Origin of the sequence: Sphingobium sp. Ant17 (assembly GCF_000588875.1) — a bacterium.
Classification (GTDB): Bacteria; Pseudomonadota; Alphaproteobacteria; order Sphingomonadales; family Sphingomonadaceae; genus Sphingobium.
On record NZ_JEMV01000021.1, the window covers coordinates 1 to 56,140 of the forward strand.

A 56,140-nucleotide genomic window follows, 5' to 3' on the forward strand; every position below is an offset into this window, starting at 1 on the left:
GGCGCGCGCATCCTCCAGCGCGGCGCGCGCGGCGCGGCCGTCGGCATGGGGGCTGGACGGGTTGGCCCAACTGCCCATGGCGGCGACCATCGCCGCCTGCGCCTGCGCCAGCATCGGTGTCGTCGCGGCATGATCGAGATAGAGACGGTCGGCGGCCAAGGGGGGCTACTCATTGATTGCGGAAATGGCGGCGGCTTCTATATAGGCGGTCTGCCGCGCTGCGCCAGCACATCCCTTGGCGTGCCCGACGCGACTCCATTTGCCGCCCTGCCCATCCGGGCCGAGTGGCCCAGAACGATAACAGGTGCCATGCCCGACGTAATCTTTACCGGACCCGAAGGCCGTCTCGAAGGCCGTTTCAGCCCCCCGCCCCGCCCGCGTGCGCCGGTCGCCATGATCCTGCACCCGCATCCGCAGGGCGGCGGCACGATGAACGACCGCATCACCCAGGCGCTCTACAAGACCTTCGTGAAGCGTGGCTTTGCCGTGCTGCGCTTCAATTTCCGGGGCGTCGGCCGCAGCCAGGGAACGTTCGACAATGGCATCGGCGAATTGTCCGATGCCGCAGCGGCGCTCGATTGGGTCCAGAGCTTCCACCCCGAAGCGCAGACCACCTGGATCGCGGGCTTCTCCTTCGGTGCCTGGATCGGCATGCAATTGCTGATGCGCCGCCCGGAAATCCGTGGCTTCATCTCCGTCGCGCCACCCGCCAACATGTACGACTTCTCCTTCCTCGCGCCCTGCCCCTCATCGGGCATCATCGTACAGGGGACGTCGGATGAAGTCGTGACCGCCAGCGCCGTCCAGAAACTGGTCGACAAGCTGCGCACGCAAAAGGGCATCACCATCCACCATGATGAAATCCGAGGTGCCAATCACTTCTTCGAACATGAACTCGAACAACTGATGAAGTCGGTCGACAATTATCTCGACATGCGCCTGTCCCCGGATTCGCCGATCCGCTGAGGGGCAACGCCCGCGAAACAGAAAAAGGGGCTGCCGCAAGGTGGCCCCTTTTTCTTTGGGCAAAGGCAAAGCCAGACTTTCAACGGGCCTGATTATTCGGCGTGGCATCCTTCGCTTCCGCCCGTTAGCGCATCGACCATGTCCGACGCGCCCGAACCCAAGCCCCGCATGGTCTGGAGCCGCTATTATAGCAGCTTCATACCCGCCCCGCCTGGTCCCGGCTTGCTCGACCGGATCAAGGCGGCCAGCGGCGCGATCGGCGGGATCGCGATCACCGGGCTGTTATGCGGCCTGATGCTCGGCAATGGCCTGGCCCATCCGCTGCTGGTGGCCCCCATGGGCGCGTCGGCGGTGCTGCTGTTCGCGGTGCCCGCCAGTCCGTTGGCGCAACCCTGGCCGGTGCTGGGCGGCAACATCATCTCCGCGCTCGTCGGCATTGCCATAGGCCACATCATCCCCAACCCGACAATGGCCGCGGCTGTGGCCGTCGGCGGGGCAATCGCGATCATGTCGCTGCTGCGCTGCCTCCACCCGCCCGGTGGCGCGGTGGCGCTGTCGGCGGTGCTCGCGGGAAGCGATACCGGCTATCTGTTCGCCCTGACGCCGGTGGGCGCGAACACGCTGCTGCTCTTGATCGTGGCGATGCTGTTCCACCGCATGGTCGGCCAAAGCTATCCCCATGTCGCGCCCAAGGCGCCTTCGTCCCACGCCACGACCGATCCCGCGCCCCTGCTGCGCGCCGCACCCAGCGCGCAGGATATTGCCGACGCGCTCCATGGCTTTGGCGCACGGTTGGACGTGGACGAGGCGGACCTGCGCCCCTTGCTAGCCGATGCCCAGTTGCGCGCAGCCGAACGCACGCATGGCGCGATGCGGTGCGATGAAATCATGGCGCGTGATGTGCTGCATATAGCCGCCAGTCAGACGGTGGCAGAAGCCCGCACGCTGATGCAGGCGCGCAATCTCCTGTCGCTACCGGTGCTGGATGATGCTGGCCGGGTGCAGGGGATGATCAATGCGCGCGACCTGCTGCAGGACGGCGGGCTTGTCGCCGACGTCGCCCACCGGCCGCTCTTCGTCCATGCCGATACGCCGGTCGCGCGCCTGATCGGGCCGTTCAGCAGCGGCGCGCGCCATGCTGCGGTGGTGATCGACACCGATCACCGCCTGCTGGGACTGGTGACGCAGACCGATCTGCTGGCGACGCTGGCGCTGCGGCTCAGCGCTGCTCCAGCCCCGGCAGGTCCGGCCCCGGTATCGCCGTGATCGCAACATTGCCGAACATCACCAGCCCCGCGATGATCATCAGCGCGCCGCGCTTGCGATCGCGCAACTTGACCATCACATAGAGGCCGCCGCCGGTCAGCAACAGCCCTGCCAGCATCAGGATGGAGAGGATCGTGCCTGTCATGCCTCTGCCCATAAGGGCGGCGGTCCAAGGTGGCAATCTACCGCTTCTGCCCCTAAGAGGCGCGGGAACGAATCACCCCATCGGTGAAGGAACGAACAGCAGATGAAAATCGCCATCGCATCCGACCATGCCGCCATCGAATTGAAGGCGGAACTGGCGCAATGGCTGCGCGACGAAGGGCACATGGTTGATGACCTCGGCCCGGCAACCGCCGACCGGGTCGATTATCCCGATTATGGTTACAAACTCGCGACAGCGGTCGCCTCCGGCGCGGCGGATCGCGGCATCGCTTTGTGCGGGTCGGGCATCGGCATTTCGATCGCGGTCAATCGCAACCCGGCCTGCCGCTGCGCGCTGGTCGGTGAACCGCTGTCCGCGGCCCTGTCGCGCGAGCATAATGACGCCAATGTGCTGGCCATGGGCGCGCGCCTGACCGGCGTGGACATGGCCAAGGCCTGCGTCATCGCGTTTCTTACCACCGAATTTGGCGGAGGCCGCCACGCCGGCCGCGTCGACAAATTATCCCAACCCACAATCTGACCCGCGCTCTGAAAGGATATTTCGATGAGCATCGACACCCTTAGCCCGGCCATCCGTCAGGACGGCTTCTTCAGCGAATCGCTTAGCAGCGCGGACCCCGAAATCTTCGGCGCGATCGAAAATGAACTCAAGCGCCAGCAGGATAAGATCGAACTGATCGCGTCCGAAAATATCGCATCGAAAGCGGTGCTGGAAGCCGCCGGTTCGATCTTCACCAACAAATATGCCGAAGGCTATCCCGGCAAGCGCTATTATGGCGGCTGCGAATATGCCGACGTCGTCGAGACGCTGGCGATCGAGCGGGCGAAGCAATTGTTCGGCGCGAAATTCGCCAACGTCCAGCCCAATAGCGGCAGCCAGATGAACCAGGCGGTGTTCCTGGCGCTGCTCCAGCCGGGCGACACCTTCATGGGCCTCGACCTGTCGTCGGGCGGCCATCTGACCCACGGGTCGCCGGTCAACATGTCGGGCAAATGGTTCAACCCCGTCGCCTATGGCGTGCGTGCCGACGATCATATGATCGACATGGACGAAGTCGCCCGCATCGCACGCGAGAGCAAGCCCAAGCTGATCATCTGCGGCGGCACCGCCTATTCGCGCCACTGGGATTTCGAACGCTTCCGCGAAATCGCCGACGAAGTGGGCGCCTATCTGCTCGCCGACATGTCGCATTTCTCCGGCCTGGTCGCGGGCGGCGCGCATCCCTCGCCCGTCCCTCATGCCCATGTCACCACCACCACGACCCACAAGTCGCTGCGTGGTCCCCGTTCGGGCATCATCCTGACCAATGACGAGGTGCTGGCCAAGAAGTTCAACAGCGCCATCTTCCCCGGCCTGCAGGGCGGTCCGCTGATGCACATCATCGCGGCCAAGGCCGTGGCGTTCAAGGAAGCGCTGACGCCTGAGTTCAAGGCTTATGCGCATCAGATCGTCGCCAATGCCAAGACGCTGGCCGCAACGCTGGCCGACGCTGGCCTCTCGATCGTGTCGGGCGGGACCGACAATCATCTCATGCTGGTCGACCTGCGCGCCAAGAACACGACGGGCAAGGCCGCCGAGAAGGCGCTCGATCGCGCCTATATCACCTGTAACAAGAACAATGTTCCGTTCGACACCGCCAGCCCGTTCGTGACATCGGGCGTGCGCCTCGGCACCCCCGCAGGCACCACGCGCGGTTTCGGCGAAGCGGAATTCCGCGAAATCGGCGAGTTGATTGCCGAGGTCGTCGAAGGCCTCAAGCGCAATGGCGATGACGGCGACGGCCAGGTCGAAGCGCATGTGCGCGAAAAGGTGCTGGCGCTGACCGGGCGGTTCCCGATCTACTAAGCACCGGTCGCCCTGAGCCTGTCGAAGGGCTGTTCTTTTCCTAAGAAAAAAGTGCAGGGCTTCGACAGGCTCAGCCCGAACGGAGTTGAAGAGTCCATGCGCTGCCCCTTCTGTGCCCATGAAGACAGCCAGGTGAAGGACAGCCGGCCGACGGAGGATGGTGCAGCCATCCGTCGTCGCCGCCAGTGCGAAGCCTGCGCCGCGCGCTTCACCACCTTCGAGCGCATCCAGCTGCGCGACATCTGGGTGGTCAAGAGCGAGGGCCGCAAGGAAGCGTTCGAGCGCGACAAGCTGGCCCGCTCGATCGGCATCGCCTGCCGCAAGCGCCCGATCGACCCCAGCCGCATTGAAAAACTCATCTCCGGCATCCAGCGCCAGCTCGAAACCAGCGGCGACACCGAAGTCCCCGCCCGCGCCATCGGCGAAATGGTGATGGAAGGCCTCAAACGCCTCGACAGCGTCGCCTATATCCGCTTCGCCAGCGTCTATAAGGACTTCACCGACGCCAAGGATTTCGAGGATTTCGCCGGCACGGTGAAGGAAGTGGGCGGGTGAGTGGGATAAAGTACACGCCGTTCGCCCAGACGACACACCGCCTCCGTTCGGTTCGAGCTTGTCGAGAACAACGCGCACCATGAGTTTTTGGATCTACATCCTCCGCTGCGCCGATGGCAGCTATTATACCGGCCACACCGACGATCTGGAACGGCGTATCGGCCAACATCAGTCCGGGGAAATTCCGGGCTACACGCATGACCGACGCCCGGTAGAGCTGGTGTTCAGCGAAACCTTCACGGATCGGATCGATGCGCTGGAGCGCGAGCGCCAGGTGAAGGATTGGTCGCGCAAAAAGAAGGAAGCCTTGATTCGAGGGGACTGGGAGGCAGTCTCAGACGCTGCGCGTTCTCAACCACGGGTCTCGACTTCGCTCGACCCTGGCTCGAACCGAACGGCGTTGGAAGAGGCTCAGCCCCACCTCAGGACGAACGGTGATAACATGACAACTGACACCCCTCCCCCCGTCATCGTCCTCGTCCGCCCCCAACTGGGCGAGAATATCGGTAAGGCCGCGCGCGCGATGCTTAATTTCGGGCTGACCGAGATGCGCCTGGTCACGCCCCGCGACGGTTGGCCCAATCCCGACGCCGGCCCATCGGCGGCGGGCGCGGATTTCATCCTCGATCAGGCGCAGGTCTATGAAACGCTCGCCGAGGCCGTGGCCGACTGCGCCCATGTCTATGCCACCACCGTCCGCAAGCGTGGCGTCACCAAGCCCGTCGTGACGCCCGAAGAAGCCGCCCGCGAAATCCACGCCGCTCAGGGCCGTTGCGCCTATATTTTCGGCCCCGAACGTTCCGGGTTGGAGACTGAGGATGTCGCACTTGCCCGCAAAATCCTGACCGTCCCCATCAACCCGGAATTCGGCTCCCTCAACCTCGCCCAAGCAGTCATCCTGTGCGCCTATGAATGGTCGAAGCAAGCGAATCTCGCCCAGCCCACCATCACCGACCTTGGCGTCCCCGCACCGCAGGAGGAACTGGAGGGCATGATCGACCAGTTCACCACGCTGCTGGAAAAGGTCGGCTATTTCTTCCCGCCAGACCGCGCGCCCGCGACCAAGCTGACGCTGCGCAACTTGCTGACCAAGCCGGGCTGGAATCATCTGGAAGTGCGGACGCTGCGCGGAGTGATCTCGCATCTGAACCGGCCGCGCGAACGCTGACCGGCGGGGGGCTCAGATGCCCCCGGCCGTTACCGTCCAGCCGCCAGCCTCAAGTGCCGCCGAAAGCGCCGTAACGCACGCATCGAGCCGTTCGGCATCGGTCGATCGAACCACGAAATTCGCGCCGGTGCGGCCCTCGCGGAAGAAGGGGTAGCTGCCGATCTGGCACCCCTCATGTGCCCGCTCGGTCGCGCCCAGCAGGTCGGCAATCTCGCTTTCCGCGACCCAGCAGCCAACCGTCGCCGATTGCACGGGCAGGCCGCCTTCCAACGTCCCCGTCAGCTTGTCGAGCATCCCGGCGGTGATATGTGGCACCCCTGCCATGATGAAGATATTGCCATGCCGGATGCCGGGTGCCCCCGACATGCGATTTTCGATCAGGCTGGCCCCCGCAGGCACGCGCGCCATGCGCAGCCGCGCGTCGGTCAGCCCGCCACGCGTCTCATAATAGCCCGCCAGCATCGCCCGCGCCTGCGGGTGGATTTCCACCGCCACGCCCAGCGCCGCCGCGATCGCATCGACCGTGATGTCGTCGTGAGTCGGGCCGATGCCGCCGGTGGTGAACAGATAATCGTTGCGCGCCCGCAATATGTTGACCGCCTCGACGATCGCATCCTGATCGTCGGCGACGACCCGCACTTCGCACAGGCGAATGCCCTGGACGTTGAGCCACATCGCGATCTGCGCCACATTCTTGTCCTGGGTGCGGCCGGACAGAATCTCGTCGCCGATCACGATCAGCGCTGCGGTCCAGATGCGGGTGGGATCGGCCATGGCGGGGGGCATAGCCTGCCCCGCGCCCGCTGCCTAGCCTGTCCGCGCGCCCCTCTCGCATTCTGCTGCATCTGCCTCTATACCCGTCCGATGACCGAATATATGACGATGACGGCGGATGCGCCGATCTCCCGCTCGACCGCGATCAAACTCTATGATGCGGCCGGTTTTGCTGGCATGCGCAAGGCCGGGCGACTGGCGGCCGAGATACTCGATGCGCTGGTGCCCCATGTCGTGCCGGGCGTCACCACTGGCGAACTGGACGATATCGTCCGGCGCATGACGCTGGACGGCGGCGGCGTGCCTGCGACCCTGGGCTATCGCGGCTATACCCATAGCTGCTGCACATCGATCAACAATGTCATCTGCCATGGCATCCCCGGCGACTATCGGCTCAAGGATGGCGACATCGTCAATATCGACGTCACCCCGCTGGTCGATGGCTGGCATGGCGACACCAGCCGCATGTTCATCGCGGGCGAAGCGCCGATCAAGGCGCGCCGTTTGGTCGAGGTGACCTATGAATGCCTGATGCTGGGCATCGAACAGGCAAAGCCCGGCAATCATCTGGGCGACATCGGCGCGGTGATCCAGCGCCATGCCGAAAAGCACCGCTATGGCGTGGTCCGCGACTTTTGCGGCCATGGCCTCGGCCGCGTCTTCCACGACAGCCCGGAGGTCGTCCATGTCGGTCGCCCCGGCACCGGCCCCGAATTGAAGCCCGGCATGTTCTTTACCATCGAACCGATGATCAACATCGGCAAGGCCGGCGTGAAGATGCTGGACGATGGCTGGACGGCGGTGACGCGCGATCGCACCCTGTCGGCGCAGTTCGAACATAGTATCGGCATCACCGAGACGGGTTGCGAGATCTTCACCAAAAGCCCGGCTGGCCTGGATGCGCCGCCCTATCTCTGAGCGGCCTATATACTGCTTAAAAAGCGGGCATCGGGACAGGAAATTGCCCTGAATCCGGGCAATATGGACAAAGATTGCTGCATCGCCGAAAGCATATTCTAGCGATTCGCCAATTGGCACGGTAATTGAAGAAAAAGAGGGACGACGCAGGCCAAGGGGGGCATGATGTTCGTCTCTCGCACGGGAGAGCGGGATGCGGGTCGCCCTCGCATCCTGTCGGGCGTCATGGGTTGGGATTACGAGTGATGAAAAAGATCGAAGCGATCATCAAGCCGTTCAAGCTGGACGAGGTGAAGGAAGCACTCCACGAAGTGGGCGTGTCGGGCATCACCGTGACCGAAGCCAAGGGTTTCGGCCGCCAAAAGGGCCATACCGAACTCTATCGCGGCGCTGAATATGTCGTCGATTTCCTGCCCAAGGTGAAGCTGGAGGTCGTCGTGGACGACGCGCTCGCCGACCGGGTGGTCGAAGCGATCTGCGCCGCCGCGCAGACCGGCCGCATCGGCGACGGCAAGATCTTCATCTCCAACGTCGAGGGCGCAGTCCGCATCCGCACCGGCGAGCGGGACAGCGACGCGATCTGACTTTTCTCCGCCAGCCCGGCGCACGGGCTGGCATCACGAAGTTTCTGCCCGGTTCTTCGCGGACCGGAATATGATGGGCATCCACCTTACCCCTTCGGGGGGGTATCTTGAGAGAAGGGCAACTGCACATGGCCAATACGCCAAAAGACATCCTGAAGATGATCGCAGAAAAGGAGATCGAATGGGTCGATGTCCGCTTCACCGATCCCAAGGGCACCTGGCACCACCTGACCATGTGCGCCAACGTCATTGGCGAAGATGAACTGACCGATGGCCTGATGTTCGACGGCTCCTCGATTGAGGGCTGGAAGGAAATCAACGAATCGGACATGATCCTCAAGCCCGATCTGGACGCAGTCTTCTTCGATCCGTTCAGCGCGACGCCGATGATGATCCTGGTGTGCGACATCGTCGAACCGCTCGACGGTTCGCTCTATTCGCGCGATCCCCGCTCGACCGCCAAGCGCGCCGAAATGTTCCTGCAGTCCACCGGTCTTGGCGACACGGTCTATATCGGCCCGGAACCCGAATTCTTCATGTTCGACAGCGTCGAATTCGACAACACCTACAATAGCAGCTTCTACAAGCTGGAAGATGTCGAACTGCCCACCAACAGCGGCACCAGCTATGAAGCCGGCAATATGGGCCACCGTCCCCGCGCCAAGGGCGGCTATTTCCCGGTCGGTCCGGTCGACGTGACCACCGACATCCGCGCCGAAATGGTGACCACGCTGATGGAAATGGGCCTGCCCATGGACAAGCATCATCATGAAGTCGCCGCCAGCCAGCACGAACTGGGCCTGACCTTCGGCAAACTCGTCGAAACCTGCGATCGCATCCAGATCTACAAATATGTCGTGAAGATGGTCGCCCAGGCCTATGGCAAGACCGCCACCTTCATGCCCAAGCCGATCAAGGCGGACAATGGGTCGGGTATGCACACGCATATCTCGATCTGGAACAAGGGTCAGAACACCTTTGCCGGTGACGGCTATGCCGGCCTGTCGGACACCTGCCTGTATTTCATCGGCGGCGTGATCAAACATGCCAAGGCTTTGAACGCCTTCACCAACCCGACCACCAACAGCTACAAGCGTCTGGTGCCAGGCTTCGAAGCGCCCGTGCTGCTCGCCTATTCGGCGCGCAACCGCTCGGCTTCGTGCCGCATCCCCTATGGTGCCGGCACCAAGGCGAAGCGCGTCGAGTTCCGCTTCCCCGATCCGCTCGCCAACTCCTACCTCGCCACCGCAGCCCTGCTGATGGCGGGCATCGACGGGATCGAGAACAAGATCCACCCCGGCGAGGCGATGGACAAGAACCTCTATGATCTGCCGCCGGTCGAACTGGCCAAGGTGCCGACCGTCTGCGGTTCGCTCCGCGAAGCGCTCGAAAGCCTGGAAAAGGATCAGGACTTCCTGCTCAAGGGCGGCGTGTTCACCAAGGACCAGATCGACGCCTATATGGAACTGAAATGGCCCGAAGTGTATCGCTGGGAAATGTCGCCCTCGCCGGTCGAATTCGACATGTATTATAGCGGCTGATTTTTTCAGTCCGACAACACGCGAAAGGCCCGGTCGCTACCAAGCGGCCGGGCCTTTCGTCATAGCTCAGCCTATGCCGCTGCGTCATTGCGCTGTCCTATCACGGCCAATTATGCCAAGCTCCTGGATAGCGCACTCGCGGCGCGCTGAAGACCAGCGACCAGCCGCACACGACCAACCGATAGGATCAGCGGCTCGCAATAAAATATCAGAATGTGCGGGAAAAGTGCGAAGTTAAGCGCAAAAAAATGCCTGCTCCGCTCTTCGTCAGTCCGGTATCGATGCGCCGAACAACAAGATCGGATCGCCCGGTGGCGACAGGGCGATTTCGCCGCCCGCGCCGGTGACCAGTGCGCGCACCATCCAGGCCGCCGCCGTCCGCGATGCCAGTCCCTCGACCGGCAAGGTGCCGGCCAGTGCCGCGCGCAAATCCGGGTCGAGCACGACCTTTGGCCCCTCGCCGCGCACCACGATCTCGGTCACGCCCGGCCGCACTTCCGCGCCGATGTCGAGTTGCCCGCCGCGTACCAGCGCATCGCCCGCGATCAGCGCCAGGTTGAGTAGGACTTTGACCGCCAGCTTGCCCAGCATCTGCTCGTCGACCATCCAGCCGACCTTCACGCGGCCGGTGGTGACGAACATACCCTCGATCGCGACCCGCGCTTCATGGGGCGGCACCACGTCGCCGAACCCGCCCGCCGAGCCGAACGCCAGACGGAAGAATTTGAGCTTGTTGGCCGATGTCCGCGCGCTGTCGCCCAGCAGTTCCAGGCAACGCTGGCGCATTTCCGGGTCCGTCTCATCCGCCATCAACTCAAGCCCGTTGTTGAGCGCGCCGACCGGACTGAGCAGATCATGGCACAGGCGCGAACAGAGCAGGCTGGCAAATTCGATGCTATCGGTCGGGTTGGTCATGCGGGGTCTGGATCGCCGAATAATGGTCAGGAAAAGAGGCTCTAACGAGCTAATGCGCTGCCCCGCCGCGCGATGCAACCCCGGCTCGCCGCCTTTCCCTCACCTTATGTCGAGCAGCGCCTCCGCAAAGGCCACGGCCCCGTCCGGCCCCGGCTGCGCGATCCACAGCCGCGCTTCGTTCCCGGCCACGATCAGCCATAGCGTGCCGTCAGGCGTTGCGCAGGCTGCATCGGTCGCAGAGGGCACCGCGACGCCGGAGGGGTGCGAGTGATAATGGCCGACCACCGTCGGCCCACCGGATCGCGCCGCCCGGTGCGCCGCGATCAGCGCCATCGGGTCCAGTTCGAAATGACGCACCGGGTCGGCCGCGACATTGGCCGCCGGGCCGATTGCCTCTATCCGTCCGCCCTGTCCCAGCAACAGCCCGCAAATCTCCCGATCGTCCGCCGCTGCCAGCGCCACGATCCGGTCCCGTAACAGGCTTGAAATAGTCACTCTCATGCCTACATCCTAGCCAATGGCCGCGGGGGTTTCCATCATCGAAGCAATTATCGACGCGGCCCAGCATGGCCAGCGGCTCGACCGCGCGCTCGCCGACCTGCTGCCCGACCTATCGCGCGAACGGCTCAAGGCGTTGATCGGCGAGGGCCATGTCCGAGCGACGGACCAGAGTCTGAAACTCAGCGCCTCGGCCAAGGTCGCAGCTGGGCAGCGTTTCGCGATCACCCTCCCCGCCCCCGTGGCTCTGGATGCAGTGGCGCAGGATATTCCGCTCACCATCGTCCATGAAGATGCCGACCTCATCGTCGTGGACAAGCCCGCCGGGTTGGTAGTCCATCCCGCTGCAGGCAATCTCAATGGCACATTGGTCAATGCCCTGCTTCATCATTGCGCGGGCCAGTTGTCGGGAATCGGCGGTGTCGCCCGCCCCGGCATCGTTCATCGCATCGACAAGGATACATCGGGCTTGCTGGTCGTTGCTAAGACAGACCGGGCTCATGAGGGGCTTGCTGTCCAGTTCAAGGATCATAGCATCGACCGGCTCTACGCCGCCATCGTCTACGGCCATCCGGTTCCGCCCACCGCCACGGTGGACACATGGATCGGCCGATCCGACGCTGATCGAAAGAAGATGGCGGTTCATCGGGAAGGGCGCGGCAAGCATGCCGTTACCCATTATCGGATGGAGGAGCGGCTGAGAGGCGCGGCGATGGTGGAATGTCGCCTGGAAACTGGCCGGACGCATCAGGTTCGCGTGCATATGGCGCATGTCGGCCACCCCTTGATCGGTGATCCGGCTTACAGTAGGGATAGAAAAGGTTTCAAATCAATACTGGAAACGCTGGGTTTCAAAAGGCAGGCATTGCACGCCAAAACCCTCGGGTTCATACATCCTGCAACGGGCTCGCCCCTCCTGTTCCAAAGTGCATTGCCCATGGACATGCAGGAACTGTTAAGCGAGCTTAGAGTATAGGTTTCGACAAGTTTGCGACGGTGGTTCGGACGCCTCTTCTGGGTCCCGCCGCGCATGAAAGGGAAAGGTGAAGCGACATGGCCAACAAGAGCAATGTCCCCGCGGTTCCGGCGCTGGGCGGTGAAGCCAGCCTCAACCGCTATCTGTCGGAGATTCGCAAATTTCCGCTGCTCACCCCTGAGCAGGAATATATGCTGGCGAAACGCTATGAGGAACATCAGGATCCTGAAGCGGCCGCGCAGTTAGTCACCTCGCATCTGCGACTCGTCGCGAAGATTGCGATGGGGTATCGCGGCTATGGTCTGCCGGTCAGCGAACTGATTTCCGAAGGCAATATCGGCCTGATGCAGGGCGTGAAGAAATTCGAGGCGGAGCGCGGCTTCCGTCTGGCGACCTACGCCATGTGGTGGATTCGCGCATCGATCCAGGAATTCATCCTGCGCAGTTGGTCGCTCGTGAAGATGGGCACTACAGCGTCGCAGAAGAAGCTGTTCTTTAACCTGCGCCGGATGAAGAATAATATCGAAGCGTTTGAGGATGGCGATCTCAAGCCTGAGGACGTCACCAAGATCGCGACTGACCTTGGCGTATCCGAACAGGATGTCGTGTCGATGAACCGTCGCATGGCGATGGGTGGCGACACGTCGCTCAACGTGCCGATGCGCGAGGATGGCGAAGGGCAGTGGCAGGACTGGTTGCAGGATCATGATCCGCTGCAGGACGAACGTGTCGCGACGAGCAGGAGCGGACCCAGCGCCATGAAATGCTCGAAGAGGCGATGACCGACCTCAACGATCGCGAGAAGCATATCCTGGCCGAGCGTCGGCTGGCCGAAGAGCCCAAGACGCTGGAAGAATTGAGCCAGGTGTATGGCGTCAGCCGCGAGCGGGTGCGCCAGATCGAGGTACGGGCGTTCGAGAAGCTGCAAAAGGCGATGATGCGGATTGCGGGTGATCGCCTCGGCCAGATGGCGCGCTTCGCCGCCGCCTGACGGATCGGACTACCGACATTAAGAGGCTCCGGCGTAAAGCCGGGGCCTTTTTTATGCGTGCGGCTTGAGCGGCGCGGCGGGAGTGCGTTACGCTCCTGCCATGACCGCAAAACCCCTCCGCTCCGCCCGCCGCCGTTCGCGCTGGATCATCCTTCCCTTCAAGATCATTCTCGCCTTTGTCGTGCTGTCGCTGCTGATGGTGGTGGTCTATCGGTTCGTGCCGCCGCCGGTGACCATCACGATGCTGCTTGATCCCAACGGCATCACCAAGGACTGGACCGGCCTGGACGAGTTGGACCCGGACATGGCCCGCGCGGCGATCGCCGGGGAAGATGGCAAATTCTGCACCCATCATGGTTTCGATGTCGATGCCATCACCAAGGCCGCGTTGAACAATGCCAGCGGCGGGCGCATCCGGGGCGGATCGACGATCAGTCAGCAGACCGCCAAGAATGTGTTCTTGTGGCAGGGCGGCGGTTTCGTGCGCAAGGGACTGGAGGCCTGGTTCACGGTGCTGATCGAAGCGATCTGGGGCAAGCCGCGGATCATGGAGGTCTATCTCAACGTCGCCGAAACCGGGATCGGCACCTATGGCGCACAGGCAGGCGCGATCCGCTATTTCAACCATGGCGCAGGCCAGTTGACGCGCGCGGAAGCCGCCCGCATCGCCGCCGTCCTCCCCCTCCCCAAAAAGCGGGCCGCCGTCGCTCCGACCGGCTTCACCCGCCGCTATGGCAACACGATCGCGGCGCGGATCGGGGCGGTGCAGCGGGACGGGCTGGATCGTTGTTTGCGGTGAAGCGTCCTCTTAACTTCGCACATTTCCCGCAGATTTCGACATAAAGTTGCGTGCAGCTGATCCTATCGGCAAGTGCGGCCCAACGGGCCATATCCTTTTTATAGGCGGACGTAACCAAGTAGGACAGCGCGATTACAGGCATAGAAAAAGGGGCGCGGATTGCTCCGCGCCCCTTTCCCAATTTCTGATCGTCTGGGCTTAGAAAGCCACAACCATCGACGCACTGATCGCGCGCGGCGAACCATAGTTGACGAAGGAACTGGCTGCAGTGGTCAGACCACCGCTGAACGAACCGATGTAGAATTTGTCGAACAGGTTCGACACGTTCAGCTGGAAGAACGACTTTTCCAGCCCCAGGTTCGCCAAATTATAGCGCAGGTCGAGGTCGACAATGGTGTAACCCGCCACCTTGAACGTGTTGATGTCGTTCAGATAACGCGAACCGGTGCGCTTGATCTGGGCACCGAGATCCACCGGACCCAGCGTACCCTGCACACGACCGCCCCACAGATAGGCCGGGGCGCTACGTTCACGGTTGCCCTTGGTCGCGGCGAAGGTCGTCGGACCGGTCTGAACGTCGGCACCAATTTCAGATTCGATATACGACCCGAACGCATAGAGCAGCAACCCGTCCATCGGACGAACTGAAACATTGGCGTCAACGCCATATTTCTTCACGCCACCCAGGTTGGTGTCGATGCTGCAGTCGCACTCGAAGCTATAGGCCGATGCGATACGGTTCTTATATTTCGCGTACCAACCCGTAACGGCTGCCTGAACGATATTGTTCTGGTAGCGCAGGGCGAGATCGAAGCTGTCCGACGTTTCCGCCACCGGCTTCGACGCGTTGTTGCTGCTCGGCAGATAAACGGAGTTATACAGGGTGTCCGTGCCGGGCACCGAAATATTCGCCGCATAGCTGCCCGCCAAGCTGATTTCCGGCGTGATCTTGAAGATCGCACCGACGTTTGGCAGCAGCTTGTCGTAATTATAGACGCGGTTTTGCGGCGCAGCGAAGGTTGGATTGGCAGCGGCGTAAGCCGCAACATTGCCGCCCGCGATGCAGTTCACATTACCGTTTGGTGCGCTGGTGAAGCAGTTCTGCGTCAGGTCGCGCTTGAAGAAAGGTGCGCGAACGCCAAGGTTGACCGTCAACAGATCATCGAAGAACGTGCCGCGATATTCACCAGCAACCTGATGCAGGATCGCATAAGACTTGCGGTCACGCTTTTGCAGAATGTTGCCAGCTGCATCGGCCAACGGGTCGTTCACAGGGAACACATCAGTCGGCTCGCCGTCGAGCTGGATGAGCGAGCCCTCGCCCGTCTGACGGTGACGCGCGCGATCGAAGCTGTACGACAGACGAACGCGGTTATTATCGTCAAACTCGTAGGAGAGGTTGGCAATGGCGACCCAACGCTTGGTCTGTGTCTGGCTGGGGTTGCCGATCAGAACGCGGTCGGATTCACGAACAGTCGTGCGCGTGCCGTCCGGGTTGGTTACCGTGTAATCCTGGATCACGCCGTCATTGTTCCGGTCGACGCCAAGCGTACCATCACCGTTCAGATCGCGGTTGAAATAAGCGCTACCGTTGAAATAGCCCGACAGCAGATTACCACCCTGAGCGAAGGCGGATTCATAAGCCGAGGTCGTACCACCGCCATTCGCCTTCACATATTGATAGGCGGCATCAGCAGAGAAGATCAAACGATCAGTCAACGTCAGACGCGTGCTAAGACGAGCGTTGCCCGTGTTCGAGGGATTGTAACGACGCTCGAACTGGGTGCCGCAACTGTTCGTCTGATCAGCGATGCCCGGATTGGCGACCGTGTTGATCGTGCAAGGAATACCGCCTGAAACATTATAGAAGCGGGCGCTCTTGTCGCCGCTAAACGCAGCAGCCGACGCTGGCGAGCCACCAAAGTTATTGCGGTTGACGTTGTAATGGCCCGCGAGCGCGATGAAATCGCCGTTGGTACCAATGTCTTGCCAGACCTTGCCGTTATACTGGTTTTTTTCGATCTTGCCGTAGTCCGAGAAGCTTGCCTTGTTGTAAGCGCGCGATGCCGAGAACCAGGCTTTGGTGCCATGGCCGGTAATGTCACCCGTCTGGATCATACCAAACACACGATGGAACGGACGATCGCCCGATCCCTCAGCCACGATGTTACCATAGCTAACGCTGGCCATCGCGCCGAAATCGTCGGTCGGGGTAAGCGAGTTGATGTTGACGGTGCCGCCGACCGCTGCGGCAGTCGGGCTGTCAACGTCGGTAGCGCCGAGGTTGACGTTGATGCTTTCCACCAGTTCGGGGTCGAGCTGTTGGTTGGTATAGATCGCATAGTTGCCCGAATCGTTCAGCGGGATACCGTCGAGGATCTGCGCGATGCGATCAGAGCTGAAGCCACGGATGGTGAAGCTACCGCCTGCCGAACCCCAGGGATCGTTATTGGTGAAGCTGACGCCTGGCACGAGGTTGATGATTTCATTGACCGACTGGCCGGGACGCTGACGCTCAATGATTTCCTGGGTCAGAACGACCTTTGCCTTAGGGGAATCCGGGATGCGGACACCACCGATACCCTGATCGACCTTTGCGCCGGTGACGACGATGGAATCTTCAAAGTCCTGCGAACCGGTCGACTGCGCGAAGGCCGCGCCCGGAATGGCAACGGCGATCATCGCGGCGCTGCCCATTAGAAACTGTTTCATTTGACCCTTTTCCCTTTTTCAAAGGTGGCGCGTGGCGCCTGTGCTGTGCTGTTCTTTCAAGCCGGGACCGCATTTGGCGGTTACTGGCGACGGCCCTGTGATGCTCTGATTGCAAATTTGTTACACCGCAGCATCACGATTGTCACATTCCTCCACCATCCCGCGCCATGGCGCTTTGGGATGTCCGGCCTCTGGGGACAAATCATTGCATTTTAGTGACTTATGGCCAGCTTGGACCGTTAGTTTGGCAGTGGTGTAATTTTGCAACGCAGTGGGAATTTTTGTGCGCTGCACGCACGGACACGAAAAAGGGGCCGACGATTGTGCGTCGGCCCCTTTTGTAAGTCAGAGTGACTCGAACGGCGTCAGGCGGCGTCTTCGGCGCGCTTCTGCTTTTCGCTGAACACCCGCACCGGCTCTTTCTTGCCTGCAACCACTTCCTTGTCGACCACCACTTCGCCGACGCCCTGCATCGAGGGAAGATCGAACATGGTGTCGAGCAGGATGGATTCGAGGATCGAGCGCAGCCCACGCGCACCGGTTTTCCGTTCGATTGCGCGCTTGGCGATCGCGGTCAGCGCGTCGTCGGTAAAGCTGAGGTCAACATTCTCCATGTCGAACAGCTTGCCATATTGCTTGACCAGCGCGTTCTTGGGCTCGACCAGAATCTTGACCAGCGCCGAGACGTCCAGATCTTCGAGCGTCGCGATGACGGGCAAGCGCCCGACAAATTCGGGGATCAGACCGAATTTCAGCAGATCTTCCGGCTCGCTCGACCGCAGCAACTCGCCGGTCTTGCGCTCTTCGGGCGCGGCGACATAGGCGCCGAAGCCGATCGACTTGGCTTCCAGACGGTCGCCAATGATCTTTTCCAGACCCGCGAACGCACCGCCGCAGATGAAGAGGATGTTGGTCGTGTCGACCTGCAGAAACTCCTGCTGCGGATGCTTGCGCCCGCCCTGTGGCGGCACCGACGCGGTCGTGCCCTCCATCAGCTTGAGCAGCGCCTGCTGCACACCCTCGCCCGACACGTCGCGGGTGATCGACGGGTTTTCGGCCTTGCGGCTGATCTTGTCGATTTCGTCGATATAGACGATGCCGCGCTGCGCCTTTTCGACATTATAGTCGGACGCCTGGAGCAGCTTGAGGATGATATTCTCGACATCTTCGCCGACATAGCCCGCTTCGGTCAGCGTCGTCGCATCGGCCATGGTGAAGGGCACGTCGAACGTCTTGGCCAGCGTCTGCGCGAGCAACGTCTTGCCGCAACCGGTGGGACCGACGAGCAGGATGTTGGACTTGGCCAGTTCGACCTCACCCGGCTTGGAGCCGTGATTGAGGCGCTTATAATGGTTGTGGACCGCGACCGACAGGACACGCTTCGCCCGGTTCTGGCCGATCACATAATCGTCCAGCACATCGCAGATTTCCTGCGGGGTCGGCACGCCGCCATCCTTCCGCCCGACCAGACCGCCCTTGGTCTCCTCGCGGATGATGTCGTTGCACAGTTCCACGCATTCGTCGCAGATGAACACGGTCGGCCCCGCGATGAGCTTCCGCACCTCATGCTGCGACTTGCCGCAGAAGGAGCAGTAAAGCGTGCTTTTTGAATCGGAGCCGGTGAGCTTAGTCATTCGCCATTCTTTCTTCCCTGCCGGTTTGACAATCGACCTGACCGCATCAGCGAGGGATATTCTGGTCCAAAGGCCATATTAGACCGCGGCGCGCCCATTCCACAAGGGGAGAAGTGGCGCGCCCCGGCAAGTCAGCCATCAACTATCCGACGCATCGGCCAAAGAGGGCCGCTGGTCGAACACTTCATCGACAAGGCCAAAGGCCTTGGCTTCGTCCGCTTCGAGGAAGGTGTCGCGATCCATCGCCTTTTCGACCTCCGCGAGCGGACGGCCGGTATATTTGGCGTAGAGATCGTTCAAACGACGACGGATACGCAGGATTTCCTTGGCCTGGATCTCGATATCGCTGGCCATGCCCTGCGCGCCGCCGGACGGCTGATGCACCATGATACGCGCGTTGGAGAGCGCGATGCGCTTGCCCGGTTCACCCGCCGCCAACAGGAAGCTGCCCATCGAGGCGGCCTGGCCAATGCAGACGGTGCCAACCTGCGGCCGGATATATTTCATCGTGTCGTGGATCGCCATGCCGGACGTCACCACGCCGCCGGGCGAGTTGATGTACATCCATATGTCCTTCTTCGGATTTTCCGATTCGAGGAACAGCAGCTGGGCGACGATCAGCGAGGCCATATGATCTTCGACCTGGCCGGTCACGAAAATGATCCGTTCGCGCAACAGGCGCGAGAAGATGTCGAAGCTGCGCTCGCCACGGTTCGACTGTTCGATCACGATGGGGACCAGCGCGGCCATGGGGTTGGTCATGATATCGGTCATTATGCTCTTTCAGTCAGCTGCTTTTGCCCGCCCCTACATCGTCACAAACGGTGGCAGGTTCAAGGGGGAACCGGCACGGTGCGATTGGGCTAGTTCCGGGCGGCGTAATCGGATGGCGCGCGGTGGGCGAGATAGGCCAGCCGTCGCACCTCGCGCCGGCCCCGCACGACGGTATCGAGGATCAGGCCGCACATCGCCGAGAGGGTGGCGAGGATCATGAGGCCGGTCACCAGGATCGCGGTCGGGAAGCGCGGCACAAGGCCCGTTTCCATATAGGTGACGATCAAGGGCGCCGCGAGGCCGAGCGCCAGCGCCGCCAGCAAGGCCGCGATGATGCCGAAGAACAGCACCGGCCGTTCGATGCGATAGAGGGTGATGATGGTGCGCAGGATGCGGAAGCCATCGCGATAGGTGCTGAGCTTGCTGACCGATCCTTCGGGGCGCGCGCCATAGGCCGTCACGACTTCCGACACCGGCATGGCGAGTTCGAGCGCATGAACGCTGATCTCGGTTTCGATCTCGAACCCGGCCGACAGCACCGGAAAACTTTTGACGAAGCGCCGCGAGAAGACGCGATAGCCTGACAGGATGTCGGTGAAGCTGCGGCCGAACAATTGCTTGAGCAGACCGGTCAGCGCCCAGTTGCCGAGGCGATGGCCGGGGCGATAGGCCTCTTCTGCTTCGCTCTTGCGGCAGCCCACCACCATGTCGAGATTGTCGGCCAGCATGGCGGCCACCATCGCCGGGGCGGCGGCGGCTTCGTAGGTCGCGTCGCCATCGGCCATGATGTAGATATCGGCATCGACGTCGGCGAACATGCGGCGCACCACATGGCCCTTGCCCTGCTGCGAGACGCGGCGGACGATGGCGCCCGCGTCGGCGGCGAGGTCACGGCTGTCATCGCTGCTATTATTGTCGAAGACGTAGATGACCGCCTGCGGCAGGGCGCGGCGGAAATCGGCCACCGTCTGCACGATCGCACCCGCCTCATTATAACAGGGGAGGATGACCGCGATGCGCGGGGATGCAGCAGCGATATCGCTGGCGAGAGCCAAATCCATGAGCGGAAACTCCTTCATCGTCAGCCTATCCTCTCGTCGTCCGCGCGCTAAGGCATGGGCCTGGCAGGGTTAATATTTCATCTGCCATCCCCGTCCAGACATGAAAAGCGCCCGTGCTTCACAGGGAAGCCGGGCGCTCTTTCAATCTGGCAAAGGCCTTATTCGGCCTTGGCAGCAGCCTTCTTGGCCGGGGCCTTCTTCTTGGGCGCGGCGTCGGCGGCGGGAGCCTCCTCGGTTGCGACCGCGTCCTCGGCGACGTCCTTCTTGGCCGCAGCCTTCTTCGGCGCGGCCTTCTTGGGCGCGGCCTCTTCAGCGGCAGGCGCTTCGTCGGCTACCGGGGCGTCTTCTGCCTCAGCCTTCTTCTTGGGCGCAGCCTTCTTGGCCTTTGGCTTTTCGTCATGGTCATGACCGCAATCGGGACCATGGACATGCGGCTTGAGGTCGCCGTCTTCGGCTTCGATCGCCGCTTCCAGCTCTTCCTTGGTCACGGTGCGTTCGGTGACTTCGGCCTTGTCGAACAGATAATCGACAACCTTGTCCTCATAGAGCGGGGCACGCAGCTGGGCAGCGGCCATCGCGTCCTGACGGACATATTGCACGAAACGCTCGCGGTCCTGCGGACCATATTGCTGCGCGGCCTGCATGATCAGGCGGTTCATTTCCTGATCCGACACGGTCACGCCGTTGGCCTGGCCGATTTCGGAAAGCAGGAGGCCGAGGCGAACGCGACGCACGGCGATGGCGCGATAGTCGTCCTTTTCGGCTTCCATTTCGGCGAGAGCGGCAGCGGGGTCTTCTTCATGGCCCGCTTCATGCTGAAGCTGCGCCCAGATCTGCTCGAATTCGGCTTCGACCATGCTGGGAGGCACATCGAAGTCGTGCGAGGCAGCGAGCTGGTCGAGCAGCTTGCGCTTCATGTGGGTGCGGGTCAGGCCATTATGCTCCTGCTCGATCTGCCCCTTGAGCAGGTCGTTCAGTTGCTCCAGACCTTCAAGGCCGAGCGATTTGGCGAACTCATCGTCGAGCTTGGGCTTGTCGCCATCCAGGATCGACTTGACGGTGACGTCGAAGGTCGCCGCCTTGCCCGCCAGATGTTCCGCGCCATAATCTTCGGGGAAAGTGACCTCGATGGTCTTTTCTTCGCCCTTCTTCACGCCGGTCAGCTGTTCCTCGAAACCCGGAATGAACTGGCCCGCGCCGATCTTGAGGCGGATGTCTGCAGCCGAACCGCCTTCGAAGCTTCGCCATCGACCTTGCCGACGAAATCGATGACCAGCGTGTCGCCGTCCTGCGCGACATGATCGTCGGCATGCTCTTCAAGCGCACCCTGCTGGGTGGCGATACGACCCGCCGATTCCGCGACCTGCTCGTCGCTGACCGCGATGGTCAGGCGCTCCAGCTTCAGGCCATCGACGCTAGGCGTAGCGATTTCGGGCAGCACTTCGAGCGCGACCTTGATTTCCGCGTCCTTGCCGAATTCGAAACCTTCGTCCAGTTCGACCGACGGCTGCATCGCGGGACGCAGCTTGTGGTCGGCAATCAGTTTCTGGATGCTTTCCTGGATGCTGTTGTTGAGCGCGTCGCGCTGCAAAGCCTCGCCATGCATCTTCTTGACCAGGTTGGCAGGCACCTTGCCAGGACGGAAGCCAGGCATCCGCACCTGCGGCGCCATGGTCTTGACTTCCTTTTCCACTCGCGCGTCGATATCCTTCGACGTGATGGTTACGGTATAGGCGCGCTTAAGGCCCTCGTTCAACGTCTCGACAGTCTGCATCTCTTCTCTCAAACGCTTTCTTCAGCTGAATTTCGGTGGCGCCTGCGATGGGCCGGGGCCTGGCGCACTGGTGCGGGCGAAGGGACTCGAACCCCCACATCTTGCGATACCAGAACCTAAATCTGGCGCGTCTACCAGTTTCGCCACGCCCGCATCGGTCGCCGGTCGGCGCGGCATAGAGAAAAGCGGGAGAAGAGGCAAGGGATAGTGGCACAAAGCCGGGAACCGCCTCGTTAGGCCATGCGTAGCCTATGCACCAACCCTTTAACGGAGTGTCGCAATCATGGCTACCCAGCCCGATCCTAACCCCGACGGCCTGCCCCCGCCCGACATCATCGAACCACAGTCCCCCGATGAAACGCCTGCACCCGCGACTCCGGTGGAATTGCCCATCACCGAACCCGATGAAATCGTGCCTGTCGGCCCGGATTACGACCAACCCAGTCGCGCACCGGTAGAATTTCCCCCAGACTGAGTAACGAACAGTGTGGTCAAAACCACATATCCATAACTTTCTTACCAAAACGTGGAACATTTTGGGTCGATCGCGAAAAATATCGTCGCCGCGCCGCTGGACAGCCCCCTGCAAGCATGATTGAACTATGACAAATAAAAGAAATCGGGAGAGGCGCGGCAGACAAAAATAAGGGGGTCGACGTGCATAAGGTTCGTGCCAAATTAGACTGGTTCAAAACCGTGATATTGCCGCAAGAGGCCGCGCTGCGTGGTCGCCTTCGCCGGATTCTTCCGTCTGCGCATGAGCTGGAAGATATGTGCGCGGAAGTCATGGCGCGGGCCTACGCCACCGAAAACTGGGAAAATGTCACGACCGGCCGCGCCTATCTCTTCACGATCGCCCGCAACCTCGTCATCGATACAGCGCGCCGCAACAAGGTGGTCAGTTTCGAGACGATCGCCGATCTGGAATTGCTCGGTGGGGAAAATAATATCGAGGCCCAGTTGCATGCGCGCGAGGCGCTTCGTCAGGTTGAGACGATTGTCGAGTCGCTACCGCCCCAATGTCGCCGCGTCTTCATTCTTCGCCGTATCCATGAAAAATCGATGCTGGAAATAGCGGAGGACATGTCCCTATCCGTCTCTACTGTTGAAAAACATCTAGCCAAAGCAATCGCAATAGTTATGCGGGCCTGGGCAGAACGTGAGGAAACGGATTTCGAGCGTGCAGGCTTCGGGGCCAACTTCAAGCAGCGGTCCCAGGGACGCGATAGAAGCGGAAGCCGCGCGCCTGCTAGCTAAGCTCAATAGTGACCCGACACCGCAGGAAGAAGCCGAAATTTGTGACTGGGTCGAGCGCGACCCGTGCCATGCCGTAGCCTTCGCACGCGCCGAAGCCGCCTGGGACGCCGCCGAGCGCCTCAAAAGCGCCGCCGCCGACGTTACCCTCCCGACGCTGCCGCAGATCGTCAGCGAGGAGCAGCAGCGCCGCCTGTCGCGCAACATCATGATTGCCGCCGCCGTCGCGGTTTTGTTTTTCATCTTTGCCGCCATCGTCACCGTGCGCACGTTCAGCGGCATTGATCGCTATGAAACGCGCCTGGGTGAAATTCGCGACGTGACGCTGGACGACGGATCGATCCTGCACCTCAACAGCGACAGCGAAGCCGAAGTCCGCTTCACCGGCCATGGCCGCAAGGTGCGCATCGTCAAGGGCGAAGCGTCCTTCGAAGTGGCGCCCGACAGCGACCGCCCCTTCGACGTGGAGGTGCGGTCAGCGTTCATCCGGGCGGTCGGCACGGCGTTCAACGTGCGGATGCGCCCGGCGCTGGTCGAACTGACGGTCACCCACGGCACCGTCACGGTGCATTCGGGCGAGGATGCGGAGCAACGGGTCAGCGCGGGCAATGGCGCGGTGATCCAGCCGCGCACGATCGCACTCACCCGGCTGGGCGACAAACTCGTCAGCCAGCGCATCGCCTGGCGCGACCAGATGATGGAGCTGGACGGCGAAACCATCGAACAGGCGACCAGCGAGTTCAACCGCTATCGCAAGGCACCGATCCTGATTGGCGACACCCGCGTTTCGGCGCTGCGCATCGGCGGCCGCTTTCGGGTGACGGACAGTCGCGCGTTTCTGTTCGCCCTGGAACGCAAGCTGCCGGTCCGTACCGTACAGGGCGAGGATGGATCGGTGATGCTGCTATATCGCGACGAGGAACCGGATCCGTCCGAGGCCGGTGCGGCCTCCTGACGACGGGCTTGCTACCCCAACAGGTCCAACACCAGTTGCGGCACCAATTGGCTGGCCGGGCCAAGCCGACTTTCCTCGAAATAGACGCTACCCGCCGACGGATCGAGATTGAGTTCCAATGTGCGAGCGCCGACATGGCGGGCGGTCTGCACGAACCCGGCGGCGGGATAGACCGCGCCCGACGTGCCGATCGACACGAACAGGTCGGCGCGGCGCAGCGCGTCATCGATGGCATCCATCTGATAGGGCATTTCGCCGAAGAAGACGATGTCGGGGCGCAGACGGGGCTGGCCGCATCCGGTGCATACCGTCCCCGGCGGCAAGGCATCGGTCCACGGCACCGCCTTGCCGCAGGCGGCACAGAGCGCGGATTGCAGTTCGCCATGCATGTGGATCAGGCGTTTCGCACCGGCCCGCTCGTGCAGGTCATCGACATTCTGCGTTACGATCAGCAATTCGCCGGGCCAGGCGGCATCCAGCGCGGCCAGCGCTTCATGCGCCGGATTGGGCGAAACGGTTGCCAGCTTCGCCCGGCGTTCGTCATAGAAGCGATGCACCAAGGCGGGATTGCGCGCCAGTGCCTCAGGGGTGCAAACGTCTTCGACGCGGTGCCCTTCCCAGAGGCCATCTGGCCCGCGAAAGGTGGCAAGACCGCTTTCGGCGGAGATGCCCGCGCCGGTGAGGATGACGATGTTCTGGATGTCGGGATTCATGGCATGACTATAACCGAAATTGCTTTGACGAGAATGGGTGGGAGGCGGAATTTCGGTAGCTGCGCATACGCCTGCAAAAGCGGGCACATATCCTAGCCGTCATGCCAGCGCAGGCTGGCATCCCTGGCGGAGGTGTGGAGCCTTTAGGCTTGGCACGTGTCGCAACGCCATCACGCCATCTCCTGAGACCCCAGCTTTCGCTGGGGTGACGGTAAGGGTAAGAGTGGAAGGTCGGCTTTCTCCTCCCCTCCCGCTTGCGGGAGGGGGCAGCGAGACTTAATGACCCCGGCCTTGAGCCGGGGGAATTTAGTCGCAGCGGGGTGGGTGAGCGCACCGTTGCGCAAGCCCACCCCTAACCCCCTCCCGCCAGCGGGCGGGGGAATGATGTCCGCAAGTGGTCGCTTGCATAAATCATCACAATGAGACTGCCCATGATCTTCGACGTGATGCCCTTCCAAGGGGCCATCTGGCCCCCGAAACATCGCGAGGCCACTTTCGGCGGAAATGCCTGCGACGGTCAGGATGGCAATGGACGATATGTCGTCGATCATGACGCGGCTTTAGCCTGCCGGGGTGTTGCGAGAAACCGTCTATCATAAGCCAACGGCGGACGGATCACGCCGCCAGGTGTCGCGCGCGGTCCCGCCATGCTTCCGCCAGGACCGGCATTTCGGCCAGTTGCGCCACCGCGTCGCGGTTCGCTTTGTGTCCGCCGCCGATCAGCAGGTGAAACACCCTTGCGATGGGCCAGTCCGGCAAGGGGCGGTCGAGCAAGGCCATCCGCTCGCCTGCTTGCGCCTCGCCCTCGCGGATCATGCGGAAATAGAGGCCGCATCGGCCAGTTTTGACGATGGTGGCCGTGACATCGCGCGCGCCGAAGCGATGGTCGAGCTTCCAGCAGGGCTGGCGGCCATGGCTGACTTCGACGATCGCGCTGCCCAGGGCGAAGCGGTCGCCCAGGCAGATCGTCTCTTCGGTCATGCCCCGCGCGGCGATATTCTCGCCAAAAGCACCGGGCGCGTCGAGCAGCGGATGGTCGGGCTTGCGGTCGCGCCACCAGGCATAATGGTCCTGCGGATAGAGATGGATCGCTTTGTCCCAGCCGCCATGATGGATGGGATCGGCGACCTGATCGCCCTCCAGGCCGCCCCAGCCGATCCGCACCGGGCCGGTCACGGGGCTCTTGGCGATGGCGCTATAATCGGGGCCGCGAAAGGGGGCCGGTTTGCCGACCAGCAGCGCGTCGATCGTCATGAAGGGCGTATCCATGCCACCATGTTGCCATGGTCGCGCCGCGCTGGCGAGGGCCGATCGGCGGCAGGTGGCGTCAGGCCGGGCTGATTTCCGAGCGCAGCTTGAGGACTTCGCCGCCATTATCGGAATGGATCAGGAAGGCGGGATCGTTGGGCGAGCCATTGCGACGGATCAGCGATCCTTCGATCGTGCGTTCGACATGACGGTCGAACCGCTCGGTGATGTGACCCCGGCCGACGCCCTGCCCCCAGTTCCACTTGACCCGCTTTCCCTTGCGAAATGTCTCGGTCATCGGGGCATCCTCTCTTTGTCGGGCGCATGCTGCGTCAGCCGGTTTACATGACAAGCGAAGGTCAAAATTCCCAAAGGCTTAACCGGTTCCCTTGGGTTTTACATTCTGTTGGGCTAAGGGGCGGCGATGGACGCATCTGGCCTTCGCGTTGCCCTGTTCAGCGGCAACTATAATTATGTGCGCGATGGTGCGAACCAGGCGCTCAACCGCTTTGTCGGCTATTTGCTGCGGCAGGGGGCGGCGGTGCGCGTCTATGCACCAACCACCAACACGCCAGCGTTCGCGCCTGCGGGTGACCTGATCAGCACGCCCTCCTTCCCGGTGCCGGGGCGTAAGGAATATCGTGTTCCCTATCGCATGTCGGCACAGGTTCGCCGCGATCTCAAGGCGTTCCAGCCCAATCTTATCCACCTGTCCAGCCCCGACCCGTTGAATCATCGGGCGCTCAGCTGGGCGCGGGACCATGGCCTGCCGGCGGTGGCGTCTGTTCATACCCGGTTCGAGACCTATCCGCGCTATTATGGCCTCGCCTTTCTGGAGCCGCTGATCGAATCGATGCTGCGGCGTTTCTATCGTCGCTGCGATGCCATCGTCGCGCCGTCCGATTCGATGGCGCAGCTGCTGCGCGAACAGCGGATGAGCTATGATGTCGGCATCTGGACGCGGGGCATCGATCGCGACATCTTCAACCCCGGCCGCCGCAGCCTGGAATGGCGGCAGTCGCTGGGCATGGCCGATGACGCTCCGGTGATCGGCTTTATCGGTCGGCTTGTGATGGAAAAGGGGCTGGACGTCTTTTCGACACGATCGACCAGTTGGCGGCGCGGCAGGTGCGGCATCAGGTTCTGATCGTGGGCGAAGGCCCGGCGCGCGAGTGGTTTCAGAACCGGTTGCCGGGTGCTGTATTTACCGGCTTTCAGGGCGGGCCGGATCTGGGGCGGGCGGTCGCCAGCATGGATATGTTGTTCAATCCGTCGGTCACCGAAACCTTCGGCAATGTGACGCTGGAGGCGATGGCCTGCGGCCTACCCACGGTCGCCGCGCGGGCGACCGGCAGCGAAAGCCTGGTGACCGAGGGCGTCACCGGGCGGCTGATCCGCCCCGGCGCGATCGGCGACTTTGCCGATGCGTTGCAATCTTATTGCGATGACAGCGCCGCGCGAACGCGCGCGGGTGAGGCGGCCCGGATACGCGCCGAGCGCAATGGCTGGGACCAGGTGAACCAGGCGCTGGTCGATACCTATCTGCGCGTGATCCGCCAGCGGGCGCAGGGCATGGTGCCGCGATCCAGCCCCGTTCCCTGAGCGCCCTACCCTCCCTATATAGACCGCATGGCTGATCTGTTCGCTTCCGACGATACTGCGCGCGATAGTGCGCCCCTGGCCGACCAGTTGCGGCCCCGCACCCTGGCAGACGTGGTCGGGCAGGAACATCTGACCGGAGCGGAGGGCGCGATCGGACGGATGGTGACGGCGGGGCGGCTGTCCTCGATCATCCTGTGGGGACCGCCCGGCACGGGTAAGACCACGATCGCGCGGCTGCTGGCCGATGCCGTGGCGATGCGGTTCGAGCCGATTTCGGCGGTATTTTCAGGTGTTGCAGACCTGAAGAAGGTCTTTGCGGCGGCCAGGGATCATGCGCGGCAAAACGCAAAGACGCTGCTGTTCGTGGACGAGATCCACCGGTTCAACCGCGCGCAGCAGGATAGTTTCCTGCCCTTCGTCGAGGATGGCACCGTGACGCTGGTCGGTGCGACGACGGAAAATCCGAGCTTCGAACTGAACGCGGCTTTGCTTTCGCGCGCGCAGGTGCTGATCCTGCGACGGCTGGACGCGGCGGCGCTCGAACAATTGCTTGATCGGGCGGAGGCGTTGACGCAGCGGTCCCTGCCCCTGACTGCCGCCGCGCGTGACGCGCTGCTCGCCAGCGCCGATGGCGACGGGCGCTTCCTGCTCAACCAGGTCGAGACGCTCTATTCCATCGACCTGTCCGAACCGCTCGATCCGGCAGGGCTGTCCGCCCTGCTCCACCGCCGCGTCGCGGTGTATGACAAGGATCGGGAGGGGCATTACAACCTGATTTCGGCGCTGCATAAATCGCTGCGCGGGTCGGACCCGCAGGCCGCGCTCTATTATATGGCGCGGATGCTGACAGCGGGCGAACAGCCGCTTTATGTGCTGCGCCGCCTGGTGCGCTTCGCGACCGAGGATATCGGCCTCGCCGACCCGCAGGCGGTGGTCCAATGCCTCGCTGCCAAGGATGCCTATGAATTTCTGGGCAGCCCCGAAGGCGAATTGGCGATCGTGCAGGCCTGTCTCTATTGCGCCACCGCGCCCAAATCCAATGCCACCTATGCGGCGATGAAGGCGTCGTTCAAATCGGCGCGCGATACCGGATCCCTGATGCCACCGATGAACATCGTCAACGCCCCTACGAAGCTGATGAAACAGGTCGGCTATGGCAAGGGCTATCAATATGATCATGACGCGGACGAAGGCTTTTCCGGTGCCAATTATTGGCCGGAGGAGATGGCTCCGCAGACCTTCTACGCGCCGACCGATCGCGGTTTCGAAGCACGAATTGCCGAGCGGATCGCGCACTGGAACCGGTTGCGGGCGCAGCGGCAGGAGGCATGACGCCGCGCTTCGATCGCTTCGTTGCCATCGACTGGTCGGGGGCAAAGGGTTCGCGGCACAAGGGCATTGCGGTGGCGGCTTGTGATGCGGGCGATGCCGCGCCGTGCCTGGTCGCACCGGTCGAGCGCTTGTGGTCACGCACGGCGGTCGCCGACTGGCTCATCGCGACTTGCGCGCGCGCCCCGACCTTGTTCGGCTTCGATTTCAGCTTCGCCCCGCCTTTTGTCGCACGCGGGGGCTATCTGCCCGGTGACATGGTGCCGCAGGATGCGCCCTCCTTCTGGGCCTATGTCGAGTCGGTCTGTGACGACGTCGACCTGGGCGCGGCCAGCCTGTTGGAGGTCGCCCATCGCCGCCATTTCTATTTCGGCAAGGCGGACGGGACGAAGGCGGATTATATGCACAACCGCGCCTGCGAAGCCCATTATAATGCGGGCGGCGGCGGCAAACCATCCACCGTCTATGATGCGATCGGCGCGGCGCAGGTTGCCAAGGCCAGCTTTGCGGGCATGCGGCTGTTGCACCACGTCCGTCCGCATGTGCCGGTCTGGCCGTTCGATCCCCTGCCCCCCGCCGGTTCGCTGATCGTTGAAATCTACACCAGCATTGCCGCGCGCGCCGCCGGTCGGCCCAAGGGGCGGAGCAAGATGCGCGACCTGGATGCCATCAACGCGGCGTTGGCGGTGCTGGGGTCGGCACCTTATGCCGAATCGCTCCCCGATGATCATGGCGCGGATGCAATCGTTACCGCCGCATGGATGCGACGCGCCGCCGCGCAACCGTCCCTTTGGGCACCCGTTGCGTTAACGACGCAGATTGCCGTAACAGAGGGCTGGACGTTCGGCGTGATCTGATAGTAAGGGCGTGCGGCCCGATAGGGCGCGCCGGATTAGCACAGGGGTAGTGCAGCGGTTTTGTAAACCGAAGGTCGCGGGTTCAAATCCTGCATCCGGCACCATTTTCCGCCCGATCAGACCCAGAACAAAAATGGGGACCGGCATTGCTGCCGATCCCCACGTCCGTCGGGTCAAGCGATCCGCGTCCCTGGCAGGATGCGATCATCGGCCCGGCGTTTGCGATCCGACCGCCTTCCCGAAGAAAGACTGCCGCATCGGGTGCTTCGGGGTGAGCCAAGGGCTGCTTTCCCGTCGCTGGTCGATCCTGTTCCGATGCCCGACGTTCACTTTCGCGCGTACCCGGCAGCGGCCCTGACGACCGACCCGACCTATTGGCTGCACCCTTGCGGGTTTGACCTATCGCCGGATCATCAGTCACACAGGCAAAATACTGATAAATCAGTATTTTCTGAAATGGATCGCGCCATTTCCCTATGTTCCGATAAGGTGATGGTCTCACCCCGTCCGAGTCGTTCCAAGCGAAATCGGACAAAATCATGACAGCGCCGCGCGCAAATCTGTGGATAACTGTGGATAAGTTTTCCGCGCCCCTATTGCGGCGGCGCCCAGCCCGGCGGGGCCAGCGTGAAACCGGCGAAATCGAAGGCCGGAGTCACAGTACAGCTGACCAGCGTCCAGCCACCTTGAGGTATCGCCGCCTGCCAGTGATAAGCGGGCACCCGACCCTGAGGCATCTGCCCCGCCATGATGTCCGGGCCAAGGTGGATCGCCTGCGCTGGTTCGCCCTCCGCCGCAACGGACAGCAATATTGGCGCGCCCGCGTGCCAGAACCAAAGCTCGTCCGCATCCACCTTATGCCAGTGGGAGGATTGATGGGCTTCCAGCAGAAACAGGATCGCCGTTCCCGCTGCGCGTTCGCCGGGGCCAGCGGCGGCGCGCCAGGTTTCGCGATACCAGCCGCCTTCGGGGTGGGGCGACAGGTCGAGTGCGGCGATCAGCGCCCATCCATCCCGTTCGTCGTCCATGCGCATCGCCTCACCTCAATTTTTAGTGACTTCAATACAATCGCTTACGTCGTTGTCGGACGTTCATGCAACCTCGATCAATATAGGCGGGTTCAAGCGTCAGATCACGCAAATGGAGGAGAATTTCATGCGTAAAGCAATGCTGGCCCTGGCCGCCGTCTCGCTGGCCATCCCAATGTCGATGGCGATCCCGATCGAAGGCGCTGAAGCGCGCAAAAATCATCGCTACAAGGAATGGCGTGGCCGCGACGGACGCACCTATTGCCGTAAATCCAACGGCACGACCGGCATGATCGTCGGTGGCGTCGGCGGCGCGCTCGCCGGCCGTGCGATCGACACGCGCGGTGACCGAGCCACGGGTACGATCCTGGGTGCCGCAGGCGGCGCGCTGCTGGGCAAGGCCATCGACAGCAAGCGCACCTGCCGCTGATGCAAAAAAGGCGGCGTCCCGTCGGACGCCGCCCTTTTTTATTCGACGGATCGAAAGATCAGTTCGACGCTGCGCCGCGCGCTTCGTCAACCTTGAACGCAACATTCTGGCCGCCCGAAACGCCCGAAACCTTGCCGTTCTTGACCGAAAGGTTGAAAGCGACAGCGTCAGGGAAGCGACGACCGGAAATAACTTTGCCGGTCTTCGTGTCCTTCACTTCATACACATAGGTATAACCTTCGTGCGTGAAGCGCTGCTTACCGGCTTCTTCAGCCTGGGCAGGGGTAGCGATGGCAACAAAAGCGCTCAGGGCGCTGGCGGCAACAAACTTGGACAGCATTCGCATGGGTTTTCTCCTTGTGAATGCCGATCAAACACCTCTGTATATTCTTGTTCTGTTGACGACGCTTCTATGTTGCAGCGCGGCATGACAGCAATCGCAAAAAGCAGCCATGCGGTTGCGCCGAACGCAACCCTCGTGACTGATCCTGCTCAACCCTTTGACATTGCAATGATATGGTCGAACTGCGCTTTCGTGAGCGGCGCCACCGATAGACGCGACTGGCGCAGCATGACCATGTCAGCCAATGCCGGATCGGCTTTCATAGCCTTGAGCGTCACAGGACGATCCAGTTTTTGATGCGGCGCGACATGCACCGCGATCCATTTCCCCGTGTCGTCGGTGCTGTCTGGCGCGGCCTCCTCCACGATCGTCATGATGCCGACCGCTTCCACCCCGATATTGCTATGATAAAAGAAGGCGAGGTCGCCTTCTCGCATGGCCTTCATATGCCCTTGCGCGGCATGGTTGCGCACGCCGTCCCATTCCGCCTTCCCCTTGGCGACCAGATCGTCATAGGAAAAGACATCGGGTTCCGATTTCATCAGCCAATAGTTCATCCTGTCACCTTGCATCAGCGTCGCTGGCCGATCAAGGATGGCAATATGCACGGCCGTTCCGACAGGGTGGGGAGCGCGCCTATGGTATTTTTGGAGATAATCACGTGTCGCAGACGATCGTCGACCATGTTCCGGTCCTGTCCATGGCCGAACTGGACAAAGCCGATTTTGCCCAGGCGTTCGGTCAGTCCTTCCAGCAGTTCGGTTTCGCGATGGTGCGCGACCATGGGATGGACCAGCCGCTGATCGACGCCGGGTGGGCGATGGCGCGGCAGTTTTTCGCCCTGCCAGAAGCGGTCAAGCGTAGCTATGACGCGAAGAATAATGGCGGGCAGCGCGGCTATACCGCGTTCGGCACGGAAATCGCCAAGGGCGCGAGCGAGAATGACCTCAAGGAATTCTGGCATGTCGGCCGTGACCTGCCCGCGGGCGATCCGCTGGCGCAAACCATGCCGCCCAATGTCTGGCCGCAGGACATGCCGGAATTTCAGGCGGTGTTCGCCCCGCTCTATCGGGAGTTCGACCGGGTAGGCGCCGAATTGCTGTCGGCGATCGCGCTTCATCTGGGCCTGCCCGAACGTTGGTTCGACGGCCCGATCGACAAGGGCAATTCGATCCTGCGCCTGCTCCACTACCCCCCCGTATCGCCGCAGGCTCCGGGCATCCGCGCGGGCGCGCATGAGGATATCAACCTCATCACCCTGCTATTGGGCGCGGAGGAAGGCGGGCTGGAGCTGAAGGATCGCAATGGTAACTGGCTGCCCGTGGTGCCGCCGCCCGGCGCGCTGGCGATCAATGTCGGCGACATGCTGCAGCGGCTGACCAACCATCTGCTGCCTTCGACCAGCCATCGCGTGGTCAATCCGCCGCCCGAGCGGCGCGGCCATTCGCGCTATTCGATGCCCTTTTTCCTGCATCTGCGCCCCGATTTCCTGATCGACGCGCTGCCGCAATGCGTGAGCGCCGACAATCCGCGCCGCGATCCACCGATCACCGCGCATGACTATCTGACCGAGCGGTTGATCGAGATCGGGCTGATCAAGAAGGCCTAAAGCCGGGCAGCGGTTATTTCCGCCCGCGTCCGAGCGTGATGCCGATTTCCTCGCCACGCTCGGACAGGGCGAGCTTGACGATCTTCACCTCGACATGGCTGACCATGGCATCCTGCATCAATATGGTGTCGATGATATGGTCGGCCACCGCCTCGATCAGCGTGAAATGCACGCCTTCGGGCAGCGCGGTGGACGCGGCATGTTTGAGGTCCATGTAATTTTTGGACTGACCAAGCGGCGTGTCCGGCGCATAATGATCGGCGATCTTCAACCGCGCGCGGATGGAAATGCGCAACGGCTGGGGGAGATGCGTCTCCTCCGAATAGATGCCGGTCAGCACGTCGACATGGAGATTATTGACCTCCAACGTCAGAAAATCGTCAAATCCAGTCTGCATGGCCCGCCATATGCGGCCCGTTCCTGCTGTCGCGACGGGCCTCTTTAGTCTTTCATTTTGCGACGCGAGCGCTAAAGCCCGCCGCTTCCGGCGCGGTCCATGCGCCATTGATGGCGGATCGGCAAGACGTGTCTCAGATTGTTCCCTTGAATAGTCAGCCTGCCACGGCGATCGAGGCGCTGCTGGACGCCGCCTTTGGGCCGGATCGTCATGGCCGCACCGCCTACCGGATCAGGGATGGCATGCCTTGGCTACCCGCTTTGTCCTTTGCCACGCTGGACGCTGACGGGGCGCTGATCGGATCGCTGCAAAGCTGGCCCGTCGCCCTGACGCAAGCGGATGGTGCGCAAATCCCGCTCATCATGGTTGGCCCGGTCGCGGTCAGCCCGGCGCATCAGAAGGGCGGCCATGGCCGCGCGATGATGGACGCGGTGGTCGATGCCGCCCGCGCGCGGCGCAGCGAGCCGTTGATGATGATCGGCGACCCGGAATATTATGGCCGCTTCTGGGGCTTTGACGCGCAGGGCACCGGCGGCTGGAACGCGCCCGGCCCATTCGAGCCGCACCGCCTGCTGGCTCTGGCGGTCGATGGCCGTCCGGTTGGTGGTATCGGGATGCTCGGGCCCAGAATTGCGGTCGTGGCCTGATTACCCCTTTGCCTTCGGGCAAGGCCGTGCCTATCTCCGCCCTATGCCCATGGAGCCCCTTCCCGACCTCGCTACCCTGTCCCTGGCCGATATTGCCCGGCTGGCCGATGACAAGCGCCTGCCGCCGGTGGAGCAATGGAACCCCACCCATTGTGGCGACAGCGAGATGCGGATCGCGCGCGATGGCACCTGGTTTCACCAAGGATCGCCGATCGGGCGGGAGGCGATGGTGCGGCTGTTTTCCACGATCCTGCGCCGGGAGCCGGACGGCAGCTATGTGCTGGTCACGCCGGTCGAGAAGCTCGACATATTGGTAGAAGATGCGCCGTTCGTCGCCGTCGAATTGAAGAGCGAGGGCGAAGGTGCCGATCGCGCGCTCGCTTTCCGCCTGAACACGGGCGACCTCATCGCAGCCGGGCCGGATCACGGACTGGTCGTGCGCGAGACGGCGGATGGTCCCCACCCCTATCTCCATGTTCGTGGCGGGCTGGAAGCGCTCATCAACCGCAGCGTCTATTATGAGATGATGAACATGGTCCTGGAGGAGGCGGGCGAACGGGTCGGCCTATGGAGCATGGCAGATTCTTTCCGCTGGACGGGACCGCATGACGCTGGCGGAGCGGCTGCGCGCCGCGCTCAGGGAGGGGCATCAGCGCGAGACGGATGTGCTGCTGTCGGACACGCGCGATCCCCGCATCGACGGGATGCTCGCGCTGGCCCCGGCGGCGGTGCTCGTGGCGGTCACCGATCGGCGCGAGCCGGGCCTGATCCTGACGCAGCGGTCCGCAGCTTTGCGCAAACATGCGGGGCAGATCGCCTTTCCGGGCGGCCGTGTCGATGCCGGGGATGCGGACGAGATTGCGGGTGCCTTGCGCGAGGCGGAGGAGGAAATCGGCCTGCCGCGCCATGTGCCGCAGGTCATCGGCACGTCGGATCGCTATCATACCTTCACGGGCTTCGATATCGTCCCGGTTCTGGCGGTGGTGCCGCCCGACCTTCCTTTACGGGCGCAGGAGAGCGAAGTGGCCGACTGGTTCGAACTGCCGCTTGCCTATGCCCTCGATCCTGCCAACCGCACCCGCCATGTCGTGGAATTTGATGGGGTTATGCGGCATTATTATGAGATCGTCTGGCAGGAACGCCGCATCTGGGGGGTGACTGCAGCCATCCTTGCCAATCTCTCGCGCAGGCTCGGCTATGACAATCCTGCTGCCTGACGCCGAGTGGCGACATCGACCGGGCCTTGATGGCCTGCTCGACGCGCTGGGCGCGGCGCAGGGTCAGGCGCGCTTCGTCGGCGGGGCGGTGCGTGACGGGTTGCTCGGGCTTGCGGTCAACGACCTGGACATAGCGACGACGCTCGATCCGCATGACGTGGTCGATCGGCTCAAGGCGGCCGACATCAAGGCGGTGCCGACCGGCATCGATCATGGGACGATCACCGGCGTCATTGCGGGCTGGCCAGTGGAGATTACGACGCTGCGGCGGGACGTCAGCACCGACGGTCGCCGGGCGACCATCGCCTATACCGACGACTGGCGCGAAGATGCGGCGCGGCGCGATTTCACCATCAACGCTCTCTATGCCGATCCGTTGACCCGGGAGGTCACCGACTTCTTCGGCGGTGTTGCCGATCTGGAGGCCCGGCGCCTGCGCTTCATCGGGGACGCAGACGCGCGCATTGCTGAGGACCATTTGCGTATCCTGCGCTATTTCCGTTTCCTCGCTCGCTATGGCGGCGATGTGGTGGATGATAGCGCCTATGCCGCCTGCCGTGCCGCCGCCAACAGCCTGATGGCGCTGTCGCGCGAACGGATTGCCGACGAGTTGACGAAGTTGCTGGCGGTTGCCGCGCCCGTCCATGCGCTGCGGCTTATGGTCGATGGCGGCATATTGCGCGCCGTTCTTCCCGAAGTGGACGCTGCAGGCATCGATCGGGTCGAGGCGTTGATGGCGCGCGAGGCCGCTTCGGCAACGCCGCCTTCCGCGCTCCGACGACTCGCCGCCCTCCTCCCGCCCGATCCCATGACCGTCGATCAGGTCGGTGCCCGGCTGAAACTATCGAACAAGACCCGCAAGCGCCTGGTGCTGGCGGTCGAACCGGGACCAACGGATGAAGCGCCTCGCGCCTTGGCCTATCGTGTCGGTATGGAAAGCGCGATCGACCGGCTGTTGCTGGATGTCGACCGTCCTTTGTCGGCACTTGACCCGCTCAAGAACTGGACCCCGCCGTCACTGCCGATCAGTGGCGGCGCGCTCATCGCGCGTGGCCTGCCCCCCGGCCCAGACGTCGCCAAGGCCTTGCACGAGGTACAGAAAATCTGGGTGGAGGAAGATTTCCCCGATGCAGCACGGGTCAGCGTGATCGCTGATCAGATCGTTTCGAAGTTCCAGCGCGCGCGCCAATAATCGAACGCATCCGCCTCGGTCATCGGCTTGGCGAAATAATAGCCCTGCCCCTGCCAGCAGCCCATTTGCTGCAACGCCAGCGCCAGTTCCTGGGTTTCAATCCCTTCGGCGGTCACCTTGAGGTTGAGCGATTCGGCCAGCGACAGGATCGTGCGAACGATGACAGCCTTGTCACGGTCTTCCGCCATAGAAGACACAAAGCTGCGGTCGATCTTGAGGATATCGATCGGCAGGCTGTGCAGGCTGGCGAGGTTGGAAAAGCCGGTGCCAAAATCGTCCATCGCGATCGGCATTTGCAAATCCTTCAATGCGAACAGCAGTTTACGAGCCTTATCGGGATCGGCGATGATCGCGCTCTCGGTCAGTTCCGCCGTCAATCGGCTGCCTGCAATGCCGGAGTAACGCAATGCCTCCTCAAACATCGAAGCGACATCGTCGCGCGCCATCTGGATGGGCGAGAGATTGACGTTGACGCCGACCGGCAGCGGCTGGCCAAAGCGGACATCCCAGCGCGATAAGGCCTGTGCCGCCTCATAAGCGGCCCAGCGGCCTAGCGACGTGATCAACCCGCTTTCTTCCGCGACGGCAATGAACTCTACGGGCGGGACATGCCCCAGTTCCGGATCATTCCACCGCGCCAGCGCTTCGAAGCCGGTGATTTCGCCGGTCTGGAGATGGATCAGCGGCTGATAGGCCAAAGTCAGGCCCCCATGGGCCAGCGCCTCGCGCAAACGACTCTCGATCGAAAAGCGCCGCTGTGCTTCCTTGAGCACACCGTTGCGATAGATTTCCACCTTGCCGCTACGCTTGGCGATCTTCACTGCGGCCTGGGCCTTGCGCACGACGTCGTCCGGATCGTCCTGCAGGTCGATAGACAGCGCACAACCGATGGCACAATCGACGCGGATCTGAAGGTCGCTCAGCCGTATCGGAGAACTAAGTGCCTCACGAATACGTTGAACGATATGCAGCGCATCGGACAAACCATTGTTCAGTCGTGCAAAGATGGCAAAGTCGTTACCACCAATACGCGCCAGCACGTCGCCTTGCCGCAGACTGGATTTCAGGCGTTTGGCGACCGTTATCAACAGTTCATCGCCAGCCATTGGACCGAGCGATTCGTTGACGCGGCTGAATCGGCTGAGATCGATTGCAATAATGCCAAATTGCGCATTATCGGGCCAAACCGTGTTGCTGAGCCGGTCGTCAATCTCTTCGCCGAACCCCGTTCGATTGGGCAGCGCAGTCAGCCCATCGGACAGAAGTTCGCGGCGCAGATTTTTTTCGATGGTGCGGTCGCTGGTACGATCGATTGCCGTGAACAGAAACTGCGCTGGACCATCGACTGGCAGCCGCCCAATCGTACACATGAAATATTCCGGCCCCAGCGGGCCGTCGCGGCGTAATTCGAAACTGTCGCAAACGCGATCTGACTGGATGAAACTGTTGACCCGATCGCGCCATTCGGCCGCCACCTGCTCCATGATCTGCGATATTCTGCGCGAGCGAAAAGAGTCCGTGAAGGCGGCGTTGGCTTCCAGGACGAAAATATCGTCCTCATCGCGCAGGGACAATATGGCTGCAGGTTGGGGTATTGCGGCCAGCCATTGGCGGCCCGCCGCCATCTGATCGATGTGTGCGTCATCCCCCCCGCCGAGGGGATCTACGCTAGACCTGTTCACTGGCCAGTTGCACGCCGCAATGGATTCCATGGCTCTGCGATATCGGGAACCGGTAAATTTTCAGGAAACGTTTGATCGTTCTTTGTAAAAATCAGACATTAAAAGCGATTATCGCGCGGAAATCCGGTCGGCGGCATTCGTCCCGCCGCGCCCCGCGCCACTTTCCAAGGCGTCATGTCCGATTCGGTGCGCGTGCGACCGCTTTCGCCGCCCATCGTCCAGCTCAATCCATCGGTCAAGCGGAAGGCGATGGTATCCGACAAGCCGCCGTCGCGGTACCGTTGCATCTGTACGCCCTGCCCGCGCGCCATTTTCGGCATCTCATCCAACGCGAAGACCAGGAGTTTGCGGTTCTCTCCTATGACCGCAACGCTATCCGCTTGCGGAGCAATAGGATGAACCACCGCCAGTTTCGCGTCCCCGCGAATATTCACGACCTGCTTGCCCTTGCGGGTTTCCGCGATGATGTCGCTGACCGCCGCGATGAAGCCCCGTCCGTCGGAAGAGGCGAGCAATAGCTCCGCACTTGTCCGGGCCGGCATGAAGGCGACGATCGTCCCTTCATTATCCATATCGACCAACGATCGCACCGGGTCGCCAAAGCCCCGGCCGCCCGGCAATTTATCCGAACCAAGCGTATAGATACGCCCGGTGCTGGTCGCCAGCAGCAGCTTGTCGGTCGTATAGGCATGGAACGCATAATGCGGGCCATCGCCTTCCTTGAATTTGAGCGTATCGGCCGCCGCCAGATCGCGATGGCCGCTCATCGCACGAATCCAGCCACGCTCGGACAGAATAACCGTGATCGGCTCGCGCTCTATCATCGCTTCAAGCGGAATTTCGCGCGCCGGGGCGGCTTCCTCGACGAGCGTGCGGCGACGCCCCAGGTCCGTCTCCGGCCCATAGCGCTTGCGCAGCGCCGCCAGATCGCGCTTCAGCCGCTTGCGCTGAAGGCCGGTGTCGCCGACCAGCTTTTCCAGTTCATCCTTTTCCTTGACCAGTTCGGCATGTTCACGCCGCAATTCCATCTCCTCCAGCTTGCGCAAGCTGCGCAGCCGCATGTTGAGGATGGCTTCGGCCTGCCGGTCATTGAGCGCGAACTCGGCGATCATCACGGGCTTTGGCTCATCTTCGGTCCGAATGATCGCAATCACCCGGTCGAGGTTGAGATAGGCGATGATATAGCCGTCGAGCAGATCAAGCCGGGCGGCGATCTTCTCCAGCCGGTGCTGGGCGCGCCGCACCAGCACGTCGATCTGATGCTTGAGCCATTCGACGAGCACGGGTTTCAGCCCCATCACGCGCGGCGTGTGGCTGGCGTCCAGCACGTTCAGATTAAGCGGAAAGCGGTTTTCCAGGTCGTCAGTCGAAACAGGCTGTCCATCAGCATCTGCGGATCGACCGTGCGCGCGCGCGGTTCGATGACGATGCGGATTTCCGTGTCGCTCTCGTCACGGACGTCGGCCAGGATCGGCAATTTGCGATCATTGATCAGGGCAGCGATCTGTTCGATCAGCTTGGACTTCTGCACCTGATAGGGAATTTCGGTGACGATCACGACCCAGGTGCCGCGCCCGCCCTCTTCCTTGTGCCAGCGCGCCCGCGTGCGGAAACCACCGCGCCCGGTTGCATAGGCTTCGGAAATCAGCGCGGCATTATCGACCAATACGCCACCGGTCGGGAAGTCCGGTCCCGTGACGACCTGCATCAACGTCGCATGATCGGTTTCCGGGTTTTCGATCAACAGATTAGCGGCGTCGATCAGTTCGGCGACATTATGCGGGGGGATGCTTGTCGCCATGCCGACTGCGATGCCACTGGCCCCATTGGCGAGCAGGTTGGGGAAGAGGCCGGGAAAGACCTCCGGCTCTTCATCCTCCCCATTATAGGTCGCGCGATAATCGACCGTGCCTTCGTCCAGCCCCGCCATCAGATCGGCGGCGGCCTGGGTCAGGCGCGCCTCGGTATAGCGCATGGCGGCGGCATTATCGCCGTCGATATTGCCGAAATTGCCTTGCCCATCGACCAGAGGCGTGCGCAGCGAAAAATCCTGCGCCAACCGGACCATGGCATCATAGACCGAAGAGTCGCCATGCGGGTGATATTTACCGATGACGTCGCCGACGACACGGGCGCATTTCTTATAGCTGGTTGTATTACGCGCCGGATTGGCGACCAGCACATCGGGCGAGGCGCCACCCGGTTCCATCTTGAGCAGCCGCATCGCCCAGAGCAGCCGACGATGGACAGGCTTTAGTCCGTCACGCAGATCGGGCAACGATCGCGCGGTAATGGTGGACAGCGCATAGACAAGATAGCGCTGCGACAGCGCCGCGTCGAACGGATGGTCCTTGATGCTGTCGAAAGGATCGCGAAAATCGGTCATTGCGGCGGGAATAGCAGGGCTGCGTCGCTTGGCAAACGAGGATTGATGTATGGCGATGCGCAGCAGCAAAAGTTATTACGATGACAAAACAAGGGTTGCGGTTTTGCGAACAGACGCCATTTTGCGCTTGTGCTGATCATTGACCTCCCCCCACCCCCGCCCGCGTTGCTTTCGGGTGCCGCGCTTTTCCTCGATTTCGACGGGACGCTCGCACCCATCGCCGACACGCCCGATGGGGTTGTGCTAGGCGATGATCTCCTTCCCTTGCTGTACCAGTTGCGCACGCGGTTGGAGGGGCGGCTCGCGATCGTCAGCGGCCGTTCGATCGCGACGCTGCGCGATCTGGGCTTTGGCGACTTTCTGTTGGCGGGAACCCATGGTTTGGAATTTGCCCGTCCGGGTGAAGTCGCCGATGCGCCGCCGCGCTTGGCGTCGATCGACGCTGTGGAGGCCGCTTTCCATGCCTTCGCCAAGGACAAGCCCGGTGTGCTGGTGGAGCGCAAGTCGATCAGCGTCGGCCTCCATTTCCGGGGCGCACCCGATTGGCAGCAGGCAGCGGGCGAACTGGCCGATATGCTTGCGGCAAAATATGACTTGGCCGTGCAGCGAGGCAAAATGCTGTTCGAACTGCGCCCGGGCGGCGCGGACAAGGGTAGCGCAGTCGCGGCACTGATGCGCGAAGCGCCGATGGTAGGCGGCATTCCTATTTTCATCGGCGACGATGTGACTGATGAGGAAGGCTTTGCCGCCGCCGTCGATCATGGCGGCGCGGGCATCCTGGTCGGTCCGCCGCGATCGACATTGGCGACTTTCTCGCTGGAACAGGTGGCCGACGTCAGGCATTATCTCGCCCGGGGGGCCGCCCAGTCTGACTGATCGGACCTTTCCGACCGACAAGACAGCAAGGGGGCAGACTAATCCTAAATTCCAGCGAGACTTTTATGGCCGGAGCGACGCGTTCGCTCGATCTCTGGCCGATCGGCAATTGTCAGGCGTCTGCCCTGATCGACCGGAAGGGCCGGATGGTCTGGGGTTGCGTCCCCCGCGTCGACGGAGATCCGGTCTTTTCCGCCTTGCTGGACGACAAGGATTGGGATGACCCGCAAGCGCGCGGCTTCTGGGCGATCGAGCTGGAAGACTGCATCGCTGTCGAGCAATCCTATCTGCGCAACACACCGATACTCGTAACCCGTCAGGCCGACGCGCAGGGCAATGCGATCGAAATCTTCGATTTCTGCCCGCGCCACAAACATAAGGGCCGCATGTATCGCCCGGTGGCGTTCATTCGGATCGTTCGCCCGGTAGCGGGAAGTCCGCGCATTCGCGTGCGACTGCGCCCGACCACCAACTGGAATGGCGAGCCGGTGCCGATCAGCTATGGCTCCAACCATATCCGCATGGTCCTATCCTATATGGCGATGCGGGTGTCGACCAATGCGCCCATCGGCCTGATCGCCCAAGAAAGTTCGTTCCGACTCGAACAGGACATGCACTTCTTCATGGGGCCGGACGAAGGCTTCTCCGACGCCCTGCGCCCCGCGATCGAGCGGATGTTGGAGGATACCATAGAAGAATGGCGGCTATGGGTACGCGGCCTCGCCATTCCGCCCGAATGGCAGGAAGCGGTCATTCGCTCTGCCATTACGCTCAAGCTCTGCCAACATGAGGAAACCGGCGCGATCGTCGCGGCGCTGACCACATCGATCCCCGAACATGCCGATAGCGGGCGGAACTGGGACTATCGTTATTGTTGGGTGCGCGATGCCTATTATACGGTCGAAGCGCTGAACCGGCTTGGCGCGCTCGACGTGCTGGAGAGCTATCTCGTCTATCTGCGCAATATCGTCGATGACGCCAAGGGCGGGCATATCCAGCCGCTCTATGACGTGCGCGGCAATGCGACGTTGACGGAGTGGGAGGCCAAGCACCTGCCCGGCTATCGCGGCATGGGGCCGGTGCGTGTCGGCAATGCCGCTTATGAACAAATCCAGCACGACGCCTATGGGCAGATCGTGCTGTCCTCGGTTCAGGGCTTTATCGATCAACGCCTGCTCCGCATGGCGGGGCATGCCGATTTCGAAGCGCTCGAAGCCGTGGGGGAACGGGCGTGGACGGTCTATGACAAGCCCGACGCGGGCCTGTGGGAATTGCGCACCCGCGCGCATGTCCACAGTTATAGCGCGGTCATGTGCTGGGCGGCGTGCGACCGGCTGGCACATGCCGCTACTGCGCTCGATTTACCGGTGCGCGCAGCGCTATGGCAAAATCGCGCAGAAACGATGAAGGCGCATATCCTGGAGGCGGCCTGGCGCAGCGACAGCAACGCCATATCCGCTAATTTCGAGGATGATTCGCGCGACGCCTCGTTGCTGCAATTGCTCGACCTGCGTTTTCTTGCCGCCGACGATCCGATGTTCCTGGGCACGCTGGCCGCGCTGGAAGCGGATCTGCGCCGGGGCAACGACATGTTGCGCTACAGCGCGCCGGATGATTTCGGCGAACCGGTTACGGCATTTAATGTCTGCACCTTTTGGCTGATTGAAGCGTTGCATCGTAGTGGACGACGCGAGGAAGCCCGCACTTTATTCGAAGAGATGCTGACGCGCCGCACGGCCGCAGGGCTGCTGTCGGAGGATATCGACCCTGTCACCGGGGAATTATGGGGCAACTATCCCCAGACCTACTCGTTGGTCGGCATCATCAACTGCGCCGTCTTGCTGAGCAAACCCTGGAGCATGATGCGATGAGCCGCCTGATAGTCATTTCCAACCGCGTTTCGCGCCCTTCCAAGGCCGGTAACCAAGGCGGCCTTGCGGTCGCGCTGGCCGAAGCCCTGCGAGAAAGTCGTGGCACCTGGATCGGCTGGTCGGGCGAGGTCACAGACAATTTCACGGGTCATATCGGCTTTGCCGAGGATGACGGGGTCAAGACAGCGACGATCGACCTGGAAGAGCAGGATATCGACGAATATTATAACGGCTATGCCAACAAGACATTGTGGCCGCTGTTTCATTTCCGCATCGATCTTGCTGAATATGCCCGCGATTTTGAAGGGGGCTATAACCGCGTCAATGAACGTTTCGCCGACACCGCCGCGCCACTGATCGAACCCGACGACGTCATCTGGGTCCATGATTATCATATGATCCCGCTCGGCCAGATGCTGCGTGATCGCGGCCATCGCAACCGAATGGGCTTTTTTCTTCACATTCCCTGGCCGCCCACCCGTTTACTGGTGTCGCTGCCCCATCATACCAAGTTGGTGTCCAGCCTCTTTGCCTATGACGTCGTCGGTTTCCATACCGAGGAATGGCTCGAATCCTTCCGTCACTATGTTGAGAAGGAAATGGGTGGCCAAGTCGATGGCGATTTCGTCACCGTGGGCGACCGCACCATCCAAGCCGTCGCTTGCCCGATCGGGATCAACGCCAGAGAATTTGCCGAAGCCGCCGAAAGCAAAACCGCGCGCGATATGCTCGAACTGCTCCGTGCCTCGTTGCAGGACCGGGCGATGATCGTCGGCGTTGATCGGCTGGATTATAGCAAGGGGTTGGAAGAGCGCTTCAATGGCTATGCCCGCTTCCTCAAAGACCATCCCGAACATCATCGCAAAGTTCTGCTGACCCAGATTGCACCGCCATCACGCGGTGAGGTCGAAAGCTATCAACAGATCCGCGCGACGCTCGATTCCCTCGCCGGACGGATCAATGGGGAATATAGCGATGTTGATTGGACGCCGATCCGTTACGTCAACCAAGGCTATCCGCGCGACAAGCTGTCGGGCATTTACCGCGCGGCGAAGATCGGGCTGGTGACGCCGCTGCGTGACGGCATGAACCTGGTCGCCAAGGAATATGTCGCGGCGCAGGATCCCGAAGATCCTGGCGTGCTGATCCTGTCGCGTTTTGCAGGCGCAGCGCTGCAGCTAAAGGACGCGCTGCTGATCAACCCATATAGCCCGGAGGAAATGTCCGACGCGATCAACCGGGCGCTTGCAATGCCACTCGACGAGCGCAAGCGGCGCTGGCGCGCGATGATGGACAGCGTGGAGCAGCAGGACATCAGTTGGTGGCGGCAATCCTTCACCGAACGGCTGATGGCGGTCGATCGCGATACGGCACGGGTTGAGCCGGAGCCGGTGGACGGCTAATCCAGCGTGATGACCTATGATGACGACGAACCCACTGGCCTTGTCTCCGCCCTGCGCGCACGATCGGGCGTCGTCATCGCGACGGTCGGCATGATCGCCTGGATCGGGTTGTTATGGGCCATGTTCGGCGACGTATTGTAACCACGCCGCCCAATTGCACCCCCGCCCGCTTTGCTTTATGGGCGACGCTAAGCAGCCCCGGCACCCGCTGATCTCTCCTGATTCGCGTTTGCCGGGGCGAAATGTTTTTAAGAGATAAGACAGGAACGCCCATGGCCCGTCGCCGCCAGATCTACGAAGGCAAGGCAAAGATCCTTTATGAAGGCCCAGAGCCCGGCACGATCATCCAATATTTCAAGGATGACGCCACCGCCTTCAACGCCCAGAAAAAGGGTACGATCTCCGGCAAGGGCGTCCTGAACAACCGGATTTCCGAGCATATCTTCACTCTGCTCGGTCAGATCGGTGTGCCGACCCATTTCATCCGTCGCCTCAACATGCGTGAACAACTGGTCCGCCAGGTTGAGATCGTGCCGATCGAAGTGGTGGTGCGCAACGTGGCGGCCGGATCGCTCAGCAAGAAGCTGGGGATCGAGGAAGGCACGCAACTGCCCCGCACCCTAATCGAATATTGCTACAAGGATGATGCGCTGGGCGACCCGCTGATTTCCGAAGAGCATATCGCCTGCTTCGGCTGGGCGACGCAGGAAGAGATGCACGACATTGCCGACATGGCGATCCGCATCAACGACTTCATGTGCGGTCTGTTCGCGGGCATCGGCATCCGCCTTGTCGATTTCAAGCTGGAATTCGGTCGGCTCTATGACGGCGATTATAGCCGCGTCATCCTGGCCGACGAGATCAGCCCGGACGGTTGCCGCCTGTGGGACATGGTCACCAACGAGAAACTGGACAAGGATCGCTTCCGCCGCGATCTGGGCGGCGAAGTCGAAGCCTATCAGGAAGTGGCGCGTCGCCTGGGCCTGCTGCCCGAAGGGCTGGACACGACCGTGCTCGACCTCGACACGCATCGCAAGAAGCGCGAGAAGGAAGAAGGCTGAGGCATCGGCCCAAATGTATCAAGGCCCGGCGAAGCGTCCTGCTTCTGCCGGGCTTTTTTTTTTTTTTTCGTCAAGCCATCAGCGCGTCGACAACCAGCTTGATGCCCAGCAGCACCATCAATGTATAGATTAGCGTGTAGAAGCGCGCCGGATCGACCCGCCGCACTAAAGCCACCCCAGCCAGCGTCGATACGATGGCCACCGGCACCAGTATGGCGGTCGCCATGAGGTTCGCGCTAGTGAACTGCCCGAGCGCGGCATAGGCCGGCATCTTCATCCAGTTCATTGCGGCAAAGGCCAATGCGGTGGTGCCCACCAGCATATCGCGCGGCAAGCGTTTGGGCAGAACCCACATCTGGAACGGCGGCGATCCGGCATGGGCGATCTGGCTGGTAAAGCCGCTGGCGATACCGAACAGAAATCCGACCCAACCCGGCGAATCCGATGGCAGCACGACGGCATTGCCCCGTTCCGCCCATAGCCGCTGTAAGCCGAACAATATCGCAATCACACCCAGCGCGCCCAGCACCGCTGTTTCCGACACCTGCGCCGCGAACAGCCAGCCAAGCCCGATGCCGACCGCTGCGCCGGGCAACATGACTTTCAGGATCGATCGTCCCAGGTGCGGCGATAGACCCAGACTCCCACCGCATCCTGCAGAATGAGGATCGGCAGCAGGATCGCCGCGCCGCGCACCGGATCGACGCCCAGCGCCATGATCGGCATGGCCAGCGCGCCGACCCCGGCAAAGCCACCCTTGGCGAGCCCCGCGACGAACACCGCGATGACGGCGCAGACATAATAGAGAATTTCAGGGTTCATCCGGGTCGCTTAGGCAAAATGCCGCGTCTTGCAAAACGGCTTTTGCCGCTGTCGCCACGCTATCCGCCGGGATAATGGCTTGCCTCCCCGTCGCACCGGGACTAGGGGGACCGCAAAGTCGATCCCAAGGAGTTCGCCCCGCATGAAAGCCCGTATCTTCGTCACCCTCAAGGGGGGTGTGCTCGATCCGCAGGGTCGGGCGATCCACCACGCGCTCGAAGGGCTGGGGTTCGATGGCGTCAATGATGTGCGCGCGGGCAAGCTGATCGAACTCGACCTGGCCGACGGGACCAGCGACGAGGATATCGACGCCATGTGCCGCAAGCTGCTGGCCAATACGGTGATCGAAAACTACCGCATCGAAAAGGTCGCCTGAGCCATGAAGAGCGCGGTCATCGTCTTTCCCGGCAGCAATTGCAACCGCGACCTGGCGGTGGCGTTCGAGGCGGCTACCGGCGCGAAGCCGGTCATGGTGTGGCATCGTGACAGCGAATTGCCCGATGATATCGACCTGATCGGCGTGCCCGGCGGCTTTTCCTATGGCGATTATCTGCGCTCCGGCGCGATGGCGGCGCGCTCACCGGTGATGCAGGCGGTCGCGCAGGCGGCGGATCGCGGCGCGTTCGTGCTCGGCATCTGCAACGGGTTCCAGGTGCTGACCGAAAGCGGCTTGCTGCCGGGCGCGCTGCTGCGCAATGCCGGTGGGCATTTCGTTTGCCGTGACGTCGCTTTGACGGTCGAGAATGTACAGAGTGCGTTCACCAGCCACTATGCGGCGGGTGAGCGTATTTCCTATCCTGTCGCGCATCATGACGGCAATTATTTCGCCGATGATGCGACACTCGACCGGCTGGAAGGCGAAGGCCGGGTTGCGCTGCGTTATGCGGAGACAGTTAACGGGTCGGCGCGGAACATTGCGGGCATATTGAACGACAAGGGCAATGTGCTGGGCATGATGCCGCACCCCGAGCGAGTCATCGAGCCAGCCCATGGCGCGACCGACGGCAAGCGCCTGTTCGAGGGACTGGTCGAAGGGTTGATGGCGCGGGCCTGACCTGCTCGTCACACTGAAGCATAAAGGAAAAGCGCCTCCCACCGGGACGGCGCTTTTTTATTGAGCAGTAAGGGCCTTCGACGGGCTCAGGCCGAACGGATGTGGGAGGATGCTACCCGCCCCGGTGATAATCATATTCCATCATGCGACCTTGCTGCTTGGTCAGGATTGCGCCGATCAGCGTGCCACCGGCCTGGCGCAGTCGCTCCACGGCGGCGCGCAGGCCGCCATGATGGTTGCGGCCCCACTCCACCACCAAAAGGCTCGCCTGCACCCGCGCGGCGAGCAGGGGCGTGTCGCCCAGCCCCAGGATCGGCGGTGCGTCGATCAGCACGGTATCATATGCGTCCCGCACGGAAGCCAATAAGGCGTCGAGCGCCGGGGTCGCCAGCAATTCGGCCGGGTTGGGCGGCACCGCGCCGCAGGGCAGCAAAAACACGCCCGGCACACTGCTATCGATGATCGTTTCCTCCGCGCTCGCCTGTCCGGTCAGGACTTCGCTGATGCCCCGGGCGGGCGTCAGGCGGAACAGGCTGTGCTGGACCGGGCGGCGCATGTCGCCATCGATCACCAGCACCCGCTTGCCCATCCGCCCCAAGGCCAGAGCGAGCGCGTGCAGGGTCAGCGACTTGCCCTCGCCCTCCTGCGCGCTGGTGACCAGGATCGAGCGCGGCAACCCGCCTGCCGACGCCAGCAGCAATGACGAGGCGATTGGCGCGAAGATTTCCGGGGGTTGCGGATTGTCCCCAGTGACCGGCACGGCTCCCAGCAAGGGCAGCCCAACCCGTTCGGCCAGCGTATCCGCCGACGTCACCGCATCGTCGAAGATGTGCCGCGCCGCAACCAGCAACAGGCCCAGCAGCAGCCCACCGATCGCCGCCAACAGCAAGGTTACGCCGATGCGCGGCGAAAAAGGCTTGGTCGGGACCGCGGCGCGATCGAGTGGCTGGATACGTCCGGCCTGAAACCCGGCCTGCGACGCCATGTCACGATAGCGCTGGAGCAGGCTGTCATGCAGCATCCGATAGGTATCGACCGAGCGTTCATAGATGCCCAGTTGCACGTCACGCCCCTGCGCCGCCTGCCCCTGCCGCTCCAGATCGGCGATTTCGGCCGCAATCTGCGTTTCGCCGTGAACGGCGACATCATAGCGTTCCTTGAGCGAAGCCCGGATACGGTTTGCCATCTCCTGCGCCTGATCGTCCAGCGCGGCCAGCCGGGCACGCGCTTCGCGCATCTCAGGGTGGGCGTCCTTGCGGAACTGCCGTTCCTCGACCAGCGCCGCGCGCGCCTGCGCCCGTTCCGCCATCAATGTCTGCATCGCGCCGTTGCTCAACACTTCGGGCAGCGTCTCCGCGCTGGCGCGGCGGGCGCTCTCCCACGTCTTTTGCGCGGCAATCCGGTCGGCCAGCGCCTGTGCGCGAAAGCCGTTCAGTTGCGCCAGCCGCGTGGCGATCGTGCCCTCGGATGGCGGTGCCGCCTGACCCGGCTCCGTTCCCAAGCGCGCGGCATAGACGGCCAGTTCGCGTTCTGCCCGCGCCAGTTCGCGCCGCGCACCATCGAGTTCGCCCAACAGAAAGCGCCGTGCCTGGACACCGGATTCGAATCCACGCTTCAGGTCGGCCCGAATCAGGTTGTCGGCATAGCTGTTGGCGACGCGCGCCGATAGCACCGGATCGGCACTGATAAAGCTGATCCGCAATACCCGCGACTTGCCCGGCAGTTCGACTTCCAGATTGTCGCGCAACAACGCCACCACCTGGTCATGTTCGACCTGCCGCTGACTCAGGCTTCCGGCACCGCCGGTCGGGCGTTTATGTCCCATGCGCTGAAAAAAGGTCGGCGTGCCGACCAGCGCGAGATCTTGCGCTACCGCTTCGGCGAGCGCACGGCTGCGCAGCACTTCCAGTTCGGTCTGCATCATCGCTTCGATATTGTCGGTCGCTGCGCGGGGCGTCGTTCCTGCGCCCGCCGCACCGGCAGGCACATCCTCTATCTCGACCGACGCCGTTGCGCGATAATCGGGCGTGGACATCAGGATGGCCAGCACCGCTGCCAGCAGGCACAGCGCCATCGTTACGAATAATATGACCCGATGCCGCCGCAGCACAAGCCAACCCCGCCTGGCCGCCGCCGTCACCCGCGCGGCGCGGCCATGGCCCGGTGTTGCGTCGAGATCGCGCTCGGTCAATATCGGCGTCATCATCGATCCCCATCCAGCGCGATGAATCCCGTTGCCAAAGCAGGCAGCGCGATCAGCCCGCCACCGATGATCGCCTTCGCGCGCGACAAGCCGATGATGATGCTGTCGCCCGGCAGAATTTCAGGGTCGGGCGCTTCGCCCTTGCGGATCGCGCCAAGGTCAAACATCGCCGCCTGCCGCTCGCCTTCGACCTGCCGCACCACGACGATCTGCGCGAGACTGGCAAGCCGGGTCGGCCCTTTGCCGAGCGCCACCGCCTGGCTCAACGTCAATCGTCCTTCGACCGGATAAAGGCCTGGCTCGCGGACTTCGCCGTCCAGCGTCACGCGACGGCCTACCGCCTTCTTCACGAACAAGGTGACCTGCGGCGACACTAAATAGCGTTCACCCAACCGTCCGGCGATGATATCGGCAGCGTCCCCGGCGGACAGCCCTGCCACGGGGACATCGCCGATCAGCGGCATGCGGACCATGCCGCTCGCACTGACCTGCGCATCTTCCAGCGACAGGCCCGGCTCATGATAGACCTGGATGCGCAACACATCGTCAGGCGCGATGCGATAATCGACCCCGACCGCAGATGGCGTTGGCACGATCGCATAGGCTGCGTCCCCGCGCGGCGCGTCCTCCACGGTCGCGCACGCACTGATCAGTCCGCAGGCCGTCAGTGTCGCGATCGCGCCTTTGATGCTGTCCCTGCGCTTCATAGGCGCTGCCACCCCGTCATGCCCCAATTGAAACCGGGGGTTAGCGACGCGGCAGGGACATGGCAACCAAAGGCGGGACGGGCCGAGGACGCACCCCGATGCTTAGAGCGCCATACGCTCAGGCGCTGGCTCTGCAACGCGGCGTGGCTGGTCGGACCAGATGCCGCGCGTGTCATAGACCGCCTTGTCGGCGCGCTCGTCGACGGGAACCGATTTGAACATGTCATGATCGACAAGAATGACGAAGACGCCACATTGTTCCAGAGCCGTATCGAGATCCATCAACTCTGCACCGGTTCCCGCAAATTCCATCGGCAGCGCCTGGGTATAGGGTTCGACCAGCTTGATGCGGCGTCCATAGCGGCGCGCGAGCCGGGCCGCGACCTTGACCGCCGGGCTTTCGCGGAAATCGTCGATGTTCGCCTTGAAGGCGAGGCCGAGGCAGGCGACGTCTTCATGCGCGAAAGCATCGATCATGTCGGACGCCTTGGCCACGACATAGTCGGTCTTGCCATCATTCACTTCGCGGGCCGTGCGGATGATGCGCGCATTTTCAGGGTCGCCATGGACGATAAACCAGGGATCGACCGCGATGCAATGGCCGCCCACGCCAGGGCCAGGCTGGAGGATATTGACGCGCGGATGGCGGTTGGCCAGCCGGATCACCTCCCACACGTCGATGTCCATATTCTCGGCAATCACCGATAATTCATTGGCGAAGGCGATGTTGACGTCGCGGAAGCTGTTTTCGACCAGCTTGACCATTTCCGCCGCGCGCGCTGTTGTTGTAATGCACGCTCCACGCACGAATTGGCGATAAAAGCCCAAAGCCTTGCGCGCACAGCGCGGCGTGATGCCGCCGATGCAGCGATCATTGTCGATCAGTTCGACCAGGATACGGCCGGGCAGAACCCTTTCCGGGCAATAGGAAATGGCGATGTCGCCCTGAACGCCCCTGCCCGGCATCTTGAGGTCGGGCCGCATGTCACCGATCACGTCGCGCATCGCCTCGGTCGTGCCGACGGGAGATGTCGATTCCAGGATGACGGAGTCCCCGGCTTTCAGCACTGGCGCGATGGTGCGGGCGGCTTGCAGGACATAGCTGATATCTGGCGCATGATCCTCCGACACGGGGGTCGGCACGGCGATGATGAACACGTCGCTTTCCTCGACCGTCAGCGATGCGCGCAAATTGCCCCGCGCCACCACGCCCTGGACCAACCCGTCGAGATCCACCTCCTCGATGTGCACCCGGCCCGAATTGACCGTCTCCACCACATGAGCGGACACATCGACGCCCACCACCTGGCATCCCCCGCGCGCGATCAGCGCGGCCGTCGGCAAGCCGATATAGCCAAGGCCAATGACGGAAACCTTTTGCTTGGTATCGACGGGCATGAAGGAACAGTCCTTTTAGAGGCTAGGATTTGGCCGATCTTCTGCCCGGAAATGCTGAAGATTTCGGTAACGGTGCAGCCTATTGCCCGCGATCACTCCGGCAATGCGCTCAGCCGCCTTGCCGTCGCCGAACGGATTATGCGCGCGCGCCATCGCATCATAAGCGTCCTGATCGTCCAGCAGCGCTAGCACCTCGCGAACGATCCGATTGCGATCCGCTCCGACCAGCTTGGCCGTACCGGCGGCCACACCCTCGGGCCGCTCGGTCGTCTCGCGCATCACCAGAACCGGCTTGCCCAACGACGGAGCCTCCTCCTGCACCCCGCCGCTGTCCGTCAGGACGAGATGGCACATGTCAAGCAACCGCACGAAATGCGGGTAATCGAGCGGCTCGATCATCGCGACATTGGACAGGTTACCCAGCACCGCGTCCATGACCGGACGGACATGGGGATTGGGATGAACGGGGAAGATCACCGCCACATCGGGCCGCGCCGCAATGTCCGCGATCGACCGGGCGATCGCCTCCATGCCGCCGCCGAAATTCTCGCGCCTGTGGCTGGTCACCGCAAGGATCCGTTTGCCCGCGAAACGCGCGGCCAGCCCGTCGAGCCCGGCGGCCAGCGAGGGGTCTGCCAAAACCCGCTCGCGCGTCGCCAAGAGCGCGTCGATCACCGTATTGCCGGTTACGTGGATGCTGGCCGCCAACCGGCTTTCGGCCAGCAGCGCGTCGGCGGCGGCTTGCGTCGGCGCGAAATTCATGTCGGCGATGCAGGCGACCACGCGGCGATTCACTTCTTCAGGCCAAGGATGATGTATGTCGCCGCTGCGCAACCCTGCCTCGACATGCGCCACCGGAATCTTGCGATAATAGGCCGCCAGGCTCGCCACCATGGTCGTAAGCGTATCGCCATGCACGACGATCCGGTCGGGCTTTTCCGCGTCAAACGCCTTGCCCAGTTCAACGATCAGCTTGGCGGTCAATCCGTCCAGCGTCTGGTTCGGCACCATCACATTGAGGTCGACATCCGGCACGATCCCGGCAATTGCCAGCACCTGGTCCAGCAAACCACGATGCTGCGCCGTAACGATCACCCGCGTATCCACCCCCTTGCGCGCGCGCAGCGCATGGACGACCGGGAACATCTTTATCGCTTCGGGGCGTGTCCCGAACACCATGGCGACTTTCATCATTCTTCCCTTGCCCGATTACCGACCGTCCAGCCCCTCGCATAAAAAAGTATATAGGGGCTAAATGCTATGCTTGCGTCATCGCTGCAATGCGGCGAATTGTAATATGGAAAGACTATGCTAAAACGCGACTGCACCCATCCAATTCTATGCGGAGCCTGAATATCTCATGAAAATCACGATGATCGGTACGGGGTATGTGGGCCTGGTGTCTGGGGCCTGTTTTGCGGATTTTGGCCATGATGTGGTCTGCGTCGACAAGGATGCGGGCAAGATTGCCGCGATCGAAGCTGGGCGGATGCCGATTTTCGAGCCGGGCCTGGATCAGTTGGTTGGCAATAATGCGACAGCCGGGCGCTTGACCTTCACCACCGATCTCGCCGCCGGGGTCAAGGGCGCCGATGCGATCTTCATTGCAGTCGGCACGCCATCCCGGCGTGGCGATGGGCATGCGGACCTTTCCTATGTCTATGCTGCAGCGCGGGAAATCGTCGCCGCGCTGGATAGCCCTGCGGTCATCGTCACCAAGTCGACCGTGCCCGTCGGCACTGGCGATGAGGTCGAACGAATCGCGCGCGAACTCAAGCCAGACCTTGATATCCAGGTCGTGTCCAATCCCGAATTCCTGCGCGAAGGCGCTGCGATCGGCGATTTCAAGCGCCCGGACCGGGTTGTCGTGGGCACAAATGGTTCTGAACGCGCCATCGCGGTGATGAGCCAAGTATATCGGCCGCTCAACCTCAATCAGGCTCCGCTGATGTTCACCGGTCGGCGCACCGCAGAGCTGATCAAATATGCCGCCAACGCCTTTCTGGCGACCAAGATCACCTTCATCAACGAGATGGCGGACTTGTGCGAAGCGGTTGGCGCTGATGTGCAGGACGTATCGCGCGGCATCGGCCTCGACAATCGCATCGGCAGCAAATTCCTGCATGCAGGGCCGGGCTATGGCGGCTCCTGCTTCCCCAAGGATACGCTGGCGCTGGTCAAAACCGGTCAGGATTATGACACGCCGATCCGAATCGTAGAGACCGTTGTACAGGTCAACGACCTGCGCAAGCGCGCCATGGGCCGCAAGATCGTCAAGGCGCTCGGCGGCGACGCGCGCGGCAAGAAGGTCGCGCTGCTTGGCCTGACCTTCAAGCCCAACACCGACGACATGCGCGATGCGCCCAGCCTCGCCATCGTCCAGGCACTGGAGGATGCAGGTGCAACGATCGTCGCCTATGATCCCGAAGGCATGGACGTCGCCGCGCCAATGATGCCTAACGTCGCTATGGCCAAGGATGCCTATGAAGCGGCCGAAGGCGCGGATGTGCTGGTGCTCGTCACCGAATGGGACATTTTCCGCGCGCTAGACATGAAGCGACTCGCTACGGCGATGAAAGGCAATGCGCTCGTCGATCTGCGCAACATCTATCCGCTAGCAGAAGTCACCGAGGCTGGGTTTACGCTTGCCCGCGTCGGTGGTGGTGCAACGCAGTGAACGCTGCTCTGTGATATGGCCGTGGAATGAAGGGCGCGGCGATCACCGCGCCCTTCCTCGCTGGCATCATTGGTTGCTGGCAACGGTGCTGATCGCGATCACGATGCTCCTGACCCCGATATTCGCCGCCTTCATTTGATCCGTCACGCTTTGATCTTCCAGCCACGGCGCAGCAGGGTATAACAAAGCGCGCCGAAGAACAGGTTGAGCGTCAACAGCACGATGCTGCCGACAATGATGTTGGTATCGGCCGCCGCGACAAAGCCATAGCGGAAACTCGATATGATGTAGAAAAAGGGATTGGCGTGGCTGATTGCCTGGAAAAAGGGCGGTAACCGGTCGATCGAGTAGAAGGTGCCCGACAGCAAGGCGAGCGGCCCGATCACGAAATTGGTGATGGCCGCGCCATGATCGAACTTCTCCGCCCAGATCGACGTCAGCACACCAAGGAACGCGATGAAACTGGTGCCGAGCAGCCCAAACCAAATCACGGCCCATAGATGCGCCGGAGTCACGTGGACGCCAGGCCAAAGCGCCATGGCACCCCATAGGGCACAACCCACGAACACAGCGCGCGTTACCGAAGATCCCGCCAACGCGAACAGCAACTCGCCCACGGAAATCGGCGGCATAAGATAATCGACCAGTGTGCCCTGCACCTTGCCCACCATCAGCGCGAAGCTGGCATTGGCGAAACAAGCGTTGATCATGCCCATGATGATCAAGCCCGGCGCAATGAAATCGCCAAAGGGCACCGCCTCCCCACGCAGCGTTACAGTCCGGCCACTCCCGCCCAGTGCGACAATGAAGATCACCAGAAACATCAAGGTCGTGATTGCGGGTGCCCATACGGTCTGGAGTTGCACCTTCATGAACCGATGCACCTCCTTGCGGTACAACGCCCACGTTCCCGCCCAGTTGATATTGCGGATCGTGGGCACACCAGGTTCGGCGAAGGGCACGGCAAGTGGGGCTTTCGCGGCAATTTTGGGCTGGTCGTTCATGGTGGGATCGACTATCGACTGGCGCGCCGTGCTGCAAGCGTGCCGTTCAAAGATTTGAACCTGACGCGCTCGTCCCCATATAGGGAAGCATATTGGAATTTGTGAGGAGTTTTTCATTGTCCTGGACCGACGAGCGTATCGACCAGCTCAAAGGGATGTGGGAGCGCGGTCTGACCGCCAGCCAGATCGCTGAAGAATTGGGCGGCGTCAGCCGCAATGCGGTGATTGGCAAGGCCCATCGCCTGGGCCTGCAGTCGC

52 protein-coding genes, 2 tRNA genes and 8 pseudogenes (1 of these 62 cut by a window edge) are annotated in these 56,140 nt (G+C 62.2%); 34 read left to right on the forward strand and 28 right to left on the reverse strand.

What is annotated here, in order from left to right; translation table 11 throughout:
* Positions 1-159 (reverse strand): annotated as a pseudogene (locus BF95_RS27360) (aminotransferase); the annotation flags it as partial.
* Between the two features lie 150 nt (positions 160-309).
* On the opposite strand from BF95_RS27360, the gene BF95_RS11070 reads away from it, so the two are divergent.
* Entirely contained in the window at positions 310-966 is a 657-nt protein-coding gene (locus BF95_RS11070) for an alpha/beta hydrolase (protein WP_043151451.1), read from the forward strand.
* Positions 967-1,104: 138 nt separating this feature from the next.
* Positions 1,105-2,232 carry an HPP family protein gene (locus BF95_RS11075; protein WP_043151452.1) on the forward strand — a complete coding sequence of 376 codons (1,128 nt, stop codon included), beginning with the start codon at positions 1,105-1,107 and terminating at the stop codon, positions 2,230-2,232.
* On the opposite strand, the gene BF95_RS11080 is transcribed toward BF95_RS11075, so the two are convergent.
* Positions 2,186-2,377 (reverse strand): hypothetical protein, encoded by a 192-nt coding sequence (locus BF95_RS11080; protein WP_043151453.1) that lies wholly within the window; start codon positions 2,375-2,377, stop codon positions 2,186-2,188. The two genes, BF95_RS11075 and BF95_RS11080, sit on opposite strands and share 47 nt — an antisense overlap.
* Before the next feature lie 102 nt (positions 2,378-2,479).
* On the opposite strand from BF95_RS11080, the gene rpiB reads away from it, so the two are divergent.
* The 4 genes from rpiB to BF95_RS11100 all read left to right on the forward strand — a co-directional run bounded on the left by rpiB (position 2,480) and on the right by BF95_RS11100 (position 5,966).
* On the forward strand, positions 2,480-2,917 hold the full coding sequence (gene rpiB, locus BF95_RS11085; protein WP_043151454.1) for a ribose 5-phosphate isomerase B: 438 nt from the start codon (positions 2,480-2,482) through the stop codon (positions 2,915-2,917).
* 24 nt (positions 2,918-2,941) lie between these two features.
* Positions 2,942-4,243: a serine hydroxymethyltransferase gene (gene glyA / locus BF95_RS11090; protein WP_043151455.1), complete on the forward strand. Its 1,302-nt coding sequence runs from the start codon at positions 2,942-2,944 to the stop codon at positions 4,241-4,243.
* A gap of 96 nt (positions 4,244-4,339) precedes the next feature.
* Complete coding sequence (gene nrdR / locus BF95_RS11095; protein WP_043151456.1) at positions 4,340-4,798, forward strand: transcriptional regulator NrdR; 459 nt, start codon at positions 4,340-4,342, stop codon at positions 4,796-4,798.
* A 79-nt stretch (positions 4,799-4,877) separates the two neighbouring features.
* Complete coding sequence (locus tag BF95_RS11100; protein WP_081764132.1) at positions 4,878-5,966, forward strand: TrmJ/YjtD family RNA methyltransferase; 1,089 nt, start codon at positions 4,878-4,880, stop codon at positions 5,964-5,966.
* 12 nt (positions 5,967-5,978) lie between these two features.
* On the opposite strand, the gene BF95_RS11105 is transcribed toward BF95_RS11100, so the two are convergent.
* Entirely contained in the window at positions 5,979-6,740 is a 762-nt protein-coding gene (locus BF95_RS11105) for a competence/damage-inducible protein A (protein WP_043151457.1), read from the reverse strand.
* A gap of 90 nt (positions 6,741-6,830) precedes the next feature.
* Between BF95_RS11105 and map the strand changes: the two genes are divergently transcribed.
* The 3 genes from map to glnA all read left to right on the forward strand — a co-directional run bounded on the left by map (position 6,831) and on the right by glnA (position 9,783).
* Complete coding sequence (gene map / locus BF95_RS11110) at positions 6,831-7,658, forward strand: type I methionyl aminopeptidase (RefSeq protein ID WP_037476852.1); 828 nt, start codon at positions 6,831-6,833, stop codon at positions 7,656-7,658.
* A gap of 245 nt (positions 7,659-7,903) precedes the next feature.
* Complete coding sequence (locus tag BF95_RS11115; protein WP_043151458.1) at positions 7,904-8,242, forward strand: P-II family nitrogen regulator; 339 nt, start codon at positions 7,904-7,906, stop codon at positions 8,240-8,242.
* Positions 8,243-8,370: 128 nt separating this feature from the next.
* Positions 8,371-9,783, forward strand: coding sequence for a type I glutamate--ammonia ligase (gene glnA / locus BF95_RS11120; protein ID WP_043151459.1), 1,413 nt, complete (start codon positions 8,371-8,373; stop codon positions 9,781-9,783).
* 267 nt (positions 9,784-10,050) lie between these two features.
* Here glnA and BF95_RS11125 read toward each other — a convergent pair whose 3' ends face one another.
* The gene (locus BF95_RS11125; RefSeq protein ID WP_043151460.1) at positions 10,051-10,698 is read right to left on the reverse strand and encodes a histidine phosphotransferase family protein; all 648 of its coding nucleotides are present in this window, start codon (positions 10,696-10,698) and stop codon (positions 10,051-10,053) included.
* A gap of 99 nt (positions 10,699-10,797) precedes the next feature.
* Positions 10,798-11,199: a M67 family metallopeptidase gene (locus BF95_RS11130; protein WP_043151462.1), complete on the reverse strand. Its 402-nt coding sequence runs from the start codon at positions 11,197-11,199 to the stop codon at positions 10,798-10,800.
* Between the two features lie 16 nt (positions 11,200-11,215).
* Between BF95_RS11130 and BF95_RS11135 the strand changes: the two genes are divergently transcribed.
* The 3 genes and pseudogenes from BF95_RS11135 to mtgA all read left to right on the forward strand — a co-directional run bounded on the left by BF95_RS11135 (position 11,216) and on the right by mtgA (position 13,962).
* On the forward strand, positions 11,216-12,172 hold the full coding sequence (locus BF95_RS11135) for an RluA family pseudouridine synthase (protein WP_043151463.1): 957 nt from the start codon (positions 11,216-11,218) through the stop codon (positions 12,170-12,172).
* Between the two features lie 77 nt (positions 12,173-12,249).
* A pseudogene (rpoH, locus tag BF95_RS11140) lies at positions 12,250-13,163 on the forward strand (RNA polymerase sigma factor RpoH).
* A 100-nt stretch (positions 13,164-13,263) separates the two neighbouring features.
* Positions 13,264-13,962, forward strand: coding sequence for a monofunctional biosynthetic peptidoglycan transglycosylase (mtgA, locus tag BF95_RS11145; protein ID WP_043151465.1), 699 nt, complete (start codon positions 13,264-13,266; stop codon positions 13,960-13,962).
* A gap of 198 nt (positions 13,963-14,160) precedes the next feature.
* Here mtgA and BF95_RS11150 read toward each other — a convergent pair whose 3' ends face one another.
* From BF95_RS11150 to BF95_RS11175, 6 genes and pseudogenes are all read right to left on the reverse strand, one after another.
* Positions 14,161-16,674: a TonB-dependent receptor gene (locus tag BF95_RS11150; protein WP_043151466.1), complete on the reverse strand. Its 2,514-nt coding sequence runs from the start codon at positions 16,672-16,674 to the stop codon at positions 14,161-14,163.
* 365 nt (positions 16,675-17,039) lie between these two features.
* On the reverse strand, positions 17,040-18,308 hold the full coding sequence (gene clpX, locus BF95_RS11155) for an ATP-dependent Clp protease ATP-binding subunit ClpX (protein ID WP_043151467.1): 1,269 nt from the start codon (positions 18,306-18,308) through the stop codon (positions 17,040-17,042).
* A 138-nt stretch (positions 18,309-18,446) separates the two neighbouring features.
* The gene (locus BF95_RS11160) at positions 18,447-19,082 is read right to left on the reverse strand and encodes an ATP-dependent Clp protease proteolytic subunit (RefSeq protein WP_043151468.1); all 636 of its coding nucleotides are present in this window, start codon (positions 19,080-19,082) and stop codon (positions 18,447-18,449) included.
* An 89-nt stretch (positions 19,083-19,171) separates the two neighbouring features.
* Positions 19,172-20,161: a glycosyltransferase family 2 protein gene (locus tag BF95_RS11165; RefSeq protein WP_043151469.1), complete on the reverse strand. Its 990-nt coding sequence runs from the start codon at positions 20,159-20,161 to the stop codon at positions 19,172-19,174.
* Positions 20,162-20,301: 140 nt separating this feature from the next.
* A pseudogene (gene tig, locus BF95_RS11170) lies at positions 20,302-21,917 on the reverse strand (trigger factor).
* 68 nt (positions 21,918-21,985) lie between these two features.
* A tRNA-Leu gene (locus BF95_RS11175) sits at positions 21,986-22,070 on the reverse strand.
* Between the two features lie 130 nt (positions 22,071-22,200).
* Here BF95_RS11175 and BF95_RS11180 point away from each other — a divergent pair.
* The 3 genes from BF95_RS11180 to BF95_RS11190 all read left to right on the forward strand — a co-directional run bounded on the left by BF95_RS11180 (position 22,201) and on the right by BF95_RS11190 (position 24,126).
* On the forward strand, positions 22,201-22,392 hold the full coding sequence (locus BF95_RS11180; RefSeq protein WP_043151471.1) for a hypothetical protein: 192 nt from the start codon (positions 22,201-22,203) through the stop codon (positions 22,390-22,392).
* 182 nt (positions 22,393-22,574) lie between these two features.
* Entirely contained in the window at positions 22,575-23,174 is a 600-nt protein-coding gene (locus BF95_RS11185) for an RNA polymerase sigma factor (RefSeq protein WP_043151472.1), read from the forward strand.
* Entirely contained in the window at positions 23,098-24,126 is a 1,029-nt protein-coding gene (locus BF95_RS11190) for a FecR family protein (protein ID WP_043151473.1), read from the forward strand. Before BF95_RS11185 ends, BF95_RS11190 begins: the two co-directional genes overlap by 77 nt.
* Positions 24,127-24,137: 11 nt before the next feature.
* Here BF95_RS11190 and BF95_RS11195 read toward each other — a convergent pair whose 3' ends face one another.
* The 4 genes and pseudogenes from BF95_RS11195 to BF95_RS11210 all read right to left on the reverse strand — a co-directional run bounded on the left by BF95_RS11195 (position 24,138) and on the right by BF95_RS11210 (position 26,385).
* Positions 24,138-24,839, reverse strand: coding sequence for an NAD-dependent deacylase (locus BF95_RS11195; RefSeq protein ID WP_043151474.1), 702 nt, complete (start codon positions 24,837-24,839; stop codon positions 24,138-24,140).
* Positions 24,840-25,273: 434 nt separating this feature from the next.
* Positions 25,274-25,390: pseudogene (locus BF95_RS29075) on the reverse strand (NAD-dependent protein deacylase); the annotation flags it as partial.
* A 64-nt stretch (positions 25,391-25,454) separates the two neighbouring features.
* The gene (locus tag BF95_RS11205) at positions 25,455-26,108 is read right to left on the reverse strand and encodes an MOSC domain-containing protein (protein ID WP_043151476.1); all 654 of its coding nucleotides are present in this window, start codon (positions 26,106-26,108) and stop codon (positions 25,455-25,457) included.
* A 58-nt stretch (positions 26,109-26,166) separates the two neighbouring features.
* Entirely contained in the window at positions 26,167-26,385 is a 219-nt protein-coding gene (locus tag BF95_RS11210; RefSeq protein ID WP_037473443.1) for a DUF2945 domain-containing protein, read from the reverse strand.
* A 126-nt stretch (positions 26,386-26,511) separates the two neighbouring features.
* On the opposite strand from BF95_RS11210, the pseudogene BF95_RS11215 reads away from it, so the two are divergent.
* From BF95_RS11215 to BF95_RS11230, 4 genes and pseudogenes are all read left to right on the forward strand, one after another.
* Positions 26,512-27,689: pseudogene (locus BF95_RS11215) on the forward strand (glycosyltransferase family 4 protein).
* Positions 27,690-27,716: 27 nt separating this feature from the next.
* Positions 27,717-29,021 carry a replication-associated recombination protein A gene (locus tag BF95_RS11220; protein WP_043151479.1) on the forward strand — a complete coding sequence of 435 codons (1,305 nt, stop codon included), beginning with the start codon at positions 27,717-27,719 and terminating at the stop codon, positions 29,019-29,021.
* Entirely contained in the window at positions 29,018-29,875 is an 858-nt protein-coding gene (locus BF95_RS11225) for a hypothetical protein (protein WP_043151480.1), read from the forward strand. Before BF95_RS11220 ends, BF95_RS11225 begins: the two co-directional genes overlap by 4 nt.
* Positions 29,876-29,904: 29 nt before the next feature.
* Positions 29,905-29,979, forward strand: a tRNA-Thr gene (locus tag BF95_RS11230).
* Positions 29,980-30,468: 489 nt separating this feature from the next.
* Here the strand turns inward: BF95_RS11230 and BF95_RS11235 are convergent.
* Positions 30,469-30,903 (reverse strand): cupin domain-containing protein, encoded by a 435-nt coding sequence (locus BF95_RS11235; RefSeq protein ID WP_043151513.1) that lies wholly within the window; start codon positions 30,901-30,903, stop codon positions 30,469-30,471.
* A gap of 127 nt (positions 30,904-31,030) precedes the next feature.
* Between BF95_RS11235 and BF95_RS11240 the strand changes: the two genes are divergently transcribed.
* The gene (locus tag BF95_RS11240) at positions 31,031-31,333 is read left to right on the forward strand and encodes a glycine zipper 2TM domain-containing protein (protein WP_043151514.1); all 303 of its coding nucleotides are present in this window, start codon (positions 31,031-31,033) and stop codon (positions 31,331-31,333) included.
* 58 nt (positions 31,334-31,391) lie between these two features.
* Here the strand turns inward: BF95_RS11240 and BF95_RS11245 are convergent, their stop codons facing one another.
* A complete protein-coding gene (locus tag BF95_RS11245; protein ID WP_043151482.1) occupies positions 31,392-31,673 on the reverse strand; it encodes a hypothetical protein in 282 nt (93 codons plus the stop codon).
* Between the two features lie 152 nt (positions 31,674-31,825).
* A complete protein-coding gene (locus tag BF95_RS11250) occupies positions 31,826-32,233 on the reverse strand; it encodes an EVE domain-containing protein (RefSeq protein WP_043151515.1) in 408 nt (135 codons plus the stop codon).
* Between the two features lie 104 nt (positions 32,234-32,337).
* On the opposite strand from BF95_RS11250, the gene BF95_RS11255 reads away from it, so the two are divergent.
* On the forward strand, positions 32,338-33,285 hold the full coding sequence (locus tag BF95_RS11255) for an isopenicillin N synthase family dioxygenase (protein ID WP_043151483.1): 948 nt from the start codon (positions 32,338-32,340) through the stop codon (positions 33,283-33,285).
* Positions 33,286-33,298: 13 nt separating this feature from the next.
* Here BF95_RS11255 and BF95_RS11260 read toward each other — a convergent pair whose 3' ends face one another.
* Complete coding sequence (locus tag BF95_RS11260; RefSeq protein ID WP_043151484.1) at positions 33,299-33,682, reverse strand: dihydroneopterin aldolase; 384 nt, start codon at positions 33,680-33,682, stop codon at positions 33,299-33,301.
* 110 nt (positions 33,683-33,792) lie between these two features.
* On the opposite strand from BF95_RS11260, the gene BF95_RS11265 reads away from it, so the two are divergent.
* The 4 genes and pseudogenes from BF95_RS11265 to BF95_RS11275 all read left to right on the forward strand — a co-directional run bounded on the left by BF95_RS11265 (position 33,793) and on the right by BF95_RS11275 (position 36,738).
* Positions 33,793-34,329 carry a GNAT family N-acetyltransferase gene (locus tag BF95_RS11265; RefSeq protein ID WP_200866941.1) on the forward strand — a complete coding sequence of 179 codons (537 nt, stop codon included), beginning with the start codon at positions 33,793-33,795 and terminating at the stop codon, positions 34,327-34,329.
* Between the two features lie 43 nt (positions 34,330-34,372).
* Positions 34,373-34,938, forward strand: a pseudogene (locus tag BF95_RS26375) (DUF1285 domain-containing protein).
* On the forward strand, positions 34,935-35,546 hold the full coding sequence (locus tag BF95_RS11270) for a CoA pyrophosphatase (protein ID WP_043151486.1): 612 nt from the start codon (positions 34,935-34,937) through the stop codon (positions 35,544-35,546). The pseudogene BF95_RS26375 and the gene BF95_RS11270 overlap by 4 nt, the downstream one beginning before the upstream one ends.
* Positions 35,527-36,738 (forward strand): CCA tRNA nucleotidyltransferase, encoded by a 1,212-nt coding sequence (locus tag BF95_RS11275; RefSeq protein ID WP_043151487.1) that lies wholly within the window; start codon positions 35,527-35,529, stop codon positions 36,736-36,738. The genes BF95_RS11270 and BF95_RS11275 overlap by 20 nt, the downstream gene beginning before the upstream one ends.
* Here BF95_RS11275 and BF95_RS11280 read toward each other — a convergent pair.
* The 3 genes and pseudogenes from BF95_RS11280 to BF95_RS31035 all read right to left on the reverse strand — a co-directional run.
* Complete coding sequence (locus BF95_RS11280) at positions 36,702-38,450, reverse strand: putative bifunctional diguanylate cyclase/phosphodiesterase (RefSeq protein ID WP_043151488.1); 1,749 nt, start codon at positions 38,448-38,450, stop codon at positions 36,702-36,704. The two genes, BF95_RS11275 and BF95_RS11280, sit on opposite strands and share 37 nt — an antisense overlap.
* A 68-nt stretch (positions 38,451-38,518) precedes the next feature.
* Positions 38,519-39,244, reverse strand: coding sequence for a DNA gyrase C-terminal beta-propeller domain-containing protein (locus BF95_RS31030; RefSeq protein WP_443018359.1), 726 nt, complete (start codon positions 39,242-39,244; stop codon positions 38,519-38,521).
* A gap of 159 nt (positions 39,245-39,403) precedes the next feature.
* Positions 39,404-40,806: pseudogene (locus BF95_RS31035) on the reverse strand (DNA topoisomerase (ATP-hydrolyzing)); the annotation flags it as partial.
* Between the two features lie 129 nt (positions 40,807-40,935).
* Between BF95_RS31035 and otsB the strand changes: the two are divergent.
* The 5 genes from otsB to purC all read left to right on the forward strand — a co-directional run bounded on the left by otsB (position 40,936) and on the right by purC (position 46,017).
* Positions 40,936-41,682 (forward strand): trehalose-phosphatase, encoded by a 747-nt coding sequence (gene otsB, locus BF95_RS11290; RefSeq protein ID WP_235209695.1) that lies wholly within the window; start codon positions 40,936-40,938, stop codon positions 41,680-41,682.
* Between the two features lie 65 nt (positions 41,683-41,747).
* On the forward strand, positions 41,748-43,553 hold the full coding sequence (locus tag BF95_RS11295) for a glycoside hydrolase family 15 protein (RefSeq protein ID WP_268747165.1): 1,806 nt from the start codon (positions 41,748-41,750) through the stop codon (positions 43,551-43,553).
* On the forward strand, positions 43,550-44,956 hold the full coding sequence (gene otsA, locus BF95_RS11300) for an alpha,alpha-trehalose-phosphate synthase (UDP-forming) (RefSeq protein WP_043151489.1): 1,407 nt from the start codon (positions 43,550-43,552) through the stop codon (positions 44,954-44,956). Before BF95_RS11295 ends, otsA begins: the two co-directional genes overlap by 4 nt.
* A 9-nt stretch (positions 44,957-44,965) precedes the next feature.
* Complete coding sequence (locus BF95_RS30340) at positions 44,966-45,097, forward strand: hypothetical protein (protein ID WP_268747166.1); 132 nt, start codon at positions 44,966-44,968, stop codon at positions 45,095-45,097.
* A gap of 131 nt (positions 45,098-45,228) precedes the next feature.
* Entirely contained in the window at positions 45,229-46,017 is a 789-nt protein-coding gene (purC, locus tag BF95_RS11305; RefSeq protein WP_037477075.1) for a phosphoribosylaminoimidazolesuccinocarboxamide synthase, read from the forward strand.
* A 70-nt stretch (positions 46,018-46,087) separates the two neighbouring features.
* On the opposite strand, the pseudogene BF95_RS11310 reads toward purC, so the two are convergent.
* Positions 46,088-46,839 (reverse strand): annotated as a pseudogene (locus tag BF95_RS11310) (sulfite exporter TauE/SafE family protein).
* 142 nt (positions 46,840-46,981) lie between these two features.
* Here BF95_RS11310 and purS point away from each other — a divergent pair.
* Entirely contained in the window at positions 46,982-47,215 is a 234-nt protein-coding gene (gene purS / locus BF95_RS11315; RefSeq protein WP_006959918.1) for a phosphoribosylformylglycinamidine synthase subunit PurS, read from the forward strand.
* 3 nt (positions 47,216-47,218) lie between these two features.
* Positions 47,219-47,893: a phosphoribosylformylglycinamidine synthase subunit PurQ gene (gene purQ, locus BF95_RS11320; protein WP_043151490.1), complete on the forward strand. Its 675-nt coding sequence runs from the start codon at positions 47,219-47,221 to the stop codon at positions 47,891-47,893.
* A gap of 112 nt (positions 47,894-48,005) precedes the next feature.
* Here purQ and BF95_RS11325 read toward each other — a convergent pair whose 3' ends face one another.
* The 4 genes from BF95_RS11325 to wecB all read right to left on the reverse strand — a co-directional run bounded on the left by BF95_RS11325 (position 48,006) and on the right by wecB (position 53,392).
* Positions 48,006-50,096, reverse strand: coding sequence for a polysaccharide biosynthesis tyrosine autokinase (locus BF95_RS11325; protein WP_051519970.1), 2,091 nt, complete (start codon positions 50,094-50,096; stop codon positions 48,006-48,008).
* Positions 50,096-50,803: a polysaccharide biosynthesis/export family protein gene (locus tag BF95_RS11330; RefSeq protein WP_043151491.1), complete on the reverse strand. Its 708-nt coding sequence runs from the start codon at positions 50,801-50,803 to the stop codon at positions 50,096-50,098. Before BF95_RS11330 ends, BF95_RS11325 begins: the two co-directional genes overlap by 1 nt.
* 102 nt (positions 50,804-50,905) lie before the next feature.
* Positions 50,906-52,201, reverse strand: a complete 1,296-nt coding sequence (wecC, locus tag BF95_RS11335; protein WP_043151492.1) for a UDP-N-acetyl-D-mannosamine dehydrogenase — start codon at positions 52,199-52,201, stop codon at positions 50,906-50,908.
* A 15-nt stretch (positions 52,202-52,216) separates the two neighbouring features.
* Positions 52,217-53,392: a non-hydrolyzing UDP-N-acetylglucosamine 2-epimerase gene (gene wecB, locus BF95_RS11340; RefSeq protein WP_051519971.1), complete on the reverse strand. Its 1,176-nt coding sequence runs from the start codon at positions 53,390-53,392 to the stop codon at positions 52,217-52,219.
* 169 nt (positions 53,393-53,561) lie between these two features.
* Here wecB and BF95_RS11345 point away from each other — a divergent pair, with 169 nt between their 5' ends.
* A complete protein-coding gene (locus tag BF95_RS11345) occupies positions 53,562-54,878 on the forward strand; it encodes a UDP-glucose dehydrogenase family protein (RefSeq protein ID WP_043151493.1) in 1,317 nt (438 codons plus the stop codon).
* Positions 54,879-55,021: 143 nt separating this feature from the next.
* On the opposite strand, the gene BF95_RS11350 is transcribed toward BF95_RS11345, so the two are convergent.
* Entirely contained in the window at positions 55,022-55,882 is an 861-nt protein-coding gene (locus BF95_RS11350) for an ABC transporter permease (RefSeq protein ID WP_043151495.1), read from the reverse strand.
* A 116-nt stretch (positions 55,883-55,998) separates the two neighbouring features.
* Here BF95_RS11350 and BF95_RS11355 point away from each other — a divergent pair, with 116 nt between their 5' ends.
* On the forward strand, positions 55,999-56,140 hold the beginning of the coding sequence (locus BF95_RS11355) for a GcrA family cell cycle regulator (RefSeq protein ID WP_043151497.1). The gene runs 560 nt beyond the window's last position; only the first 142 of its 702 coding nucleotides appear in the window; the start codon lies at positions 55,999-56,001; its stop codon lies off the right edge, out of view.

Bases quoted from the DNA above. Each gene is read 5' to 3' on its own strand.
- BF95_RS11070 (WP_043151451.1), top strand. From the start codon at position 310: ATGCCCGACGTAATCTTTACCGGACCCGAAGGCCGTCTCGAAGGCCGT.
- BF95_RS11075 (WP_043151452.1), top strand. From the start codon at position 1,105: ATGTCCGACGCGCCCGAACCCAAGCCCCGCATGGTCTGGAGCCGCTAT.
- BF95_RS11080 (WP_043151453.1), bottom strand. From the start codon at position 2,377: ATGACAGGCACGATCCTCTCCATCCTGATGCTGGCAGGGCTGTTGCTG.
- rpiB (WP_043151454.1), top strand. From the start codon at position 2,480: ATGAAAATCGCCATCGCATCCGACCATGCCGCCATCGAATTGAAGGCG.
- glyA (WP_043151455.1), top strand. From the start codon at position 2,942: ATGAGCATCGACACCCTTAGCCCGGCCATCCGTCAGGACGGCTTCTTC.
- nrdR (WP_043151456.1), top strand. From the start codon at position 4,340: ATGCGCTGCCCCTTCTGTGCCCATGAAGACAGCCAGGTGAAGGACAGC.
- BF95_RS11100 (WP_081764132.1), top strand. From the start codon at position 4,878: ATGAGTTTTTGGATCTACATCCTCCGCTGCGCCGATGGCAGCTATTAT.
- BF95_RS11105 (WP_043151457.1), bottom strand. From the start codon at position 6,740: ATGGCCGATCCCACCCGCATCTGGACCGCAGCGCTGATCGTGATCGGC.
- map (WP_037476852.1), top strand. From the start codon at position 6,831: ATGACCGAATATATGACGATGACGGCGGATGCGCCGATCTCCCGCTCG.
- BF95_RS11115 (WP_043151458.1), top strand. From the start codon at position 7,904: ATGAAAAAGATCGAAGCGATCATCAAGCCGTTCAAGCTGGACGAGGTG.
- glnA (WP_043151459.1), top strand. From the start codon at position 8,371: ATGGCCAATACGCCAAAAGACATCCTGAAGATGATCGCAGAAAAGGAG.
- BF95_RS11125 (WP_043151460.1), bottom strand. From the start codon at position 10,698: ATGACCAACCCGACCGATAGCATCGAATTTGCCAGCCTGCTCTGTTCG.
- BF95_RS11130 (WP_043151462.1), bottom strand. From the start codon at position 11,199: ATGAGAGTGACTATTTCAAGCCTGTTACGGGACCGGATCGTGGCGCTG.
- BF95_RS11135 (WP_043151463.1), top strand. From the start codon at position 11,216: ATGGCCGCGGGGGTTTCCATCATCGAAGCAATTATCGACGCGGCCCAG.
- mtgA (WP_043151465.1), top strand. From the start codon at position 13,264: ATGACCGCAAAACCCCTCCGCTCCGCCCGCCGCCGTTCGCGCTGGATC.
- BF95_RS11150 (WP_043151466.1), bottom strand. From the start codon at position 16,674: ATGAAACAGTTTCTAATGGGCAGCGCCGCGATGATCGCCGTTGCCATT.
- clpX (WP_043151467.1), bottom strand. From the start codon at position 18,308: ATGACTAAGCTCACCGGCTCCGATTCAAAAAGCACGCTTTACTGCTCC.
- BF95_RS11160 (WP_043151468.1), bottom strand. From the start codon at position 19,082: ATGACCGATATCATGACCAACCCCATGGCCGCGCTGGTCCCCATCGTG.
- BF95_RS11165 (WP_043151469.1), bottom strand. From the start codon at position 20,161: ATGAAGGAGTTTCCGCTCATGGATTTGGCTCTCGCCAGCGATATCGCT.
- BF95_RS11180 (WP_043151471.1), top strand. From the start codon at position 22,201: ATGGCTACCCAGCCCGATCCTAACCCCGACGGCCTGCCCCCGCCCGAC.
- BF95_RS11195 (WP_043151474.1), bottom strand. From the start codon at position 24,839: ATGAATCCCGACATCCAGAACATCGTCATCCTCACCGGCGCGGGCATC.
- BF95_RS11205 (WP_043151476.1), bottom strand. From the start codon at position 26,108: ATGGATACGCCCTTCATGACGATCGACGCGCTGCTGGTCGGCAAACCG.
- BF95_RS11210 (WP_037473443.1), bottom strand. From the start codon at position 26,385: ATGACCGAGACATTTCGCAAGGGAAAGCGGGTCAAGTGGAACTGGGGG.
- BF95_RS11220 (WP_043151479.1), top strand. From the start codon at position 27,717: ATGGCTGATCTGTTCGCTTCCGACGATACTGCGCGCGATAGTGCGCCC.
- BF95_RS11225 (WP_043151480.1), top strand. From the start codon at position 29,018: ATGACGCCGCGCTTCGATCGCTTCGTTGCCATCGACTGGTCGGGGGCA.
- BF95_RS11235 (WP_043151513.1), bottom strand. From the start codon at position 30,903: ATGGACGACGAACGGGATGGATGGGCGCTGATCGCCGCACTCGACCTG.
- BF95_RS11240 (WP_043151514.1), top strand. From the start codon at position 31,031: ATGCGTAAAGCAATGCTGGCCCTGGCCGCCGTCTCGCTGGCCATCCCA.
- BF95_RS11245 (WP_043151482.1), bottom strand. From the start codon at position 31,673: ATGCTGTCCAAGTTTGTTGCCGCCAGCGCCCTGAGCGCTTTTGTTGCC.
- BF95_RS11250 (WP_043151515.1), bottom strand. From the start codon at position 32,233: ATGAACTATTGGCTGATGAAATCGGAACCCGATGTCTTTTCCTATGAC.
- BF95_RS11260 (WP_043151484.1), bottom strand. From the start codon at position 33,682: ATGCAGACTGGATTTGACGATTTTCTGACGTTGGAGGTCAATAATCTC.
- BF95_RS11265 (WP_200866941.1), top strand. From the start codon at position 33,793: ATGGCGGATCGGCAAGACGTGTCTCAGATTGTTCCCTTGAATAGTCAG.
- BF95_RS11270 (WP_043151486.1), top strand. From the start codon at position 34,935: ATGACGCTGGCGGAGCGGCTGCGCGCCGCGCTCAGGGAGGGGCATCAG.
- BF95_RS11275 (WP_043151487.1), top strand. From the start codon at position 35,527: ATGACAATCCTGCTGCCTGACGCCGAGTGGCGACATCGACCGGGCCTT.
- BF95_RS11280 (WP_043151488.1), bottom strand. From the start codon at position 38,450: ATGGAATCCATTGCGGCGTGCAACTGGCCAGTGAACAGGTCTAGCGTA.
- BF95_RS31030 (WP_443018359.1), bottom strand. From the start codon at position 39,244: ATGATAGAGCGCGAGCCGATCACGGTTATTCTGTCCGAGCGTGGCTGG.
- BF95_RS11295 (WP_268747165.1), top strand. From the start codon at position 41,748: ATGGCCGGAGCGACGCGTTCGCTCGATCTCTGGCCGATCGGCAATTGT.
- otsA (WP_043151489.1), top strand. From the start codon at position 43,550: ATGAGCCGCCTGATAGTCATTTCCAACCGCGTTTCGCGCCCTTCCAAG.
- BF95_RS30340 (WP_268747166.1), top strand. From the start codon at position 44,966: ATGACCTATGATGACGACGAACCCACTGGCCTTGTCTCCGCCCTGCGC.
- purC (WP_037477075.1), top strand. From the start codon at position 45,229: ATGGCCCGTCGCCGCCAGATCTACGAAGGCAAGGCAAAGATCCTTTAT.
- purS (WP_006959918.1), top strand. From the start codon at position 46,982: ATGAAAGCCCGTATCTTCGTCACCCTCAAGGGGGGTGTGCTCGATCCG.
- purQ (WP_043151490.1), top strand. From the start codon at position 47,219: ATGAAGAGCGCGGTCATCGTCTTTCCCGGCAGCAATTGCAACCGCGAC.
- BF95_RS11325 (WP_051519970.1), bottom strand. From the start codon at position 50,096: ATGACGCCGATATTGACCGAGCGCGATCTCGACGCAACACCGGGCCAT.
- BF95_RS11330 (WP_043151491.1), bottom strand. From the start codon at position 50,803: ATGAAGCGCAGGGACAGCATCAAAGGCGCGATCGCGACACTGACGGCC.
- wecC (WP_043151492.1), bottom strand. From the start codon at position 52,201: ATGCCCGTCGATACCAAGCAAAAGGTTTCCGTCATTGGCCTTGGCTAT.
- wecB (WP_051519971.1), bottom strand. From the start codon at position 53,392: ATGAAAGTCGCCATGGTGTTCGGGACACGCCCCGAAGCGATAAAGATG.
- BF95_RS11345 (WP_043151493.1), top strand. From the start codon at position 53,562: ATGAAAATCACGATGATCGGTACGGGGTATGTGGGCCTGGTGTCTGGG.
- BF95_RS11350 (WP_043151495.1), bottom strand. From the start codon at position 55,882: ATGAACGACCAGCCCAAAATTGCCGCGAAAGCCCCACTTGCCGTGCCC.